This window comes from Pseudomonas endophytica (assembly GCF_001411475.1).
Lineage (GTDB): Bacteria > Pseudomonadota > Gammaproteobacteria > Pseudomonadales > Pseudomonadaceae > Aquipseudomonas > Aquipseudomonas endophytica.
Genome location: NZ_LLWH01000187.1, coordinates 57,672 through 105,212, shown reverse-complemented (window position 1 = coordinate 105,212; position 47,541 = coordinate 57,672). Strand labels below are relative to the sequence as shown.

Here is a 47,541-nt window from a genome sequence, read left to right as displayed (position 1 = left end):
CTGGCGGCCAGGGCAAATTGTGCACCGCCGAGCTGAAGGTGCTTCCAGCTTTGGAATGGCTCGACGCCAACGACCCAGGCAAAGAGGCTACAGCAATGACCGGGGTGCGGCGCAGCGAAAGCAAACATCGCTCAGACGCACCGGAGCACGTTGACGAATCGGAGCGGCATGACGGTCGGGATCTTTGGCAGCCCCTGGTGCGGCACACAGATGAGATGCGTGACGCTCTACTGCATCGGGCCGGGTTTGATGTTCTACCTCACCGATCACTTGAGTGCTACCCGTGCATCAACGCGAATATCGATGACATCCGGCTACTTTCCGAGGATCGGATACGGCTAATCGATATCACCGAGAAAGACCTGGGCTTCACCAAGAGAGGAAAGCCCCGGGTTATGTTTCGCACGGCGCGCCGCAAAGGTGCCGTAGGCATCCGCGCTGTCGTGCAATGGGCAGCAGCACCCAGGCCACGCGACCAAATGGAGATGTTCCCTGCCCAGTGCGACTCAGGCTATTGCGGAGGCTGAATCAGCTTATAGAAAATGATCAACTACTCCGACACCCAATTCGATATGTTCGCCGACCAGAACGAGGCAATTGACTGCTTCTGTGGCGACTGAACTCTAAACCATCTGCTTAACTCGCTCCCACTCGCACTTCAATATCCCTTGGGCAATCTTCACAAGGTCATCACACTCCCAAGTTAAATTAAAAGAGGTGTCTCCCGCGCGATGAAAAATTTCTTGAGCTGTTTTCACCAAATCTATTGACGCTTGCTCTTCTGGATTTATATATAACTCAATTAAGGAGAGACATCTCCTTGCTTCACCCTGAGCCGCGATCAACTTGGATTTCAACTCCCTCTCAAGGTTCTCAACCGTGACAAAGTCTTCAAACAGCTCAGGAACTAGACCGGTAGGCCTGCTCTGATTCAGATAGACGGAACGAACATCAAAGCATGCAGATATAAAATTTGATATTTCCGAACGCAACCCGTTTATCCACTCTTGCCTATTCTTAGCGACATTTTCCGCTTTGATATGAACAAACTGCCTGTTGGATGTTGCCTCAGCAACAGCCTCCTGGGAGAGAGTTGTATTTTTGAAATTCTTGATTGTCGTCCAAGTGCCTAGCACAACGATGAGCGCTGTTAGGACGATCCCACATATCCCTAGCCAATCAATGCCAGAGTTTATTGTTATTTCTGGGATCTTATAAACCCCTAGCATCATCGTCTCCATCACCATTCCTACCCCCCATTCAAAGCACAGTACTTTGACAGAGCCAGTATAAATAGGTAATCCCATGAGTATCACCTACGGCTCTATTTGCTCCGACATTGAGGCTGCAACTCAAGCGTGGCGCCCGCCAGACCTGCAAACCATCTGCGATCAATGCAACAAATCACGCGCCCACGGCAACCACACCAAATGCAGCAAGTTGCGCCAGGCCGAAACAACAACGCCATGTGGGGTATGGCCGTACAACTTGAAGTCATCGCCAAGCGCATCAGCAAGAACTACCCGTAAGCCCCTCCATCCCCCCATTTAAAGCCAGCCGCTATAGCGGCCGAGGATGAGTCATGCCTGAAGAAATCAAATTGATCCAACCGGCCCCAGTCGGGCGCGACGAAAACGGCATGTTTGCTCACCCCGACATGCCCGATTTCGACGAGGGCGACGGAGACAAGGTGAAAGCCTGGGTTGCCGAGCAGGCGTTAGAAGTGGCCATGGTCAGCATCGAATACGCGGATCAAGCAATTGCTGATCGTTATTTTGAAGCCGGCGATCCGGACTGCAGCTACTGGGAGCCGGATCAGCCTGATGGCGAAGGCTGGTTCTGCCTGGCCATTCACGACACTGACGACGGCCCGGCCTGCTGGTGGGCACGTCGCGAGGTTACGCCATGACCGCACTACGCCGAACCGTCCGGTTACGCGGCGCACCCATGCGTCCGCTGGATCTACAAACTATCTGTGATCAATGCAACAGATCACGCGCCCACGGCGATCACACCAAATGCAGCAAGCTGCGCCAGGCAGAATCAGTTGAGCGTCGGGCGCGGGAGAAGAATCATGAGTGAATTCCAGCGCGAAGAACGCTACATCGTACTGAAACTCAGCCGCCTACCCGCTCGAGAAGCGGCATATCTGCGAGCCATTCAAAAAGACGCAATTGTTGAAAGCGTTGTGGTTGAGGCTGATTGGCCTGAATACGATTTAGTCTGGCTTATGCTCGCACATCGAATGTCAGGCAAGCCGGTTCCTGACTTCAACGCTGTTCGATATGCAGATGAATTGAAGCATCGGATAAGCGAGTTTGAAGACTTACTGCAGTTATCGCTTGATGCCTTATGTGAGTGCCGCGCGCTACTGCATGCCCATGCATCCTCATCTCAATGCTCCCGCAGCAAGATGCACGGGGAGATCGGTCTAGCAAGAATTGACCGCCTTACAGACAAGTTGCGGTCTGCGCTTCCCCGTCAGCTGTAAACCCAAACTTTACAACTCAACCAGCCTGCTGGTGACCGGCGGGCGAGGATTTCCTATGCCTGAAATTAAGTGCGAATACGGCCACAAACTAAGCGTCGGCACTGATGCCTGGGTGGAAACGCTCACCTTGGACCAGTTGCGTTACGCCCGCGAAGCCGTGGATAAAAAAATCAAAGCCGCTGAGGACTCCCCGAAGCGCACCGTGTGGCAAGTCTGTCGCAGCGGCATCATCGATGCTTACTACCGCGAAGAAGACTATGAAAAAGCAGCCGACCACCTAATCAGAATTTACAGGGAGAGCCTTGTTTCGGAAGCCGTCAACTGGATTGAGAAGCCTTTCGGATACATAAACTTTGAGCGAAATGTGCCGCACATCAGCCCCGCGCAAGTTACCCAGTTCGAATACGACGCCGAATGGTTCCCCGCAAAGCGCTAAACCACCTTCTGCCGCCCAGCGCGGCATCATCCCTAACACTCGCATCATCAATACAACGCAGCCTGTATAGGGCGGCGGGAGGTATCTATGGACGGTATTAATTTTCTGTCACATGAAGAAGTCTGCACTCTAACAGGTGCGAAAACAAAGGCAGGACAAGTGATGGTACTTAAAAGGAACGGTATCCGTCACACCATCAAGCGTAATGGATGGCCGTGTGTTGTTTCTGCCGCGATCCTGGCAAGCCCTTCCGAAAAGAAGCCTGAAACCACAGAGTGGCAACCTAGGAAGGCGATGTAAGCATGGCGCGTAAACCGACGAACCCTGGAAGTATCCCTCGGTTCCGCAAGCGCATCCGCCCGGGCGGGCGGATCTATTACTTTTATGACGCTGGAGGAAAGCCGCGCAAAGAAATCGCTCTGGGCTCCGATTACGGCGCAGCCATTGTTGAATACGCCAGGCTTGAGAAAAGTCGTGCATCGAACGCAATAGCTGCGCAAGTACTTACTTTTGAATACGTTGCTAACAAGTATATGGACGAGGTCGTACCTACCAAGTCACCGGCAACGCAAAAGGACAATGCCCGCGAATTGAAGCAGCTGCTGATCTTCTTCAACGATCCGCCAGGACCTTTGGAAGCAATCGAGCCGAAACATATCGTGCAGTACCTGCGATACCGCTCAAAAACTGCAAAAGTCAGAGCAAATAGGGAGAAAGCTCTGCTCAGTGCTATCTGGAACTTTGCGCGGCAAAGCGGATATACCTCACTCGCAAATCCGTGCGCAGGCATCAAGGGAAACAAAGAAACGGGGCGAGACACTTACGTTGAGGACGATATGCTTGCTGCTGTTTATCTCCATGCTGACCAGCCGCTTAAGGATGCACTGGATTTGTTTTACCTGACAGCCCAAAGGATTGGCGACACTTTGAAGATGGATGAACGCCACATTCTGGATGACCAGCTTCTTATTCAGCAGGGCAAAACCGGTGCCAAGCGGAGGATTGAAGTTGTTGGAGAGTTAAAGGCTGTCATCGATCGGATATTGGAAAGGAAGAAAGGGCACAAGATTAGATCTACCCGGCTTGTCGTCATGGACAACGGGCAGCCTATGACAGCAAGCATGCTGAGGGGGCGATTTGACGCGGCCAGGATGAAGGCCGGAATTGAAAAGTCAGCATTTCAAATGCGCGATCTTCGCGCAAAAGCTGCAACTGACAAAGAAGAAGCTACCGGAAGCATCAGGGATGCGCGGGACCAGTTAGGACACACAACCGTAGGCATGACAGAACAATACATCCGCCGCCGCAAAGGCCTTAAAGTTATGCCAACCAAGTAGAAAATTCGTTCCGCAATTAAATTTACCCCCTTGAAAACAAAGGCTCTCAGGCCGGTTTAATCTACCTTCCTGCGGAACGAATTAACCTACATCCCATTGATTTTTAACGGTTTATTCTTGGACTTAAAATCCCCCGTTCGAAAGGACGTGCCGGTTCGATTCCGGCTTCGGGCACCAAACAAATCAAGGGCTTGCACGCTTTCAGCGCGCAGGCCCTTTGTTTTTTTGCTCCGCAAATAGTGAGATTGCTCCGCAATCCTCGCGACCACCTCCCTTCACTGCCTAGACTGCTCGCACGCCAGCCTCAAACGCTGCATCGCGTCCGGCGCCATAGGCGCGGTCATCATCGACCTGTAGCTCATGCACGCATGAGTATCGTGAACTGGAGCCGTATCCGGCTGAGTGGCAGAACATCCCACCAACAACGCCAGCGCCGCCATAATGGTGATTTTTTGCATAGATCCTCCTTTCAAGCACTCACTGTAAACAGTGGGCCCTCAACTTAAAAAGGGCCTGCACGGTTTCGCGTACAGACCCTTTGACCCCAACAGCAGCGTTTACATCCCGAGCCAGTTTGGCAGTGCCAGAGACACAAACGGCACGTACGTGACCAAGATCAAGAACGCCAACATCACCAGCAGCCACGGCGAGACGGCGCGCACCACGCGTGTTAACGGCATGCCCGTAACGGCCGATGTCACAAACAAGTTGAGGCCGGTTGGCGGTGTGATCAATCCGATCTCCATGTTCACCACCATGATGATGCCCAAGTGAATCGGGTCGATGCCCAGTTGCATGGCAATCGGAAAGAGGATCGGCGCCAGAATCAAGATGATCGCTGACGGCTCCATAAAGGTGCCTGCCACCAGCAACACGACGTTCACCACCAGCAGAAACTCAATCGGGGTAAAGCCCTGTTCAACCACCCACGCGGTAATCGACTGCGGAATCTGCTCTGTGGTCAGTACGTGGGCGAAGAGCATGGCGTTGGCGATGATAAACATCAGTACCACACTGAGCTTGCCCGCCTCGACAATGACCTTCGGGCATTCGCGAATGGTCATGTCCTTGTAGATAAAGATCGCCACAAAGGCCGCATACACCGCCGCCACGGCAGCCGCTTCAGTGGGGGTAAACATGCCCGAGTAAATGCCACCAAGAATAATCACGATCAGCATCAGGCCCCAGCCTGCTTTACGGCCTGCCGCGAGGATCTCTTTGAACGAGGCACGCGGCAGCGAGGGCATGTTTTTAACCCGGGCCAAGATGTAGATGGTGATCATCAACACCACCCCCAGCAACAGCCCCGGCACAACACCGGCCATAAACAGCTTGCCCACCGAGGTTTCGGTGGCGGTGGCGTAGACCACCATCACAATCGACGGCGGAATCAAGATACCTAAGGTGCCTGCGTTACAGACGATACCGGCAGCAAACTCCTGTTTGTACCCAGAGCGCACCATCCCGGCGATCACAATAGAACCCACAGCGGCAACGGTCGCCGGTGACGAGCCGCTCAGGGCCGCAAACAACATGCAGGCCATGATCGCGGCAATGGCCAAGCCACCCTTGATATGGCCAACACAGGCATTAGCAAAGTCGATCAGACGGCGCGCCACGCCACCGCTGGTCATGAATGCGCCCGACAGCAGAAAGAACGGAATGGCCAGCAGCGTGTAATGCTCACTGGTTTCGAAGAGCTTGATCGCCAGCGAACGAACCGAGTCGTTACTGAAGAACAGGATGGTCATGGCCCCGGACAACCCCAGGGAAATCGCCACAGGAATGCCGATAAACATCAGCACGAACAGAGCGACAAATAGAAAACTGATAGTCATTTGACGGTCTCCGACGTGTCGTTTTCAGCCAGTTTGACGGCATCGTCCACTTCACTGTGCAAGCCCAAGCCTTGCTGCTTGCCTTGGACAACACGGATGAACACTTGCAGAAAACGCAGGAACATCAGCGCAAAGCCAATCGGCACGATCATCACGATCTGCCACTGCTTGATACCGAAACGGTCGAGGTCTTCAGCACTGGTGCCAACGCTGTATAAGGTTGCGACCCACTGTTCGCTGGAGTAGGCCATCAGCGCGCAATAACCTAGGCAGATCACCAGGGCAAGCAAGGCCACGCGGCGCTGGTTTTCGGGGCTGAACTGACGCACCAGCAAGTCGATACCAATGTGCGCCCCAATGCGCACGCCCCACGCCAGCCCCACAAAGATCAGCCAGCCGAACATGGCCTTGGTCAGCGCCACACTCCAGGTCATCTCCTGAGCGACATACAAAATGCCATCGCCGATGCTGAACATCAGGTCGTTGGCAAAGGGCAGAGAATCGCCCAAAGAGTAAAAAACGCCGTAAAGGTTGTTGAACACAACGTACAAAAAAGTCACCAGCGTCATCCCCGCAAGCAGGAACGCCACCAGTATTTCTTCAACCCGATTCCAGACACGAAAAAAGGCGTGCATGGGCTATCTCCCTTGAAAAGCAGGTCGCAAAGCGACGACTAAAACCAGTGATGTCAAGGTGCGACAGACCCGCAGGTCTGCCGCTGTCGCCTTGACCCTGCCGCGAGTCATCGAACAGACGATAATGCGCGGCACTTCAGGTCTTAACTGCTTTGGTTGGATTGCTCTGCTGCTTTTATCAGGTCAACACCGATGTCTTTTTCAAACTTCTTCCAGACTGGGCGCATGGCTTCACGCCATTGTTCACGCTGCTCAGGCGTGAGGGTGATAACTTCGCTGGTGCCCGACTCAATAATTTTTTTCTTGGACGCTTGGTTCAACGCCTCGGCCTGCTTGTTCACCTCGACAGTGACCTCAGCCATGACCTCGTCCAGTGTGGTACGGACATTCTCGGGTAGGCCGTCCCAGAACTTGGTATTGGTGATCACCATGTAGTCGATGGCGCCATGATCGGACTCAGTGAAGTACTTCTGAACCTCATTCACTTTCTGGCTTTCATAGTTCGACCAGGTGTTCTCGGTGCCGTTAACGACGCCTGTCTGTAGGCCCTGATAGACCTCGGCAAAACTCATTTTACGGGGGGCCGCACGTAGCGCTTTGAACTGCTCATCCAGCACGGCTGAGGCCTGAACCCGGAACTTCAAACCCCGGGCATCTTTTGGCTCGTGCAACGCCTTGTTGGCAGACAACTGCTTCATGCCGTTGTGCCAATAACCAAGCCCGGTAATGCCTTTGCTTTCCATCGACTTGAGCAGCCCCTGACCTTCGGGGCTCTGCTGGAAGCGGTCGAGCGCATTGATATCGTTGAATAGAAACGGCAGGTCAAAAATCTGAATCGGCTTGGAGTAGTGCTCAAATTTAGCCAATGACGGTGCCAGTAACTGCACGTCACCCAGTAACAGCGCTTCCATTTCTTTACCGTCACCGAACAACGAGGAGTTCGGGTACACCTCGACCTTAACTTGACCTGGCAGACGCTCCTCAGCCAGTTTTTTAAACAGTAAGGCGCCTTGCCCCTTGGGCGTGTGTTCGGCGACCACGTGGGCAAATTTGATACTAATAGGATCTGCCGCGCTCGCCAGACCGGCAAACAGTGGCAGGGCGCAGACCAAAGCCTTGAGGGTATGTTTAATCATGGAGCGTGTACCTCTTGTTGTTATTGTTTGGTAATAGTGGGTGCTACCTGAGGGTTGCTTTCCTTGGGTGGGTGCTTCTTTGGATTCAAGCAGGCGCCACGCCTGCCCGACTCAATACCTGCCGCGCATGCCCGATTACTGGCGCATCGACCATTTGCCCATCGACCACGTAAACCCCGCCGCCAGAGGCCACTTCTGCGAGCACCCGCTGGGCCCAGTCCAACTCTTCTGGGCTTGGCTTGAACGCGGCGTGTATCAGTGCAACCTGGCTGGGATGGATACACAGCAGACCGCCAAAGCCCATATCGCGGGCATCTGCAGCCATGCGGGTCATGCCTTCAGTGTTTTTAATGTCCGGGAATACGCTGTCCAACGGCGGCGATAACTGGGCCAACGCGCTGTGCAGCAAAATGCTGTAGCGAGCTTGATCGAGCATGCGTTGTGCTGCCGCCGTGCCGCTCATTAAGCCAAGATCAAGCCCTAGATCCAGCGCGCCAAAGCTCAGGCGTTCAACCCTACTGACCTGGGCGATGGCTGGCAACTCAAGCAAGCCTTTAGCACTTTCGATGATCGGCCAGACCGGCTTGCCGCACGCCGCTGCCCGTTCAACCTGCGCGGCGCTTTCGGCCTTGGGCAACAACACCGCTATAACCGCTGGGTGACGGCTACATAAGGCCAAATCAGCCGCGTGCTGAGCATGCTGTGGCGCATTGATGCGTACCAGAATGTGAGTGTCTGGGTTCGCGTGCAAAAAATTCTCAAGGTTATTGCGCGCGTCAACCTTGAGGTGTTCCGCCACGGCATCCTCAAGGTCAACGATGACGGCGTCGGCACCACTGGCCAGTGCCTTGGGAATACGTTCCGGTCGAGTAGCCGGTACAAACAGCGCTGAACGAATAAGGGGGGTGTGCATGAGTCCGCTCCTTGAGTGCGTGGTGAGGGGTCAACCTCACACCGCTCCTTGTTCATGAAGACGCTGGATGTCCTGCGCCTTATAACCCAACTCCGCCAGCAGGCTGTCGGTATGCTGGCCCAGCTCCGGCACCGCATCCATACGCGGTTCAAACGCCGTGTTTTGACCGGGCGGCAGGAGCGCCGGCAACTTGCCTGCCGGGCTATCCACTTCGCGCCAACGATCACGCGCTTGAAGTTGTGGATGCGCCCACACGCCTGCCATGTCATTGACATGCGCGTTGGCAATCAGCGCTGTATCGAGCCGCGCAATCACCTCAGCAGCGGTCATGCTGGCGAACGCTTCAACAATCAGCGCTCGCAACTCGTTACGATTTTCTGAGCGCCGCGCATTGGCATTAAAACGCGAGTCGCTCACAAGATCAGGTTGCAGCAACACTTTGTCGCAAAACTGCTGCCACTCACGCTCATTCTGCAAGCCCAACATCACTGTGCCGCCGTCACCTGTTGGGAACGGACCGTAGGGGTAAATAGTTGCATGCGCCGCCCCTGCTCTCGGCGGAGGCGCCGCGCCCTCGTAAGCGTAGTACAACGGGTAACCCATCCACTCCACTAGGCTTTCCAGCATCGACACATCGACGCGACTACCCTCGCCCGTTTTATCCCGTAGCAACAGGGCCGAGAGCACGCCGGTGTAGGCGTACATACCGGCCGCGATGTCGGCAATCGAGCATCCGGCTTTGGCCATTTCGTCTTCACCCGGCCCGCCGGTGACGGATAAAAAGCCGCCCTCACTCTGGATCAGCAGGTCGTAAGCTTTTTTCTGCTCGTAAGGTCCGCCTTCGCCGTAGCCGGAAATGTCGCAAACAATCAGCCGCGGAAAGCGCTCATGTAAGTCCGCAAACGACAACCCCATGCGCTGCGCTGCACCCGGCGCCAAATTTTGCACCAGCACATCGGCAGTGCTCAACAGCTTGTCGAGTACCTGGTCAGCCTCTTTTTGTTTGACGTTAAGCGTCAGGCTTTCTTTGGAGCGGTTAGTCCAGACGAAGTGTGATGCCAGCCCATTGACCCGCTCGTCATAGTCGCGAGCAAAGTCACCCGAACCTGGGCGCTCGATCTTGATGACCCGCGCTCCAAGATCGGCCAATTGCCGCGTGCAGAACGGAGCGGCAATCGCATGCTCCAGGCTGACCACAGTAATGCCGTCCAGCGGGCGGGGTTTAGCCGTGATGTCGTTCATGCTGCGCTCCCTGTTAGCGAGGTGATGCGGGTCAGCGCAGTTAAATCATCTAGATAGCGCAAATCCCAGACCAAACCAATCAAGCCGGTTGCCTGCTCGTCAGTGCGCGCACCGGAGAAAGCCAGCAAACGACGAAACTTGTCTTCAAGCTCGGCGCGATTCAGGGTATTGCCCGGATCGCCTTTTGGCTCGTCAATGCTGCTTTGCAAGGTTCGGCCATCAAGCGTGGTGACCTCCACCCGACCTAGCCAGCGCTGTGGATACGCAGCGTCGACTTCCTCATCAAGTAGCATGCTGACCTTGTCGCGGAAGTCGCTGACCCGCGAATCAGTCAGTGCGTACTGATGAAATTCGGGCAGCCCGGCCTTGCCGTAAACCGCGATCAGCCCCAATACCGTGCCCATCGAAAACTTGGCTTGATGCACGCTTTGAGGGACTTGCACACGGCCCAACACATCAATGGCGCCCTGATGGACCCGTGTAGTGACGCTGGCGATGTCTTGCGCAGACAGATTTTCCTGTTGCAGCAACGCCAGCAACGCATCGGCCGCCGGGTGGGTGTGTCTGCATGACGCGTGGAACTTGAATGAGGTCTCAACCAGCGCCCAACGCTCGCCCAGCCCTTGGGACAAGTGGCTTGGGTTAGCGTCGCTGGACATGCCTGCGGCCAAACCTTGCTCGCCTTCAAGAATGTTTTTCGCGCCGCTTAGCCCGTCAGCCGTCATGTATGCCGCTAGCAAACCATCAGCCGCTGCTTTGGCGGTGTGCAACTGTTTGGAGTCTGCCGCATCCCGTAAAAACTCCCACAAGCCTGCGGCCTGAGTACCGGCAGTGCCGAGTACATGCGTGAATTGCTGCTGATTGAATCCCATCAACTTGCCGACACCCACCGCAGCCGCCAGCGTGCCGACCGTGGCCGTGGTATGAAAAATACGGTAATGCGAGCGGCCAAGAAATTCACCAATGCGAATACCTGCTTCATAGCCCGCCACCGCAGCCACAATCAACTCGCGGCCCGATTTGCCCAAGTCTTGCGCCGCAGCCAACACGGCCGGAAACACCACCGTCGCTGGGTGCAGAACTGAGCTGTTGTGCAAGTCATCCTGCTCCACCAAGTGCGAGCTGGCACCATTAACCAGCGCCGCAAAATAGGCCGAGCTGGACTGGCCATTGACCAAAATACCGGCTGGGCCGCTGCCCGGCCCCATCTTCGCCGCGTAGCGCTCGAACAGCGGAATCGGGTGCATGCCTTGGCTGGCTAATGCAGAGCCCAGCCAATCAAGGAACAAATCTTCGGTACGGCTAACCACCGTTTCAGGCAACTGCTGGTAGTGCAGTGCGGCCAAAAACTCAGTGAGTGCTTGAGTGTGCTGACTCATGCAGCGTTCTCCATGAAAGACGATGTCAAAACGTGCTCAGAAAGAGCGCGGCAGTTCGAGCAAGTGCTCAGCCACGTAGGACAGAATCAAGTTGGTAGAAATAGGGGCAACCTGATACAGGCGGGTTTCGCGAAATTTACGCTCAACGTCGTATTCATTGGCAAAGCCGAATCCGCCGTGGGTTTGCAAGCAGGCATTAGCCGCTTCCCAACTGGCCTTGGCGGCCAAGTACTTGGCCATGTTGGCCGCGGCCCCGGCATTGCGCCCGCTGTCGTACTCCTCACAGGCGCGCCAGCGCATCAGGTCGGCGGCTTCCAGCTCAATATGCGCTTCAGCAATCGGGAACTGCACACCTTGGTTCTGACCAATCGGGCGGCCAAATACCACACGGTCACGGGCGTACTGCGCAGACTTTTCGTTGAACCAGCGGCCATCACCGATGCACTCGGCGGCAATCAAGGTGCGCTCGGCGTTCAGGCCGTCAAGAATGTACCGAAAGCCCTTACCTTCTTCACCAATCAGGCTACTGGCGGGGATTTCTAAGTTGTCGAAGAACAGCTCGTTGGTTTCGTGACTGACCATGTTGGCAATCGGCTGCACGGTCAAACCGTTACCAATGGCTTGATGCAAGTCGACGAGGAAAATCGACATGCCGTCGGCCTTTCTCTGGACCTCGGCCAGCGGTGTGGTACGGGCGAGCAAAATCATCAAGTCCGAGTGCTGCACCCGTGAGATCCAGACCTTTTGCCCGTTGATCACATACTTATCGCCACTGCGCACGGCAGTGGTTTTGATCTTGGTGGTGTCAGTACCGGTCGTAGGCTCGGTCACCCCCATAGACTGCAAGCGCAACTCGCCACTGGCCAGTTTGGGCAAGTAGTAGCGCTTTTGTTCTTCGCTGCCATGGCGCAACAAGGTAAACATGTTGTACATCTGCCCGTGCACCGTGCCGGAGTTACCGCCACAGTGGTTGACCTCCTCCAGAATCACTGACGCCTCAGCCAGCCCCAAGCCGGAGCCGCCGTACTCTTCAGGGATCATCGCTGACAACCAGCCGGCCTCGGTCATGGACTTCACAAACGCCTCAGGAAAGCCCTTTTCCTCGTCAATTTTGCGCCAGTATTCTGCCGGATATTCAGCACACAGTGCCCGCACACCTTCGCGAATAGCGTTGTAGTCTTCGTTTTGAGAGGGGTTCATGTCAGGTCCTTATTGTCGTTATTGAGCTCAATGCCACTGCCTGCGGGTCAGTCGAAGGTCACTTCGCCTTGCTGGGCGATGCCCTCTGAATTACCTGCCCACAACTCGGCTTTACCCTGCGCGACCACACGGCCGCCTACGACAAAGGGCTGCGGTGCAATCAGCGGGCGAAGACCGCGATAAGCAAAGCGGCGCAAACGCGCGTCAGGATTGGCCCGGCAAAAGGCGCGCAAAGCCAGCGTGGCGATCAGCGGCCCATGTACCACCAGCCCCGGATAACCCTCGACTTGGGTCGCATAAGGCCAGTCGTAGTGGATGCGATGGCCATTGAAGGTGACCGCCGAATAGCGGAACAACAAGGTCGGTTCAGGCGTTACGGATTCCTGCCAAGTACCCGCAGGTAAAGGCTCGCTACCTGTCAATTTAGGCGGAGTTGGTTCGCGATAGACGATGTCCTGCTCTTCACGAATGGCCAATTGCCCGTCTTGCAGGTAGTCATGCTGGACCGTGACAAACAGCAGCGAGCCGGTCTTACCGTGCTTTTCTTGAACGTTGGTGATGGTCGAAATTCGCGTGGCGTCGCTGCCCACCTTGAGCGCTGCGTAAAACTCAAAACGCCCACCCGCCCACATCCGGTTGCGATTGTGCGCTGGGGGCAGAAAGCCACCCAACGCTGGGTGCCCGTCACCGCCTAAACCAGTTTGCTCAACCGCAGGCTGAAAGAAGCACCATTGCCACAGTGCTGGCAGTGGCTCGCCAACCTGCGGCACGCGTTCGCCTAACGTTGCGGCGATACGGGTGACCGAATGTAAGCTCAGATGATCATGAACCTGCTCAGTACGACCTATCCAGCTGGAAAGTGCGTTATCGCTCATCGGTGATGTCCCGTGGCTTGTTGTTTTAGCCATGATTGCCAAAAGGCCAGCGATCTGTGAATCTGCGATTTCGTAAGGGGGCGTTCGGTTTTGCTTAACGCCAACCCCGCACCACCGCACTCACGCTTTTGGAAATCCGCCATGCATTTCGATTTAGTCGACCTGCGCCTGTTCATTCAGATCGCCGAATCCCCCAGCATGACCCAAGGCGCGCGCAAGGCGTTCATGTCGCCCGCCGCCGCCAGTGCCAGGATCAAAAATCTGGAAGAAAGCCTCGCCAGTCGGCTGCTCTACCGTGACAGCCGTGGCGTCGAGTTAACCCCCGCAGGCCAACTGTTTTTGCAGCATGCGCGGGTGATCATGCGCCAAGTCGACTACATGAAAAACGAGTTCACCGAGTACGGCGCTGAAGCCAGTGGGCACATCAGGATTTTTGCCAACACCACAGCAGCCACCGAATTTTTACCCGAAATCCTCGCCGGTTTTCTCGCGCAACGCCCCGGTGTGACCGTTGACCTGCAAGAGCGCTTAAGCCGTGACATTGTGCGTGGCGTGATGGACGGCTCTACGGACATAGGCATCATTGCAGGCCCGATCAAGGCTGATGGGCTGCAAGTTATCCACTTCAGCACCGACCAGTTAATCGTGATCACCCCCCTTGAGCATCCGCTGGCACAGCGCAAAAAAATCAAACTGACCGAGACGCTAAGTTACCCGCATATTGGCTTACACGAAGGCACCACCCTGCTGCGCTTTTTAAATGAACAGGTCGCCCTGAGCGGGCAGACGTTAAACATGCGAATCCAGGTCTACAGTTTTGAGGCGATGTGCCGCATGGTCGAGGCGGGCGTAGGCTTGGCCATCATTCCCGAGTCTTCAGCGCGTCGCCACCAACAGACAATGGGCTTGAAGATCATCGAACTCGACGAACCTTGGCGAGTTCGTGAGCGAAGCATTCTGGTTCGAGACTTAGAAGCATTGCCGGCGGTTATCCGAGCCTTGATCAGTATTTTTCTGACACATGACAGCGCACGCGAGCGTCGTTCCTGACTACGCGGAGGGCACTTTTGAAGCGCCCCACTCTCTTAACCGCCTCGATAATCGGTTGATCATTGATCCATCATCGAGGCGCACATGACCAGCACCACAACGGCGGACGTCAGCCCTAAAACCCTGAGAAAAGTGATAGTCGCGGCGTCGATCGGCAATTTTGTCGAATGGTTTGATTTCGCGGTCTATGGCTTTCTAGCGACGACCATCGCCCAACAATTTTTCCCCAGTGAAGATGCCAGCGCGGCGCTGCTAAAAACCTTTGCCGTGTTTGCTGTCGCCTTCGCGTTTCGCCCATTGGGCGGGGTGGTGTTCGGCATGCTCGGCGACAAAATCAGCCGTAAGCGCACCTTGGCCATGACCATATTGCTGATGGCCGCGGCCACCACGCTGATTGGTGTGCTGCCCACGTACGCAGCAATCGGGGTTATGGCTCCGATTTTGTTGACCTTGATCCGATGCGCCCAAGGCTTCTCGGCGGGCGGCGAGTACGCAGGCGCCTGTGCGTTTCTGATGGAACATTCGCCGAATCATAAAAGGGCCTGGTATGGCAGCTTTATACCGGTATCGACCTTTTCCGCCTTCGCCGCAGCCGCAGTTGCCGCCTATGCGTTAGAAGCTTCACTGTCAGTCGAGGCCATGAACAGCTGGGGTTGGCGCGTGCCGTTTCTGATTGCCGCGCCGCTAGGGCTGGTGGGTCTGTACATGCGCAGCAAGTTGGATGAAACCCCGACCTTCCAAACAGCCGCCCAAGAACACGATGTGGCCCACTCCCCGCTCAAAGAAACGCTGCGCAACCACGGCGCAGCAATCTGCTGCCTAGGGGCGTTCGTCTCCCTGACGGCGTTGTCGTTCTATATGTTCACCACCTACTTCGCCACCTACCTACAAGTCGCGGGCGGTCTGAGCCGAGCAGGCGCATTGCTGGTGTCGTTGATTGCATTGATTTTCGCCGCTGCCATTTGTCCATTGGCCGGCTTGTATTCAGACCGTGTCGGGCGGCGCGTCACCGTGATGACCGCCTGCGCATTACTGATTGTTGCGGTGTACCCGTCGTTTCTGATGGCCAGTTCCGGCAGTTTCACGGCCTCGATTATTGGCGTGATGCTGTTGGCAGTTGGCGCCGTATTGTGTGGTGTGGTGACCGCCGCCCTACTCTCCGAAACCTTCCCTACACGCACTCGCTACACCGCCTCGGCCATTACTTACAACATGGCCTACACCTTGTTCGGGGGGACTGCGCCACTGGTTGCAACGTGGTTAATCAGCAGCACTGGGAGTAATGTCTCGCCCGCGTTTTACTTAATCGCCGTGGCCGCGCTGGCATTGGCGGGTGGCTTAGCGTTACCCGAGACCTCGCGGATATCCTTACATGACGTGCCGGGGCCAGAAAAGAAACACACCCTGCAACCTGCTACGTAACAAACCCCTGGAGGAGCGAGCTTGCTCTGCCTCCGTAGGAGCTGCCGAAGGCTGCGATCTGTTGATCTTTAACGTCAAAAGATCGCAGCCTTCGGCAGCTCCTACAGGGTTGTGGGTTGCCTTGAAGAATTGTCTGTAATCGTAATAGCCCTATTCTTACACTAAATTCGGCACTCGCTGACTTGGCGACCGTGTGGACGGGCGACAAGCTCCAGACGCTCAGCCCTTGAAGTCGGCCTTATCGTCATGAGCAATCCCTCCTCGTCCAACGCCGTCAGCACGTGGTGCTGGATCGGTAAGCTAACGCCCCCGCACACACTGCTGACGTCAAAAGTACGAGGCACCCTGCTGACTTCTTTGCAGCAGCACCCTGCGCAGCCGCTGCTATTGGTGGTAGCGCCAGCCGGGTACGGCAAGACCATTCTGCTGATGCAATGGCGCCAAACCCTACTGGCTCAAGCGGCGGATGCGCACCTCGCTTGGCTCTCGCTAGATGAGGCTGACGCTGAACCCAATCGTTTCTTGGCCTACCTCATTCTGGCCTTCGAGCGCGCAGGGTTGGCGCTGGGGCATTTGTCACATCTGGCTGCCACTCAAACGCTCGACGCTCAACCGCTGCGTACTCTAACGGCCTTGATACACGCACTGTCTCAAGCCGAGCGACCGATCACGCTGCTACTGGATGACTACCACAGCGTGACCAGCAAGGAGGTCGATCACCTCATCTGCACACTGCTTGAGCACGCAACGCCCAGGCTAAGGCTGGTGGTAGCCAGCCGCACACGTCCCGCTTGGCCGTTGGCACGCTGGAAAACCAACGGTTGGATACAAGAAATAGACGCGCATGCGCTCAGCCTTTCAGAGGAACAAACCCAGAGCATTCTCGGCGCCCAGGTAGACGCTGGCGATGTGCAACATATTCACCGAGCCACCGAGGGCTGGGCAGTGGCGGTGCAGTTGGCGCGACTTTGGAGAGAAAGCCATGAGGGACATATTTATGGGCTAGGGGCTTTTTCGGGATGTGTCACCGATGTGGCTGACTATTTGGCCGAACAAGTGCTCGGCAGCCTCTCAGCCCCCCTTCAGCTTTTTCTACTCGAAACCTCTCTATTGGAGCGTTTCAACGCCGAGTTGGCCGATGCGGTACGCCAACGCACCGACAGCGCACAGTTGCTCAGTCAACTCAGCCACTTGGAGACGTTATTAATGCCACTGGACGCAGAGCGCCAGTGGTTTCGTTGTCACGGTCTATTGCGTGACTTTCTGGCCTCGCGTGTCAGCCCACCCCAAGCTCGGCGTATTCATTGCGCCGCTGCACAATGGCTGGCGCAAGCCAACGATTGGGTTCAAGCCGTGGCGCACGCTTTGAGGGCTAAAGACACAGCCCTGGCCATTCGCTTAGTCGTGCAGGCGGGTGGATGGGCACTGATACTGCGTCACGGCATTCGCTACGCACAAAGCTTAGTGCAACAGTTTGACGAGCAGACTCGCCGCAATGCACCGGACCTATTACTGCTACAAGCCTATTTGCACGCCAAACTCGGAGAGCATGCGTTGTGTACGCAACGCCTTGAACTGGCGCAAAAATCGCTGCGCGAAGAACCGCGTTTGCTACGCGACTTTTATGTCATTCGCACCCTGTCACATGCGTACTTAGACCACTTCGAACACCAGCCTGCCCCCCAAGGCTTAGCGCCTTACATACACCCCGACGAATTGCTCGCTCAAGCTACCTTGGAATGTGTAAACACCCTGCGCTTAATGACACGTGGCGATGTATCAAGCGCCCTGCACAGCATCCGCGCCGCACAGGTGCAAATGCAACTGGTTGCCAGCCCCCGCGGCGAAAGCTACTGCTGTATTCACCAAGCCCAACTGCTAGCGCTGTGCGGGCAAATGCAGGCATCCCAAGCCCTGATCGAGAGCACGCTGGCTTTTGTCCATAACCACTTTGGCGGTGAAAGCACCTTAAAGGCTCTTGTCGGCTGCTTAAAGGCACGTCAACTCTATTGGCAAGGTGACTGGCCTCAAGCCACGCCCCTGCTCAAAGACGGTTGGGCGGCGCTGGAATATGCCGACGGCTGGTTGGAGGTTGTGGCAGGCACCGCCGAAGTCACGTGGCGTACCACATTGCGGGCCAAAGGTTTACAGCCCGCACTGCTTGAGCTTGAGCATGTATCGCAGCTCGCTCACGCGCGCAATTGGCCACGTTTGCAGCAGTTGATCAACGCTTGGCGGGTCGACGCGCTGGTGCAAGGCGGGCAACTCACCCAAGCCCGTACACAAGCGTTGCAAGCGAACATTGAAGGTCAAGCTGATCACCCGCAAGACTGGCGAAACCAAGAAGCGGCCTGTTTGGCACTTGGCCGCTTGCAGATTGCCACCGGCGCGTCTCACGCCGCGCTCAACCGTCTGCAACGTGACGCCACGCAACTGCAAAACAAAGGCTTATTGCTGCCAAGTTGGCGCTTGAAGTTACTGGCTTTGGTTGCTCGACAAAAAGCCCACATCCCGCAACAGACAGACGACGAGCTCGCCACGTTGACGGCCTTATGCGATCACGCCATACCCGGCCTGCTACTTGAAGTCGGGCCTAGCCTGGTGCCCGTGCTAGAGCAATACATAGCGGCACTGCCCGCCTTGCAACCCGTGATTACACGGCTGCGCGGTTGGCGTGCCCATCCGTTGCGGGCAAACATTGCGTTTAGCGCCAAAGAGATTCAAATCTTGAATCTGCTCGCGAGTGGTCAATCCAACAAGGTCATGGCTCAAGCGCTAGATGTGTCTGAAAACACCGTGAAATTCCACCTGAAAAACATCTACAGCAAACTGTCGGTCGACAATCGAACCCGCGCCATCCGCATGGCCCTGCGCCAAGGGCTCATTGGCACCTCTTAATCTTGCCACTGACCTCATCGCAGCCGCATAACGGGTTAACGACGACAGCCATTACACAGCACATCGTATGCTCTGCCCGTCACAACCCACCTACCCATCGGGGTAGCTCGCGTCACGCTTCTTGCCCAACCTACCCTTGGTACTTGTAGTCACCCGCCAACACCGCCCACTAGCATCGCCCCTAGCACAACGCCGGATGAGTCGCCTGCCCGGCGCTGCCTCCAACAACAATATGCACAACAGGAGATGCCCTGTGGGAATGGACGGCAAAATCATACGCGTTGCCACTGATGTCGGTGGCACGTTCACGGATCTGGTTTATTTCGAAACGGATACCCGCACTGGCCAGCAGCAGATTCGTACGGCCAAGGTCGACACCACCGCACCCCACTTCGCCGAGGGTGTACTCAACGTGATCCAAAAAGCCAACGTGGCACTGGATGCGGTCGACTTTCTTGCGCACGGCACCACCGTCGTGATCAACGCCCTCACCGAACGCCGTGGCGCCAAAACCGCGCTGATCACCACAACCGGTTTTCGCGACATCTTAGAAATCGCACGGGCTAATCGGCCAGATTACTTCAACCTGAAATGGGTCAAACCCGCACCTTTCGTACCTCGTTACCTGCGTTATGAGGTCAATGGGCGTTTGCACACCGATGGCCGTGAACGCGAGCCACTTGACCTGTCAACGCTACCCACCTTGCTCGATACCCTGCGCAATGAGGGCGTCCAAGCGCTGGCCATCTGCCTTCTTCACGCTTATGCCAATCCGGCACATGAACAGGCACTGTTTGCCGAAGTCCGCAGGCTGTGGCCGGAGGTATCAGTGGTCGCCTCACACCAAATTACCCGCGAGTGGCGCGAATACGAGCGCTCCAGCACCACGGTCCTGTCGGCTTATGTGCAACCGATCACTGCTCGTTATCTTGATCAGTTAGAGACGGGGCTGCGCACCGCGGGCTATCAAGCGCCGCTGTACATCATGCAGTCCAACTGCGGTGTAGACAGCGTGGCGCACGCCCGTGAAACCCCGATCACCATGGTCGAATCCGGGCCTGCCAGTGGCTTTTGGGCGGCAGCCGAACTCGGGCGACTGATTGATGAGCCCAATCTATTGGGGTTGGACATCGGTGGCACCACGGCCAAATGCGCCCTGATCCAGGACGGCCAAGTAACCATAAAAACCGATTATTGGATTGAGCGCGACAGCACCCACGCCGGTTACCCGATCATGGTGCCCGTGGTGGATCTGGTAGAAATCGGCAACGGTGGCGGCTCGATTGCTTGGGTCGACGACTTTGACAAATTGCACGTTGGCCCGCACTCCGCAGGCGCCTTCCCCGGCCCGGCAGCCTATGGCAATGGCGGCGAACACATCACCACCACCGACGCTAACCTGGCCTTGGGCCGAATCAACCCGGGCTACTTTTGCGGTGGTGAGCTCATCGCCGACCAAGACTCGGTTGCTCGCGGCTTGGGTTTATTGAGTGAACGTTTACAGCTGCCGCCCATCGAGATAGCGCGCGGCATTGTGCGGCTGGCCAATGACAACATGGTCAATGCCCTGAAACTGGTGTCGCTGAGCCGTGGGCACGACCCGCGCGAACTCACATTGATGGCATTTGGCGGTGGCGGCGCAATGCACGCGGTGGCGCTCGCGCAAGAGCTGGGGGTTAAAAAAGTTATCATCCCGCGCAGCGCGGCGGTGTTTTCAGCATGGGGCATGACCCTGACTGACCTGCGTCGCGACCTGTTCATCAATCGCTTCGTCGATACAGCACACCCCCAAGCGCTGGCTGACACTCAGTGTGCGCTTGAAGCTTTAATGGACTCGGCCCGCGGGCAGTTTGTGTCTGAGCACATAGCGCCCGCTCAGGTTCAATTGCAGGTATACGCCAAACTGCGTTATCAGAATCAAGAACACTCGGTCGAAGTTGCGCTCAATAATCAAGAAGCTATCGCCGAACACTGGCCCGCCATCGAACAGCGTTTTCACGCGCTTTACGAACAGCACTACACCTACCGCCTGCAAGCCCCGGTCGAAATTATCGGCTTTCATCTGATCGCCGTAGCGCACATCGGCACCTTAAAACCCGAAGCGTTGCCCGTCACCGGCCGCGCCTTGCAAGCTGCCTGTAAGGGCCAACGCTGTGTCGACTTTGCCCTCGAGGGTGTGCACCAAGCGACACTTTACGACTATGCCCAGCTTGAGCCACACATGACCTTTTTCGGCCCCGCAATCGTTGAGGACTCGGGTACGACGGTGGTGATCCACCCTAATAATCACGTACGGGTCGATCACTTAGGCAACTTGCATATCACCCTCGATAACACCGGAGCGTAAGCATGCACAGCCTCGACATTTTTACCCGCGACATTATTCAGAATGCTTTGCAGGCCATCGCTGATGAAATGTTCACGGCCATGCGCAAAGCCGCGATGAGCCCGATCATTTATGAAGTGCTCGATATGGGCACCGGTATCACCGATGCACACGGTGAAATCGCTAGCTCAGGGGCTGGCATCCCGGCGTTTGTAGGCGTACTCGATAAAGCAGTCAAAAAAATCCTGCACCATCACCAAGCCGAAGAAATCGAAGACGGAGACGTGTTCATCAGCAACGACCCACACGAGGGTGGCGCCGTAACGCACCTCAATGATGTGGTGTTGGCCATGCCGGTGTTCGCCAACGGGCAATTGGTGGCATGGACGGCCAACATCGCCCACTGGAACGACGTGGGCGGCATGGTGCCCGGTTCGCTGTCCACTGAAGCCGTCGATATATTTCAAGAGGGCTTGCGGCTAGCGTCAGTCAAGCTGATAAGCCGCGGTCAGCCGATTCGTTCGGTGTTGCAAATATTGCATGCCAATTCACGCATGCCGGACTTCATGGAAGGCGATTTGTGGGCTGGCATTGCGGCAGTGCGTGGTGGCGCGCTGCGCTTGCAGCAATTGACCGAAAAATACGGTGCCGCGCTGTTTCTGCAGGCCATGCGCGACTTCATGGACTTGGGCGAAAAAATCTCGCTCAAGGCATTACACGCGTTGCCCTGTACGACTCTAAGCCTCAGTGAGCCACAGGACGACGGCAGCGTGTTCCACGTCAGCATCGACATTAGCCCACGCGAATTTAAAGTCGATCTGCGCAACAACCCCGACCAGTGCGCAGGCCCTATCAACCTCAGCCGTGACGGCGCCGTGGTCGCGGCACAAATGGCATTCAAAGCGCTGACCGCGCCTCAAGGCGTAACCAACGGCGGCACGTTTCGGGCACTCAAGGTACTAACGCGCCCCGGATCACTGTTTGATGCACAGCCGCCCGCCGCCGAGGGTTTCTATTTCGAGAACATGATTCGGGTCTACGACCTGCTGCTGCGCTGTTTAGCCACGGCGTTCCCAGAGCGCCTGCCCGCAGGCAATTTCGCCTCGGTGTGCGCCACCATTATTGGCGGCATCAATCCAGATAACGGGCGCCTGTTTACCTTAGTCGAACCCGAAATCGGCGGCTGGGGCGCAGAAGCGGGCCGTGATGGCAACAACGCCATGTACTCAGGGTTACATGGCGAAACCTACAACTGCCCGGTCGAGATCTGTGAGGCCCGATACGGCCTGTACGTCGAACGTATGGCGCTGAATGACGAGCCTGGCGGCCACGGCCAATTTCGGGGTGGGCGGGGTATCTGCATCGACTATCGCGTGCGCTCCGACGCAAGCTTTATGACGTGCGGCTACACACGTTCGGTCGTCCCACCTTGGGGCCTACAGGGCGCAGAACCCGGCTCGCTGAACTATGTAGAAGTGATTCGCAAGCACAGCGGTGAACACGAGCGCTATGCCATGGCCAGCAACATACGCCTTGAGGCTGGCGATCTGGTTCGGGTACGCACAGGCGCTGGCGGCGGATACGGCTCACCCGCTAAGCGCTGTAAGGACGCAGTGCGTGAAGACCTGAAAAACGGCTACATCGACGCCGACACCGCCCGCGCGGTGTATGGCGTTCAGGATTGATCCGCCGCAGAACCTTTAATCATTCGCAAAGGTGGCCCATATGTTCGAGTCCTCCGTCTATAGCCAACGGCGTAACGCCCTGCGCCAGCGTATGGGCACAAGCAAAGGGATTGTCCTGCTGCCGGGGCATCTCCAATCGCCCATTAATTTTGCCCACAACCTCTACCCCTTTCGCCAGGATGCAACCTTTAGCTACTTCTTTGGGCTGAACCGCCCCGGTCTGCTCGGCCTGATTGAACTCGAGAGTGACGTTGACACGTTGTTTGTCGAGGAAGAGTCCGACCCTGACGCGATCATCTGGCAAGGCCAAGCCCCGTCATGGGAACACTTGGCGCTCGCCTCAGGGTGCCAACAGATCAAACCTTTACGCTTCGCACAGACAGCCGTGAACAAAGCCACACGCGGCGAACGACCGTTACATTTTTTAGCGCCTTACCGCTGTGAAACCACGCACCTGTTATCACGCTTGTTGCAACGCACCCCCGAAGCCATCGCTGGGCAAGTCTCACGCGTGCTCATCCACGCCGTGGTGGCCTTGCGTGAGGTCAAGGCAGACATCGAACTGCACGAGATAGAGAGCGCGCTGAAAGTCACCGAACAGATGCACCGTTTGGCAATGCGCCTGACACGTCCGGGAGTGTTCGAGCGCGAAATTGTCGCTCACATGCGCCAGATACTAGGGCGCGAAGGCTTGCAGGAAGCCTATGCCCCAGTGTTCAGCAACCGCGGCGAAATCCTCCATAACCTCACCCATGGCAACTGCTTGGCCAGTGGAGACTTGGTGATCAATGACGCAGGCGCCAACAGCCCCTTGGGTTATGCCAGCGACGTCACCCGGACACTGCCGGTGGGTGGGCGTTTTCTGGCCCATCAACGCCCGCTATACGACTTGCTGCTCGAGGTGCAGGAGCACGCTATCGACATGCTCTGCCCAGGCATCAGCTATTTGGATGTGCATCTAGGCGCCGCACTAAAACTGGCCGAGGGCATGAAGGCGCTTGGTTTTTTTAACGGCTGCGCTGAAGACATCGTGGCCTCTGGCGCCTATGCGCTGTGTTTCCCTCACGGATTGGGGCATCTGCTCGGCCTTGATGTGCATGACATGGAGTCGCTAGGTGAACACCACGTGGGGTACGACGCACAGGTGTCCAGAAGCCCTCTCTTCGGGCTGCGCAACCTTCGGCTCGCCAAGGTCTTGAAGCGCCACATGACCCTGACCGTTGAGCCAGGCATCTACTTCATCCCGGCCTTGATCCAGCGCTGGCAAGCCGAAAAACACCACAGTGGCCTGATCAATTACCAACGCTTTTTCGACTACCAACACGCCGGGGGCCTGCGCATCGAAGACGTCGTGGTTGTCGAGGAACATGGCGCCCGCGTATTAGGCCCGTTGATACCTAAACACCCCAATGACGTCGAAAACGCCATGGCCTAAGGCATGCCCTAGCGCTCACTGCGGCACACAAAAACAACAATAAAGAGAGCTCACTCATGAATACACACTTTGCACGGCGCCTGAGCGCTGGTCTTACACTCGCCTGCACTTTGGGGTCCAGTTCACTGGCACTGGGCGAGCAATTTATCGGCTTCGCCCAACCCGGCATTCCCGACAGCTGGGCCTTGGAGTCTTTTCCGGTGATCAACCGCACCACCGACGGCGACCTTAGCGTGGCCGCCAATACCGTGCTGGCGTACTTCTCGCAAACAGGCTTCACCGGCACAACCCGTGATCAACTGCAATTTTGGGTCGGCGCCATTCCCGGCTACGCCAGCAGCAATGGAGCACGCGACAGCAGTGCTTGGGGCATTGCGTCGCCCAACCTCGGGTTTTCGTACTACTACAACGTGGTTGAGCCCAGCGGTGATGTTGGCTCAGATGACTACACCACGTTCTGGACCAACCCCACGCTGATGGTTGAGTTCCCCAATGGCAATGACGACATGACCGGCCACGGGGCCTTTGCCAATCGTTACGCCGTGAGCTTCAGCGTCGCCAACTACCTACGCGTAGGGCGCTTCGCTGCCACGTTCACACCCGCTGGCATCCACTACGCAGCCCGCAACCGCAACACGACAGACTTCGGCACCGGCGACCCAACCCGGCTACGCGGCGGCGTCAGCCTGTGGCTCGGGGACATCGCAGCGGGGTATCTGGTTACCGAAGACCTGTGGCTGGGCGTGCATCACGTCTACCACATCAACAACACCACAGCCTCGGATTCCAAAGTATCGCGGGCCGGCAAAATCGGCCCGTCCATGACCTATACCGGTTTTGCCAAGGACGGTTTTTTTATTTCCGCGAACCTCAATTTTGACTACTACCACAGCGCCAACCTCAAGCACTCCAACGCCCTGACCATGGCGTTGCTGAAGTTCTTTTAACCCACCCGAAGAGAACTGCATGAACACCCCAACACCCAACACCCAGCCACACGACGACCCAGTGAGAGTGCGCTGGCTAAATCCGATTGGCCACTCAACATACGATGCACCGATCAGTGAACTGCTGCATGCCATCAAACTGCCTTCAACCCGTATTGAAGTGGTATCGCTGGCCATGAGCGCCAGCCCTACACACCTTGAATACCGGACTTACGAAGCACTGACTTACGCGCCCATCGTGCGCATTGCCCGCGACAGCGCGCTCCATAACATCGACGCGCTGGTGCTGGGCTGTTTCTACGACCCGGCGTTGGAAGATGCCAGAGAAATCTCTGGCCGCACTGTCGTCATCGGCCCTTGCCAAGCCAGTTTGCAAGTAGCGGCCAACCTCGCTAACCGGTTCTCGATCATTGTTGGGCGCAACAAGTGGATGGAGCAGATGCACGCACGAGTCAGGGCGTACGGCGCGCAAGCGGGTTTGGCATCAATGCGGCCGCTCGGTATGGGGGTTGATGAGTTCCAGCGGGACCATGCCCTCACCCGCCGCAAGATCATTGAACAAGCGCGCTTGGCCGTCGAAGAGGACGGAGCAGAAGCCATCATCCTCGGCTGCACCCTCGAATTTGGTTTCTTTGAAGAAGTGCAGGCTCAGATAGGCGTGCCGGTCATCGACCCGGTCGTTGCGGCTTTCAAAGTGGCCGAAGCCGCGGCCGGCATGAAGCGCCGCTTTGGCTGGAGTCCCAGTCGCGTGGGCAGTTGTGAGCCGCCATCAGAGGCTGAAATTCAGGCCTTTGGCCTATTTCAAGAACCGGTGCCCATCGGCAATCGAATCAGCACCCAAACGGGGAGGCAGCCTTTATGAGCCTGATGACTAACACCCAAGCAGCCCCAGGCAATATGGGTGTAAGCACCCGCCAAGTGGGTGACGTATTTCGCAACGTGCCGTTGACTCGCGAACATTTGAAATGCTGCCTTGCCCTGTTCTTTGTATTCGCGATCGAAGCGTGGGAAATGATGATCATCGTCTACACCGCGCCGTTGATCGCCACCGACTTTGCCCTCGACACCATAGCCGTCGGCAACCTGATTGGCGCCATGTTTATCGGCATGCTGTTAGGGTCGCTGGCTTGGGGCAAAGTGGCCGAACGCATCGGCCGTAAGCGCGCCATCATTTTGAGCCTGGCCTCTTACGGGGTCATCTCACTGGTCAGCGCTTTTGCTCCCGACTACCTCACGCTTTACAGCCTAAGGCTGCTATCGGGCATTGCGGCCGTGGGCATGATGGTCGTCACCTTTGCCCACTTCCAAGAACTGCTACCTCTGCGTTATCGCGGCGCATTATCGGTGTACTTAGCGGCAGGCTGGCCGATAGGCATGCTCTTGGCCCTCGGTGCAACGGTCTGGCTCCTGCCGTTGGGCTGGCGGGCGATTATCGTCTTGAGTTCAATGGGCGGTTTGTGGGCGCTGGTCGTTGCGTATTGGGTCCCCGAATCACCCTACTGGCTGGCCGGTGCCGGAAAACAACCCCAAGCCCGCGCGGTGATTGCCCAGCTCAGTCGAGGCGCGGTACAAATCCCCGCGCATTGCCACCTGCAGATAGACCAAACCAGCCAAGGCCATCTGCGCGAACTGTTCAAGCCCGCATTATGCCGAGTCAGCGTGCTGCAAATTGCCGTCAACTTCACCTTCTCGTGGGGTTATTGGGGCTTGCAAACATGGTTGCCGACCTTACTCCAGCAACGCGGCCTGAGCTTGCCACAAAGTTACGGTTTTATTGCCTTGTCGGCACTGTGCATGATCCCGGGCTACATAGCCGCCTCTTGGTTAACCCATCGCTTTGGGCGCAAAAAAATCATCATTACCTTCATCAGCGCCTCTGTCGTCGCCGGATACAGCTTTGCCAACACACAAAGCCTCGAAATGCTCTACCTCAGCAACTTTGCCTTGGCCTTCTTCAGCTTAGGAGCTTGGGGAGTCTGGGGCACCTGGATCGCCGAACTGTACCCCACTCCACTGCGTACCATCGGCTATGGCTGGGCGGTCTTCGCCCAACGCGTGGCCAACATCTTGGCCCCCTCAATCATCGGCCTACTGGTCGCCTACGGATCATCCTTCAACCTGACCACCACCCTCATCAACGGCTTTATGTTAGTCACCGTGCTGTTGGTTGTGTTCATCCCGGAGACACAAGGTAAGGCGTTGCGGTGAGTCGATCCGACTACTTATATCGCTCTTTCTGACGGAGCTGAAAGAGCTCGCTGGCATCTCCAGCGGTATGAATTCACTTGAATACCCCTTCGGTGCGATTCACCTCACACTGGCTCGCGCATGCATTGGGGAGCCTTTTTGCTGTGTGATGCACACAGCACACTCCAGAAACGGAAGTCACTCTCCATGAGTACAAAACCATTACCTAACGGCCTGACATTCCCGATGCAACGTGGCCCCTTTCAAAACAATGGCGCCTCTCCTTGGTACTCAACTATCTCGTTGGGAACCCCCGGCCAACCTCTTAAATGGGCAATTGACTCTGGAACCAACATCACTTGGTCCACCTCAACCCTCTGCCCTCCTGACCAGTGCCAACATTTCAGTGACAACAGGTTTAATCAGGAAACTTCAACGACCTTTAAATTCACTGATTGCTTACAACGCCCTTATAGCTTTGGCCCTTGGGGCACGATGCAGATAGAAACCGGGATTGATGTCCTCACCGTTCCTAACGGTACTGCGATCCCAATGAGCTTTTTCTTGGCCGCAAACTATTCAGGTGATCAGTTTCGACAGTTGGACTGGGACGCCGGCATTGGCCTGCCATCCAGCAGCGCTTACACCGAAGGCCGAAGTTCTTTCTTATTTCAAGAGCTCATGAACGCTGGACAGATTGATCCCAAGCAGCCTTACGTCGCATTCGACTGGAACGTTGACAAGCACACTGGCACATGCGCGATGGGCAGCTTCGATCACTCCAAAGTAAAGGGGCCATCTCTTTTTCTACCTTGGACGGCCTATACCAAGATCCCTGGCGTTGAATACATCTGGGCAACACATTTAAGCAGCTACTCAGTCGGTGGTGAAATACTCGCCACTGATATCTCATTCGCTTTGGACTCTGGTTCGTCTCAATTCAAGGGTGATGACACGCTCATGCAACAAACCCTTGCACGCATCGTTCATGGGGGCAACCCTGACGTCGTCATGAAATTCGCCGGTGGTGAGATCACTTTAGGGTCCGAACTTTACAACGTGCTGATTGAAGAAGGGCCACAAAAAGGGGAGACCATCCCGCAGTTTGCCCCATTAGGCCTAAGCGATTTGGTACTGGTTGGGTCACTTGTGATGGAGCACTGTTACACCGTCCACGAATATCAAGTTGTGCAATGCGGCCCGAACATCTTCTCACTCGCACCTGTTGGCATTTGGCTCTTTAACCGGCCCGACGGCCCTCAAATTATTACTCAGTCCTCATCGCCTTCTTTCATCGCAGGCCCTCGTAACATTGTTACTAAGAGGACCGTTCTGCCTATAACCAGCCATGCCCCCTGCGCATCTTCTTTAGGATCTGTCGCAGGCAACTGGGTCAATGATTATGGCTCGCTGATGAGCCTGACAGTCGAAGATAATCAGGTGTCAGGGGTTTATCAGTCTTCAACAGGCTCTACTGGGCAGTATGAAGTCAGCGGTTTCCAATTGGAGGCAGCGGCCACTGAGGCGTTGGGCCAGCCCGTGGCGCTGGCTATTGACTGGCACTCTATCGACAAAGGCCCGGCTGACCCGAGCTGGAACTGGTCATCTTCACTGTGCGGTCAAGTCAGCGTGGTGGGTAAAGAGGAGGTTTTAACGCTTTCGCATTTATTGGTAGCCAGCAGTAACTTTGAGGGGCTCGCCAAACAGGGTACTTACGTCGATAAGCTGGTTTATCGCAGGTCGGGACGAGCGCCACAACTTGCCTCACTAACAGCATCAAGCGTGGAGTCGATGGATAACCCTTTAGAGGGAAGGTGGATCTCAGCAGATGGTACGTGTTTGCAACTTAAGGTTGAGGCTGCCGTTGAGGGTCGAGTGGGTCGGGTACTGGGCTTTATGATCAATGCCGAAGGGCATATGCCAGTGTCGGGCTTCACCGACATCAACGCCCGTGCGAGTGGGTTAATGCTGCAATCGTTGGCACTCAGTACTGCGACCCCATCATCTGCCTTGTCTTTATGCGGAACCTTACAGTTGGAGGATGACGTATTGGCGTTAGCCCAACTGACCAGCATGCCCACCGCCCCCACCCATACCTATGTCCAAACGCGATTGGCAGCCGTGATATTTAAGCGCGGGTAACGTTGTAAACGTTGACGCGGGCGCCTTAGGTGTAGATGCAGTCAGATTAAACGCCACCCTGCTTGTGCCTATGGAAACCAACAAATCGCAGCCAGCGGTATTGGCTGCAATAACGCTGCTTTTACAACGCAAGGAGCTGCCGCAGGCTGCGATCTGTTGATCTTTAACGTCAAAAGATCGCAGCCTGCGGCAGCTCCTACGCGGGTATATGACGAGTTATCTGTTTAAAAACCGACACACATGTCAGTTTTTTAGCGTTACACACGTGAACCGTTCTTCCTCAGAAGAGTACTAATTCACCATGCTCAAAAAAAAACAAATCCTTTTATATCAATAACTTAATAAGTTAAAACTGATAGAAACCAAACATCTAAAACCTTAGTAACAAAATAATATTCCTGAAACCAAAATGAAACACCTCTTCCCTACTCTCCAACCTGTCACTTGAGACAGGTTCGGCAAGCGCTGTGCTCTGGCTACCACAAGTGAGAATCTGAATGGGCGATCAGCTGTGTGATCCCCTCTGTGGACTGGAGTGCACCTGATGCGAAGCTGGGAAGAACCGAAGAAAAAACGCCTGCATATCGAGATCATTCCTATGATCGACGTGATGATGTTTCTGCTGGTGTTTTTCGTATTGATCAGTCTCAACGTAATCCCTGCGCTGGGGATCAAGACGCAGTTGCCTGGCGCTGCGCACGCGCAACAACTCAAGCCGCAAAACAAGGCGGTTATTACCTTGGGTCTCAACGAGCGTCTGCAACTGGACGGCAAGGATCTGGACCAGACCGAACTGGTGATGCAACTCAAGGCCCTTGAAAACCCTGAGCAGAAAATGGTGATCATCCTCAACAGCGATGAGGGTGTTGAAGTGGCGCGTTTGGTGAGTGTCATGGACGTGCTCAAGAGCAGCGGTTTCGCCTCCGTTTCTATCGCGACCCGGAAGCTCTAAGCCATGTCGGTTTTTTTCAAATCCCGCAAAGCGATTGCCTGTGTACCCGCAATCTGCCTGCTGGCTGTGGCCGTTTACAGCACCATGCACACTCACCTAAAGATCACGCCTAAATACGACGATTCGACCGTCGAAATTGCGTTGATCGACCCTGAGCAGTTCCTGCCACCGCCTCCAGAGCCAGAACCCGAGCCAGTGCTCGAAGAGCCGCCACCGCCGCCTGAGGTAGAAGTGGCTGAGGCGCAGATTGAAGAGCCGCCACCCCCGCCACCAAAGCCCAAGCCCCCGGCGCCTAAACCGCCGCCGCCAAAGCCTAAGCCAGCCGTGGTCAAGGCCGTACCGACACCGGCAAAACCACAACCTGTGGCTCAGGCTTCGGCCCCCGCCGCTGCGCCAGCAGTTGCGGCACCCGTGGCCCGGCCGATCGCTCAACCGCCACAGAACCATTCGGTAGATCTGGAGAGTCGTTACACCGCTCGCCTGCTGGCCGAGTTAGAGAAATACAAGCAATACCCGCGAGGTCGCGAAGCGTCATTACAACGCCCACAAGGCAATGTCGTGGTGTGGTTGCTGGTTGACCGAAGCGGCAAGGTGCTCGACTCGGGCATTGAAAAGAAGGCGAACAACATGTTGCTCAACCGAGCAGCGCACACCAGTTTGCAACGCCTCGACCAAGTTGTTCCTTTCCCTGAAAACACTTTTTCGGGGAAGGACAAATATCGCTTCAGCGCCACGCTTGTATACAACATTGAGCAATAACTAAAACCACTTCTGCTCCAACAATGATGTTTAAGGGGAACGCGTTTTGAAACTCAATACTTTATTTGCAACGTTGCTGGCCGTTGGGGTTGGCGGCTGGACGTTATCTGCGTTCGCGGTAGATACCGTTGATATAGGCAACGTTACAGTCACCGGGCAAAGTTTGGGCGGTGGCCATATGGCGCCAGAAGACTCACCTAAAGGTCGCTCGACAGTCACTAAAGAAGCGATGGACGAAATGGCGCCGACTGCCAACGCCATTGACAAACTTAAGTACACACCCGGCATTAACGTGTCCAGCACGGACGCCTCGGGCCTTAGCGGTACTAGCTTTACTATGCGCGGAATGAACTCCGATCAAGTGGGTGTGTCGGCCGACGGGATCCCGATCAACGACTCGGGCAGCTACGAGATCTACCCAAACTTACTCGGCGACCCAGAGAACTACAGTGAAGTATTCGCCACTCAAGGCTCTTCAGAAATTGATGGCCCGCATATTGGTTCCAGCGGCGGCAACATTGGTTTGGTGACCCTGCGCCCGACTAAAGACTTCGGGGTTTTCGTTAAACAAGCGGTGGGTTCTAATAGTTTAGACAAAACCTTTGTGCGTATTAACACCGGCGACATTAATGGTTTTAAATCCTATCTATCGGCCTCCCACACGGAAGGCGATAAATGGCGTGGCAAAGGGGTTGTTCGCGCTGACAAAGTTGAATGGAACACATTATTTGAAGACGGTAACGGTAACTCGACCAACGCCATTATTAAATACAACCGCCAAGACAACTATAACTACAACACGTTAAGTAAGGCGCAGTTCGAGAACTCCGGTCGCAGACTCGATTATGCAGAGAACCCGATTTATAACAGCAGCGGCAAGTTAACCTCGTACTACAAGATCAACCGAAACCCGTTTGAAAACGTCTCAGCGACCCTGACTCAGCGCTTCCAACTGCGCGACGATTTGGCGCTGACCATTGCCCCTTATTACATGTGGGCCAACGGTGGCAGCTTCAGCGGGCAAACCGCCTCTGCCCTGTCATCCACCAGCAGTAAAGCCGGTAACTATGATCTGGCTGGGTTGCCTTACGACACTTACTATCGCCCGTCTTGGACCGAAACGTGGCGCACGGGTATCAACAACAAACTGAAGTGGGACGTAAACGAATCGCACAGCATTGATATCGGTTACTGGTACGAACGCGCCCGTCAGCGTCAGACCCAGCCGTTTATCAGCATCACTGAAAACGGCGCACCGAGTGATATTTGGGGCGATTACAACTCGGGGGGCCAAGTCAAAGACAACAATGGCGTCACCGTTCAGGGCCGTCATCAGTACACCGTTACACCGGCGCAAAAACTCTCGGTACAGGACACATGGCTCGTAACGCCCGACCTGACCCTGGTGGGCGGTCTGGCCTATCAGTACGTCGAGCGCGACGGTAACAACTTGGGCGATCTGTACAACGCGCCTGAAAAGCGCGATGCCAAGTACCACCAGTTTTTGCCTAACTTCAGTGCGCGCTATCAGTTCAACGATCAGCAACAAGCGTTCTACAACGTCACGCGCAATATGCGGACCCCGCCCAACTATGTGTTGTACAACGTCGGCGATTCGATCAGCACCAAGCCTGAACTGAGCTGGAACCAAGAACTGGGCTGGCGTTTCACCACGGACGACATGGCGCTGAGCGCAACCTTGTTCCGTATTGCCTACAAAGACCGCCAGTTGTCGACCACCAACTCAGACGGTGACTACGAAATGCTCAACGTAGGCAACGTGGTGAACAAAGGTCTGGAGTTGGAGTGGAGCGGCCTGCTGCCGTACAACTTCAACTACTACACCGCGTACACCTACACCGAGTCCGAGCAAAAAGACGACATCACCACACGTAACAGAGATTTGCCGACCGCAGGCAAGCAACTGGCCAACGTCCCGAAAAACATGCTTAACGCCATCGTCGGTTGGGACAACAAGCGCTACTACGCCAACGTGTCTGGGAAGTACGTCAGCAGCTACTACGGCGACCTGACCAACGATCAGAAAATCGCTGGCCGTACCACGGTTGACCTGAGCGCCGGTGTACGCCTTCCAGTCGACAAAAAGATCCTCAAATCTGCGGCTATTCGCGTCTCGATGTTGAACGTGTTCGACAAAGAATACCTGTCGTCGGCACGCACCGTGGTGCTCAACGCAGCGCCTGTGAACGGCCTCAACGCTGCCACGCCGTACTACAACGTCGGTGAAGAGCGTACCGCCATGGTTTCTTTTGAAGCCAGCTTCTAACCCTTTGCTTTGACCTGTTACCAGGCCCGCTTTAACGGCGGGTCTGTGTTGTACCCTCAAATCAGGATGAACCCGATGAACATGAATCTGCTACACGACATTACTTTCTATGTCATGTACGGCGCTGCTGCGCTGGCCGCTTTTGTGGTGGTTGAACGCTGCATCTTTTTTAGCTACTCACTGCGCAAAGCGCGCCAGTTGATCCCGGCAATCAGCGCCAACGTGCGCAGCGTCGATGACCTACCACCCGCCTTGACCCAACGTGACAGCTTGGCGCTGCAATTGCTCTCGCAGATTTATGACGGCCGCCGCCAACTGCACTCGCACCAAGAACTCGAAGACCTCGGCCAAGCCATTTACATCTCAATGCGCGGCAAACTGTCCCACAGTTTATGGATCCTCGAAGCCGTGGTCGCCGGCGCACCATTACTGGGCTTGCTCGGCACCATCATGGGCATTATCGACACCTTCAAAGCTTTGGCCGAAGCCGGTGTTTCCGACCCGGGGGAAGTGTCTCGCGGCATTGGTACAGCGCTGTACGCCACCGCATTGGGGATTGCTATCGCCCTGGTGGGCATGGTCTTCAACAGCCATTTGCAAGACCGCCTGGAGCTGATCAACGACAACCTGAAAATGCTTCTGCTGCGTGCGGGCTTAGGCACTCAATACGTCGTAACCTCTGCGCCTGCCGCCTCGCTGGCTGGCCAACCACGCACTGCCTGAGGCCGCCCAAGGAGCCCGCATGTCCACTCTATTCTCGCGCCTGTGCCACGCCAGCCTGGTTCTGCCGTTGGCCTTGGCCTTGGCCTTGGCCGCCTGCGATCCGGCCGGCCAGACGGTCGACGTCAACATTGCTGCGATCAATGACTTTCACGGCAACCTTGCCCCTAGCCCGTTCACTTACGCCGATGCGTCAGCGCCGGGCGGTAAGGTGACGATCCAAGCAGGCGGGATCAACGCCCTTAGCGGGGTAGTCAGCGCGTTGCGTAAAAACGATCCGCAGCTGTTGTTAGTCGGGGCTGGGGACATGATTGGGGCCAGCCCACCCATGTCTGCTATGTGGGCTGACGAGCCGACCCTCACGGCGCTCGGCACCTTGGGGCTTAAATTCAGCGTCATCGGCAACCATGAGCTTGATCAAGGCACCTTCGAGCTACAACGCCAAATCAACGGCGGCTGCGACTCGCCGCGTCCTGATAAAGCTTGTCTTTACAGCAAAGACTACTCAGGCACGCGCTTCCCCTATGTGGCCGCCAACTTGATCGACGCTCAAACCGGCAAGCCGCTGTTCCGGCCCTACATCATTGAAGAAGCCAACGGCGCAAAAATCGCCTTCGTCGGCGCCGTGCTGCGCAATGTCTCGACCTACGTCAGCAGCCAAAGCATGAACGGTATCTACACCATTGACGAGGCCGAGGCGGCTAACGCACTGCTCCCTGAACTGCATCAACAAGGCGTGGATGCAGTGGTTATGGTGATTCACCAAGGGGGGGAAACCGTTGAATCCTTCGACAAAACCGATTGCAGCCAACTCAAAGGCGACATCCTCGATGTGGCCAGTCGCTTGGCACCGGAAATCAAGGTGGTACTCACCGCGCACACCCATCAAGGCTATCTGTGCCGCGTGGGCGACAAACTGATCACCCAAGCTAGCTCGTACGGACGCTTGGTGACTCACCTGACCTTAACGATCGACCCATCCAAGCACCAACTGCTGGATGTTAAGGCCAAAAACATAGTGGTTGATCCCAAACGCTACCCACCGATGCCAGAGATTGCTGCTCAACAAGCCGAAGTTGAGGCGCGCAGCCATGAGCTGCTGAGCAAACCCATCGCGCGCATGGCCGCTACCGAGGTCAAACGCACGCTCAACGCTGCGGGTGAGTCCGCCATGGGCGATCTGGTGGCCGATGCGCAATGGCAGGCCACTCGTTCGTTGGGCGCCCAAATGGCGTTTATCAATCTGGGAGGGATTCGTAGCGACTTGATTCTTGAACCCGGCCAAGCCCAACTGATCTATAGCCAAGTGGCGTCGGTGCAGCCGTTTAACAACACGCTGAACATCCTCACCCTGACCGGTGCGCAGTTAAAACAACTGTTAGAGCAGCAATGGCAAAACAACGGCTTGGGCTTTTATCCGTTGCAGCCGTCTGCTTCGCTGACCTACAGCTGGGACCCGAGCAAACCCCAAGGCGACCGGGTTGTGGCCAGCAGCATGAAGATCAACGGTGTACCTGTGGTGCCTGAGTCTCCCTATCAAGTCACCGTCAATGCGTTCATGGCAGGCGGCGGTGATAACTTCAGCGTTTTTAAAGACGCCAGCGATCGGGTGGACACTGGCCTTAGCGACCTGACATCGCTGATCGACTACCTGCAAACTAACGATCGCGCCGGTAACCCGGTTGGCGAACACAGCCCAGGGCAACGGATTCATAAGCTCGACGCGGCAACCGTCACGAGCGCTCAGCGATGAGCCGCACAGCCAATGCTCAGGCGGTCTATGAACGTTTACTACCCGAGGCCATCGCGGCCTCGCAAGCGGCATGGTGCCCGCACTCAGACTTCCCCGTGGGCGCCGCCCTGCTGACCGCGGACGACCAGATCATCCGCGGTTGCAATGTCGAAAACGTCTCCTATGGGCTGACCAACTGCGCTGAACGCAGCGCATTGTTCAGTGCCATCGCCCAAGGTCACGCGGCGGGCAGCTTCAAAGCAATGCTGGTGTATGCGCCAAAAGTGCCGTTGATCTCCCCGTGCGGTGCCTGCCGCCAAGTGATGCAAGAACTGATGCGTGCTGACTGCCCGGTGTACTGCGTCGGGCATCAAGCATCGGCCAGCCGCGACTGGACCATCGAGCAACTATTACCTGGCGCTTTTCGTTTTTGAGCCCCCACTGCACTGCCCGCCGCACCGCCCTCTAAAGATCGAGGGCGTATTTGATGCTGTACACATGGGAATGTAGTCAATGAGCTTCATTGGTGTAGCCGTATTGATTCTTCTGGCGGTGCTGTTCTCCAGCAACCGCCGGGCGATCAAGTTACAAACCGTGGGCGGCGCCTTTTTGCTACAGGCTGGGCTTGGCGCATTCGCGCTGTATGTACCTTGTGGGCAGACCACACTCGCAGCTATTTCCGACTCCGTATCGTCGCTGCAAGGCTATGCCAACGAGGGCATTGGCTTTATTTTCGGGCCACTGGCCAGCGAAAAAATGAATGAGGTCTTTGGTCATCAAGGGTTTGTATTTGCGATCAAGGTATTGCCGCTGATTGTGTTCTTCAGCAGCTTTATTGCGATTCTTTACTACCTGGGCGTGATGAGCGTGATTATCCGGGTCATCGGCGGCGCGTTACACCACGTGCTGGGCTCCAGCCGAACCGAGTCCATGTCCGCCACTGCGAACATTTTCGTCGGCCAGTCCGAAGCGCCAATGGTGGTTCGCCCGTTTCTGGCTACGATGACCCGCTCCGAGTTATTTGCCGTCATGACCGGTGGTTTGGCGTCAGTGGCAGGCTCGGTGTTGATCGGCTATGCCAGCCTCGGTGTCGAGCTTAAATACCTGATTGCCGCCAGCTTTATGGCCGCCCCCGGTGGGTTGCTGATGGCCAAGCTGATGGAGCCTGAAACCCATCTGCCCCATGACGACCCCAACTGCGTTGAGGTGTACCCCGAAGAAAAGCCAGCCAACGTCATCGACGCGGCCGCTTTGGGCGTCAGTAACGGCCTGCAACTGGCGCTGAATGTCGGCGCCATGCTGCTGGCCTTTGTCGCCCTGATCGCCATGCTCAACGGCCTACTCGGCTGGTGCGGAGCATGGTTTGGCTTGCCGCACTTGAGCCTGCAATCGGTCTTGGGCCATTTATTTGCGCCGTTGGCCTTTTTGCTTGGGGTGCCGTGGAGCGAAGCCAAGATTGCCGGCGGTTTTATCGGCGAAAAACTGGTGCTCAATGAGTTCGTTGCCTATGTCGACTTCGCCACCTACCTGGACCCTGCACAAGCCGCAGCCAAAGGCGTCAGCGTGCTGTCGGCGCACACGCAAGTGATTGTGACCTTTGCCCTATGCGGTTTTGCCAACCTGTCCTCCATCGGCATCATCCTCGGCGGCTTGGGGGTGATGGCCCCTTCGCGGCGACAAGATCTTGCGCGCATGGGACTTCGTGCGGTCATGGCGGGCACATTGTCTAACCTTATGAGTGCCGCATTGGCTGGCGTGTTTATTTCACTGTGACACGCACCTTCTTACACAACAGGCCCAGCCACTGGCTGGGCGCCTTTAAAAGATTGAAGAATCTGACATGAATGACACTCAACACTTGCTGGCACGTCGAGTCATCGCCTTGCTGGACCTCACGTCACTGACTGCTGACGACAGCGACGCCAGCATCCAAACCTTGTGCCGCAAAGCCCTGACTCTGGTCGGCCCAGTGGCGGCGGAACGCCCAGACGACTTCCACAGCATGATGCGTTCGAGCCTAGACGCATTGTTCGCACCTTAACGCACCTGCAAAACCTTCATACATCTCCTTAATCTGCCTGGATCGAGCCTCGATGAAATCCCTGTGTACCCCAATCGTTATTGCGCTGAGTATTCTGTGGCTGAGCGCCTGCACCACTGATCACGCCGCGCAGACGACGCGAGTCTCGTTGATGACCTACAACGTCGAGAATCTGTTCGACACCGTTCACGACGTGGGCAAAGACGACTACGCCTACCTGCCCCTCAGCGTCAAAAAGGCTCACCCGGAATACCTCGCCACCTGCGCCCACATTGAGGTGGCGGCATGGCGCAAAGAGTGTGAGGAAAATGACTGGACCGAGGCCCTGCTAAACGAAAAACTCAAACGCCTAAGCGCTGTCATCCAGCAGATTAACCAAGGCCGTGGACCTGACATTTTGATGCTCGACGAAGTTGAAAATATCAACGTCATTGAGCAACTCAACGCTCACCTTGGAACGTCGGACTACCAGACCCGCGTCCTGATTGAAGGTTGGGATGCGCGCGGAATAGACACTGCAGTGCTCAGCCGCTTGCCGCAATGGGATAAGGCCCAGTTGCATCGGGTGCCCTACAAAGCCCTTGGCGATGAAGACCCACAGCGGGTGAGCAAAACCCGCGGCATTCTCGAAGTGCGCTTGCTGCTGCCTGATGGCCAGAAAGCTGCGGTATTCGCTGTGCATTTACCTTCAGGTGGCGCGCCGGGCTACCTGCGTCAACAAGCGGTTGCCTATTTGGCGCAACTAAAAAGTGAACTGCCTAGCGATGTTCTGCCGATTGTCGGTGGCGACTTCAATATCAACGCCGGTGAAGAAACACAGCACGCTTACATCGCCAACGACTTAGCCAGCACCTGGGCAGTGTCGCAATTGATTGGCTGCAATGACTGTAAAGGCAGCTACTACTACCACACCAAGCGCGAGTGGTCGTTTTTCGACATGCTGCTGTTTCCCAAACAAATGACCACGGAACAAGGCTTTAATGGCTGGCAGGTCGACCCAGCGAGCATTCGCATGGCCAACCAAAGCCCTTACCAAGTGAATCGTTGGGCCAGCCCAGCTCGCTTTAACAGCGCTCGGCAGGCCGAAGGAGTCTCTGACCACTGGCCGCTGTACGCAGAAATCTTCCACACAGCGCATTAACACAAGGTTGTACGGTTGGCGGTCTACTCAGGTGTAAGACCTGAATTCGCTGATTTTTTTGATCTATGCTACTCACGAATTGGCATGCCCACTGCTCTGAATTTGGAACTCGATGACCAACCCTAAAGTTAAGATCCGCCGAAAAAACGTCGAAAAGATTTTGTTAGCCGCGGAGAAAATTTTTGCTGAGCAAGGCTATGCAGGGACCAAAATGGCAGACATTGCCTTGCATGCCGAACTTCCGCGTTCCAATTTGCATTATTACTTCACCACCAAAGAAGAGTTGTACCGTGAAGTGCTGGTCAACTTGCTGGGTACTTGGGAGCTGGAAGGTGACTGTTTTGTGCAGTTCGATGACCCGCGCGTGGTGCTGACCAGCTACGTGATGAAAAAAATGACCCATTCGCGCTTACGTCCCCACGGATCAAAGCTGTGGACCAACGAGATCATGCGCGGAGCACCGCTGTTTCAGGACATGCTCGAAGAGCACATGTCTAAAGGTGCAAAGTTCATGGAGGAGAAGATTCGTCAGTGGGTCGATGAGAAGCGCATTAATCCGGTCGAGCCCTCAGCGTTGTTGTACATGATATGGGCCTCGACCCAGCACTATGCGGACTTTGATTACCAGGTCAACGTGCTCAATGGGCATCAGCCGCTGTCGGATCAACAGTTCGACCAAGCGGTTAAGACCATCACCGCGGTTATCTTGCGCGGTATTGGGTTAGAGCCTTGAACTGATCTAGTTTTTCGAAGGCTTGGATGTATGCAATCTTGTAGGAGCTGACGAGGCACGAAGGCTGCGATCTTTTGACCTTAAACAACTGTGCCGCTTGTTGGCTCGACGGTATCATCCGCCCTCCTTGGATCCCCCTCTTTCGGAGCATGAATGAATAAGCACATTGCCGACGTCCCGTTGGACAAAGCCTATCGACTGATCAACCACGGGCCGACCATTCTGGTATCGGCGCGTCACGCTGGTGTGCAAAACGTCATGGCGGCCTCGTGGGCCTGTGCCCTAGATTTTGCCCCGCCCAAGCTCACGGTCGTGTTGGACAAAAGCGTTAAAACCCGGGAGCTGGTCGAGCACAGCGGCCTGTTTGTGATTCAAGTGCCGACCGTGGCTCAACTTGAATTGACCAGCAAAGTCGGGAGCCTGAGCTTGAACACAGATCCCAACAAGCTCAGCGACAGCAAGGTTGAGCTGTTTAACATTCAAGGCCATGACCAACCCTTTGTAAGCGGCTGTTCGGCGTGGCTGGCGTGCACTCTCATCCCTGAACTGCATAACCAGAACACCTACGACCTGTTTATCGGTGAGGTGGTTGGCGCTTGGGCTGACACGCGCGCGTTCAAAGACGGCCATTGGCAGTTTGAAAATGCCGACCCCGCTTGGCGCAGCCTGCATTACATCGCTGGTGGGCACTATTACGCGACAGGTGAAGCACTGGACGTCGATGAGTAATAGCGCAGGCCCACACCCAACAGCAGAGGGTTACCCCGCGTGAGTGTTTAAAGTTTTCCACTCGCCAGCCGATGCCCTTCAAAGACCTTGAACCTAAAGGATCCAAGAACATGCTCGGCACCGTTAACAACCTGGCATCCAGCCTGAACATTCCTGTCGCCTCCAGCGCCACGAAACAGCCCGAAATCCTGAATGCCGCCAGTTCAGCGGTCAAGGATGCCGAGGCAGCCCCCACAGACCCGATTAAACCTCGTACCGCCCGAAGCACAGCGCCTGTGCCCGCAGACGACAAAGAGGACAAAAGTTCCAATCTGGTCAAGCAGCTGAAAAAACACATCGCCATGCTGCAAAAACAGTTGCAACAGCAACAACAAGCGCTGCAAAAGATTCAGAGCAGTCAGCAGAGCGCAGAAGCCAAAGCCGCCGCCTTAACTGCGGCTCAAGCCCAAGTCACCTCGACCACAGCAGCCTTGCAAGAAGCGACTGCGGCATTGCTACAAGCCTTGACCGTACAAGGCAGTAGCCGTTCGGGGTCGATGGTCAGTACTTCCGCCTGAACACAATGCTCAATAACGTCCACTTTACAAAGCCCTCTTTTCGGCTGTCGTCTGCTTAGGTATGCTCAGCCCCTGGCTGATGCTGCCCGCCGCTCGCGCCCTTAAGGGTTGGTGAAAGCATGACTGTTGTTGCAAACCCCTTTTGTCTCTCTTGAGCCTCGAGGCTTGGTAATGCGAGCATCCAGATATCTCGATGGCAGGAGGCATTATGGTTTCAATCGAGCAGGCCAAACTCATGGCCAAGCAACTGCGCACCTCTCTTAGCGCACGCAATCAAGACATCTCTCATGCACAAGCCCTTGAGCTTGTCTCGCAGCAACTGGGCTATAAAGACTGGAACACCGCATCCGCCCTGCTTGCCCAAGCCAACATCCCATCCGATGTGACATTCGACAAACCCATCCCCATTTTGCGGATGTTTGATGAGGCCAAGGCACGCGAGTTTTATCTTGAGTTTCTTGGGTTCAACGTGGAGTTCGAGCATCGCTTCGAGCCCGGTATGCCGCTGTATCTGGCCATAAGCCGCAACGGCCTGGAGCTACACCTGTCAGAGCATCACGGCGATGCCAGCCCCGGCTCGACACTCTTCGTACCGATGCACAATATTCAGTTGTTTCACGATGAGTTAGCTGCCAAGCGCTATGGCTACGGCCGACCTCAAATCGTGCAGCAAGACTGGGGGCAAGTGCTGGAAGTCTATGACCCTTTTGGTAATCGGATTCGATTCTGCCAACGCTAATCAGTCGGCTGGCGAACGCTGATAAAAAATTTTGTGGAAATGATACTGGTTCTCATTAGAATACGCCCCAGCACGCTGGATTAGCGTGCCATGGCGGGAGCGGTTCAGCATGAGTACAGAGGACAGCCAGCAAAAGCTCAGCGAGCTTTATATCAACCAGCGCGTGTCGCTGGTGAGGATGCTCTCGCGGGTAGTGGGCTGTGCCAGTCTGGCGGAAGATTTAGCGCAGGAAACCTATGTGAAGGTGGCCAACGCTATAAAAACCCGACCGGTCGAGTTTCTGCACCCTTTTGTGTATCAGACCGCCCGCTACCTGGCCTTCGATCACCTGCGCAGCTTACGCAGCAAACGGCGTTTCGAATGTCAGGTTAGCGATGAGCGCCACCTGACGGAGATCGCGACCAGCGCTCCCGGTCCCGACTGTCAGCTACAAGGTCAGCAGTCTCTGCAACAGTTTCAGGCGGCACTCAAAACGCTGCCCAAGCGCCAGCAGCAGATCTTAGTGCTGAGCAAATTACATGATCTACCCAAAGGAGAAATCGCCCAGCGCCTGGATGTTTCGATCAGCACGGTTGAAAAAGATTTGCGGACTGCGCTTAATGCCTGCGCCAAAGCCATCCAGAAACAAGCCGCCCATGACTGACTCCTCCGACCACACTGTTGTGCCAAGCGAACACGTACAACGCCAGGCAACCGATTGGTTCGCACAACGAGAGGAAATGGCCCAACAGCCGGCATTGCGTGAGCGCTTTGAACACTGGCGCACAGCTAACCCAGAACATGCCGCCGCGTACCAGACCCTAGAAACACTCTGGCAGAGCCAGGCGTTCGAGCAGGCATTGCGTGACTTAGAGATGGGTCTTGACCTGCCAGACGCGGCTACACGCGCAACCCCTCAACCGCGCAAGGCATGGTTTTTTGCGACAGCGGCCATGCTGCTGTTAATGCTGACCAGCGCGTGGATGGCCGATTTACCGATGCGTCTGCGCGCTGACCAAATCACCGCGGTGGCTGAGATCAGGCAACTGACCCTCGCCGATGGCTCGCACATTGTGCTGGGCAGTAACAGCGCAATCAGCACTGACATCAACTTAGATCACCGGCGTATCCGCTTGCTGCGTGGTGAGTTTTTTGTCCAAGCGTTTGCGGATCCCTCGCGGCCCTTGGTCATTGACGCCGCCCAAGCCCGTGTCACGGTGGTTGGCACCCAATTCAGCGTGGCGCTAGAGGGCGAAGACGTCACTGTTGCTGTTCGAGAAGGGAAAGTGCGCTTTACCGACAAAACCGGTGAACAAAGCTTGTTGCTCGCTGGTAACTGGCAGCAACTCAAAGATGATCACTTACAAGCCCTAAACGCTGAGGGTGCTGAACGACAAATGGCTTGGGTGCAAGGTCGACTGTCGTTTCAAGATCAGCCACTGGCTCAGGTCTTAAATACTTTGGGGCGCTACTACCCGCAACCGATTCTGTTGTTCAACGACGCGGCTGCCAAGCATCGTGTCAGCGGCAACTACCAGTTGGATAACCCGGTTGCTATCGTCCAGGCGCTGAATACCGTCACCTCAACCCAACTGACGCGCTTGCCCGGTGGCATGCTGGTAATTCATTAAGCGAGCCGCCGTGGGCTAAATTGCACACGGCGGCCAGTTAAACGCTTAGCGTGAAGACCACGCGTTAAAGCGCTGCTCCAGTTGTTCACCATGATCGGCCCAGAACAGCGCATCCACCGGCACCTGCTGTGCTAAGTTCTGCGGGGCAGTAGGCAGTTCGTTAATGCGTGCCTTATCGAGCAAGTCCATAGCGCCTAAGTTAGCGGCACCGTAGTCGATATGCTCAGCGAAGTTCTTCTGTTGTTCTGGCTGTAAAGTGAACGCAATGAACTCACGGGTCTTGTCTTGCTGTGAGGCCCCGCGCGGGATGGCCCACGAATCAAACTCGTAAATCCCACCGTTCCAAACCAGATCCAACCCGTACTTTTTCTTCTGTTCGGCCGAGAGACGGCCGTTGTAGACAGAGCTCATCACCACGTCCCCGGCCGCGAGGAACTGAGGCGGCTGAGCGCCAGCTTCCCACCATTGGATATAGGGTTTGATCTGATCAAGTTTGGCGAATGCTCGATCCTGACCGGCCTTAGTCGCCAAGGTCGTGTAGACCTCAGAGGGTTTTACGCCATCGGCGATCAATGCGAATTCCAAGGTCGATTTGGCCAGTTTGCGCAGGCCGCGCTTACCGGGGAATTTCTCGACATCCCAAAAATCCTGCCAACCGGTGGGCGCTTCTTTCAATTTATGGGTGTTGTAGGCCAGCACCGTTGAGTAAACCAGAAACCCAATGCCGCACGGCTGGATGGCGCCCGGAACAAAATCCTTGGGGTCGATGCCGATTTGCGCCGGGTCGAGCGTCTCAAACATCCCTTCATCGCAGCCGCGGGCCAGTTCGGCGGACTCAACCTCAACAGCGTTCCAAGACACGCTGCCCGTGTCGACCATGGCTTTTACCTTGGCCATTTCCCCGTTGTACTCACCGGAAATAATCTTGCTGCCCTCCTCCTTTTGCCACGGTTTGTAGAACGCCTTTACCTGCGCGTCCTTGTTGGCCCCGCCAAAAGAAACGACCGTGAGATCGGCCGCGAGGGTTTGGCTGGCAGTGACGATCCCCGTTGCCAGAACTGCGAATTTCAGAGCGTTGATCATTATTGTTATCTCCTACTGTTCAAGGGTGATTGCACATCACTCGAGAAGCCGGGATCAACTTGGCCATCCTAGGCAAGAGACATCCGGTTCTCCTTCCCTTCGCCGCAGCGCAAACCGCACCCGCTATCAGTAAGCCCCGCAACGAAAAGGTGTGTCTTGGTCCATCTTTGGTGGTCTGTAAGGTGTCATGGGGTTACAGAGGGTAAAAGCGTGCTTTTCGGATTCTTGGATCGGTTTTGACTAAACATTGCCCCCCGTCTGTAGACGTTCTGACCTCAGGCGCTGCAAGAATCCAAGTGACTGAAAAATTTTGAAAAAGTTTTACGGCTTTCGCAGGCTCAACCCGTCAAGGTGTTTGTTGTTGCAAATACTTCCTATTCACTCGGGGCTCGCATGTACTTTCCTAACCTCAACAAACACTATGCACGCAGCACGTTGGCGCTCGCTGTGCTCTTGGCATACAGCAACGTTCAGGCCGTCGAGCCCGTCGGTACGTCCATCAACAGTGAAGTGACGGATACCCATACCTTTGCCATTGCTCGGCAACCATTGGCCAACGCACTGGACCAACTGAGCCAACTCAGTGGGCTACAAATCGCTTACTCCTCGGACATGGCCCAAGGCATCACCTCACCGGGCGTCAGCGGCACCATGACCAGCCGCCAAGCGCTCGCGCAACTGCTGACCGGCTCGGGCCTTGAGGCGCAACCCAACGGTGAAAACGCCGTGGTTCTGGCACCGGCCCCGCAACTCGGATCGACGCTGGAGTTGGGCGCTACCGCCGTCACCAGCAACCAACTGGGCACCGTGACCGAAGGCACTGGCTCGTACACCCCAGGCACCATTGCCACGGCCACGCGGCTGATTTTGACACCCCGTGAAACGCCGCAATCGGTAACGGTGATCACCCGTCAGCACATGGACGACTTTGGCCTCAACAACGTCGACGATGTGATGCGCAACACCCCCGGCATCACCGTGTCGGCTTATGACAGTGAACGCAGCAACTACTACGCTCGCGGTTTTTCGATCAATAACTTCCAGTACGACGGTATCCCTTCCGCCGTGCGCAACGTCGGTTACTCGGCGGGTAACACCTTAAGCGACACCGCGATTTACGACCGTATCGAGGTCATCAAGGGGTCGACCGGCCTGCTCACAGGCGCGGGCTCATTGGGTGCGACCCTTAATCTGGTGCGTAAAAAGCCCACTGCTGAGTTCAAAGGCCACGCCTCGCTGGGTGCTGGCTCATGGGACAACTACCGCAGTGAGGTCGACGTGAGTGGCCCACTGACCGAAACCGGGAATGTGCGAGGCCGGGGCGTTGCCGCCTACCAAGACAAAAAATCGTTTATGGATCACTACTCGCGCAAAACAGCCGTCTACTACGGCATTCTCGAGTTTGACCTCACCCCAGATACGCTATTGACCATCGGCGGTGATTACCAAGACAACACCCCAAAAGGGTCGAGCTGGTCGGGCAGTTTCCCGCTGCTCAACGCCAAGGGTGAGCGCAACAGCGTCAAGCGTTCGTTTAACAACGGCACTGACTGGAGCAGTTGGGATCAATACACCCGCACCGTGTTCGCCACCCTTGAACATGACATGGGCGGCGGTTGGGTGACCAAACTGCAACTGGACCACAAACTCAATGGCTACGACGCACAAATGGGTTCCATCCAAGGTGCTTACCCCAACGAGGATGGCACCGCACCGATCACTGCCGGGCGCTACATGGGTGACACGCGCAGCAACTCCGCCGACTTGTACGTTAGCGGCCCCTTCCAACTGTTCGGGCGCGAGCATGAAGTGGTATTGGGCGGCTCCATCAGCTCAGCGCACTGGAAAGGTCGCGGCTACTGGAACCACATCTACCAAGACCCGAATCTCGTGGATTATGACCACTGGAACGGCCATGCCGAAAAACCGGACTGGGGGCCTGTCAGCCAAAACACCGATGACGTAATTCGGCAAACCGGCACCTACATCACCACCCGCTTTAACGTCAGCGATGAGTTGAAAGTGTTGGTGGGTGGCCGCGTGGTTGACTACCACATGACCGGCAACACCCCCTCCTTCCGTGAGTCGGGGCGTTTCATTCCGTATGTGGGGGCAATCTACGACCTCAACGAAACCTACTCGGTCTACGCCAGCTACACCGACATCTTTATGCCGCAAGAGAACTACAACCGTGACAGAAACGAGCGGTTGATTGAGCCGGACGAAGGCGAGAACTACGAAGTGGGCCTGAAGGCGGAGTTTTTCGACGGCCGTTTGAATGCCAGCTTGGCTTATTTCCAAGTCAAGGAAAGCAACCGCTCGGTACCTGACGACGCTTATAACAACCTAGCGCCTACCCCGCCAAACTATGCGTTCATCGGCACCAAAGCCGTGACCAAAGGCTATGAACTAGAAATGTCGGGCGAGCTAAGCCCTGGCTGGCAAGTACAGGGTGGCTACACCCACAAGATCGTGCGCGATGACAACGGTGAGAAAATCTCGACCTTCGAGCCGCAAGACCAGTTCAAAGTGTCCACCAGCTACAAACTGCAAGGCGATCTCGACAAATTCACCGTGGGTGGCGGTGCGCGTTGGCAAAACCGCGCTTGGCAAAACATTTGGAACGGCCCGCGTGAGCAGTACGAAAAGTTTGAGCAGTCTGACTACTGGGTGGTTGACCTGATGACACGTTACCAAATCAGTAAAAACCTATCGGCTACAGTCAATCTCAATAACCTATTCGACAAATACTATTACACCAACATCGGCTTTTATAACTCGGCGGTGTATGGCGAGCCTCGTAACTTCATGGTGACAACCCGCTGGGATTTCTAACGCGTTAACCACCTTGAGTGAGCGTGCCCGCTATCTGTTGAACACCCAA

The 47,541-nt window shown here is 55.9% G+C and carries 43 protein-coding genes; 32 read left to right on the top strand and 11 right to left on the bottom strand.

What is annotated here, in order from left to right; genetic code table 11:
* On the top strand, nt 1–527 hold a 527-nt coding region (locus tag AQS70_RS23950; RefSeq protein ID WP_206542148.1), incomplete at its 5' end, for a hypothetical protein.
* A 96-nt stretch (nt 528–623) separates the two neighbouring features.
* On the opposite strand, the gene AQS70_RS16510 is transcribed toward AQS70_RS23950, so the two are convergent.
* Nucleotides 624–1,307, bottom strand: a complete 684-nt coding sequence (locus AQS70_RS16510; protein ID WP_156355182.1) for a hypothetical protein — start codon at nt 1,305–1,307, stop codon at nt 624–626.
* 275 nt (nt 1,308–1,582) lie between these two features.
* Here AQS70_RS16510 and AQS70_RS16505 point away from each other — a divergent pair, with 275 nt between their 5' ends.
* From AQS70_RS16505 to AQS70_RS16485, 5 genes are all read left to right on the top strand, one after another.
* Nucleotides 1,583–1,909 carry a hypothetical protein gene (locus AQS70_RS16505; RefSeq protein ID WP_055103835.1) on the top strand — a complete coding sequence of 109 codons (327 nt, stop codon included), beginning with the start codon at nt 1,583–1,585 and terminating at the stop codon, nt 1,907–1,909.
* 165 nt (nt 1,910–2,074) lie between these two features.
* Complete coding sequence (locus AQS70_RS16500; protein ID WP_055103834.1) at nt 2,075–2,491, top strand: hypothetical protein; 417 nt, start codon at nt 2,075–2,077, stop codon at nt 2,489–2,491.
* Between the two features lie 55 nt (nt 2,492–2,546).
* Nucleotides 2,547–2,927: a hypothetical protein gene (locus tag AQS70_RS16495; protein ID WP_055103833.1), complete on the top strand. Its 381-nt coding sequence runs from the start codon at nt 2,547–2,549 to the stop codon at nt 2,925–2,927.
* An 87-nt stretch (nt 2,928–3,014) separates the two neighbouring features.
* Entirely contained in the window at nt 3,015–3,227 is a 213-nt protein-coding gene (locus AQS70_RS16490; RefSeq protein ID WP_055103832.1) for a DUF4224 domain-containing protein, read from the top strand.
* A 2-nt stretch (nt 3,228–3,229) separates the two neighbouring features.
* Entirely contained in the window at nt 3,230–4,264 is a 1,035-nt protein-coding gene (locus AQS70_RS16485) for a site-specific integrase (RefSeq protein ID WP_055103831.1), read from the top strand.
* A 275-nt stretch (nt 4,265–4,539) separates the two neighbouring features.
* On the opposite strand, the gene AQS70_RS16480 is transcribed toward AQS70_RS16485, so the two are convergent.
* From AQS70_RS16480 to AQS70_RS16440, 9 genes are all read right to left on the bottom strand, one after another.
* Nucleotides 4,540–4,722: a hypothetical protein gene (locus AQS70_RS16480; protein ID WP_055103830.1), complete on the bottom strand. Its 183-nt coding sequence runs from the start codon at nt 4,720–4,722 to the stop codon at nt 4,540–4,542.
* Nucleotides 4,723–4,821: 99 nt separating this feature from the next.
* Nucleotides 4,822–6,102, bottom strand: coding sequence for a C4-dicarboxylate TRAP transporter large permease protein DctM (dctM, locus tag AQS70_RS16475; RefSeq protein ID WP_055103829.1), 1,281 nt, complete (start codon nt 6,100–6,102; stop codon nt 4,822–4,824).
* Nucleotides 6,099–6,737, bottom strand: coding sequence for a TRAP transporter small permease (locus AQS70_RS16470; RefSeq protein ID WP_055103828.1), 639 nt, complete (start codon nt 6,735–6,737; stop codon nt 6,099–6,101). Before AQS70_RS16470 ends, dctM begins: the two co-directional genes overlap by 4 nt.
* Nucleotides 6,738–6,880: 143 nt before the next feature.
* Nucleotides 6,881–7,873, bottom strand: a complete 993-nt coding sequence (locus tag AQS70_RS16465; protein WP_055103827.1) for a TRAP transporter substrate-binding protein — start codon at nt 7,871–7,873, stop codon at nt 6,881–6,883.
* An 85-nt stretch (nt 7,874–7,958) separates the two neighbouring features.
* Nucleotides 7,959–8,786, bottom strand: a complete 828-nt coding sequence (locus tag AQS70_RS16460) for an HpcH/HpaI aldolase/citrate lyase family protein (RefSeq protein ID WP_055103826.1) — start codon at nt 8,784–8,786, stop codon at nt 7,959–7,961.
* A gap of 36 nt (nt 8,787–8,822) precedes the next feature.
* A complete protein-coding gene (locus AQS70_RS16455) occupies nt 8,823–10,028 on the bottom strand; it encodes a CaiB/BaiF CoA transferase family protein (protein ID WP_055103825.1) in 1,206 nt (401 codons plus the stop codon).
* Nucleotides 10,025–11,407: an MmgE/PrpD family protein gene (locus tag AQS70_RS16450; protein ID WP_055103824.1), complete on the bottom strand. Its 1,383-nt coding sequence runs from the start codon at nt 11,405–11,407 to the stop codon at nt 10,025–10,027. The genes AQS70_RS16455 and AQS70_RS16450 overlap by 4 nt, the downstream gene beginning before the upstream one ends.
* Nucleotides 11,408–11,443: 36 nt before the next feature.
* Entirely contained in the window at nt 11,444–12,607 is a 1,164-nt protein-coding gene (locus AQS70_RS16445) for an acyl-CoA dehydrogenase family protein (protein ID WP_055103823.1), read from the bottom strand.
* 47 nt (nt 12,608–12,654) lie between these two features.
* On the bottom strand, nt 12,655–13,482 hold the full coding sequence (locus AQS70_RS16440) for an HTD2 family dehydratase (RefSeq protein WP_055103822.1): 828 nt from the start codon (nt 13,480–13,482) through the stop codon (nt 12,655–12,657).
* Nucleotides 13,483–13,623: 141 nt separating this feature from the next.
* Between AQS70_RS16440 and AQS70_RS16435 the strand changes: the two genes are divergently transcribed.
* From AQS70_RS16435 to AQS70_RS16310, 25 genes are all read left to right on the top strand, one after another.
* Entirely contained in the window at nt 13,624–14,532 is a 909-nt protein-coding gene (locus tag AQS70_RS16435) for a LysR family transcriptional regulator (RefSeq protein WP_055103821.1), read from the top strand.
* 84 nt (nt 14,533–14,616) lie between these two features.
* Nucleotides 14,617–15,954, top strand: coding sequence for an MFS transporter (locus tag AQS70_RS16430; protein WP_055103820.1), 1,338 nt, complete (start codon nt 14,617–14,619; stop codon nt 15,952–15,954).
* Between the two features lie 246 nt (nt 15,955–16,200).
* A complete protein-coding gene (locus AQS70_RS16425; RefSeq protein ID WP_082428134.1) occupies nt 16,201–18,852 on the top strand; it encodes a winged helix-turn-helix domain-containing protein in 2,652 nt (883 codons plus the stop codon).
* A gap of 259 nt (nt 18,853–19,111) precedes the next feature.
* On the top strand, nt 19,112–21,199 hold the full coding sequence (locus AQS70_RS16420) for a hydantoinase/oxoprolinase family protein (RefSeq protein ID WP_055103819.1): 2,088 nt from the start codon (nt 19,112–19,114) through the stop codon (nt 21,197–21,199).
* Between the two features lie 2 nt (nt 21,200–21,201).
* A complete protein-coding gene (locus AQS70_RS16415) occupies nt 21,202–22,863 on the top strand; it encodes a hydantoinase B/oxoprolinase family protein (RefSeq protein WP_055103818.1) in 1,662 nt (553 codons plus the stop codon).
* 40 nt (nt 22,864–22,903) lie between these two features.
* On the top strand, nt 22,904–24,298 hold the full coding sequence (locus AQS70_RS16410; RefSeq protein ID WP_055103817.1) for an aminopeptidase P family protein: 1,395 nt from the start codon (nt 22,904–22,906) through the stop codon (nt 24,296–24,298).
* A 56-nt stretch (nt 24,299–24,354) separates the two neighbouring features.
* A complete protein-coding gene (locus AQS70_RS16405) occupies nt 24,355–25,245 on the top strand; it encodes a hypothetical protein (protein ID WP_055103816.1) in 891 nt (296 codons plus the stop codon).
* Between the two features lie 19 nt (nt 25,246–25,264).
* Nucleotides 25,265–26,107 (top strand): aspartate/glutamate racemase family protein, encoded by an 843-nt coding sequence (locus AQS70_RS16400; RefSeq protein ID WP_055103815.1) that lies wholly within the window; start codon nt 25,265–25,267, stop codon nt 26,105–26,107.
* Nucleotides 26,104–27,453 carry an MFS transporter gene (locus AQS70_RS16395; protein WP_241492855.1) on the top strand — a complete coding sequence of 450 codons (1,350 nt, stop codon included), beginning with the start codon at nt 26,104–26,106 and terminating at the stop codon, nt 27,451–27,453. Before AQS70_RS16400 ends, AQS70_RS16395 begins: the two co-directional genes overlap by 4 nt.
* 186 nt (nt 27,454–27,639) lie before the next feature.
* On the top strand, nt 27,640–29,574 hold the full coding sequence (locus AQS70_RS16390) for a pepsin-like aspartic protease (RefSeq protein WP_055103814.1): 1,935 nt from the start codon (nt 27,640–27,642) through the stop codon (nt 29,572–29,574).
* Between the two features lie 544 nt (nt 29,575–30,118).
* Complete coding sequence (locus tag AQS70_RS16385; protein ID WP_055103813.1) at nt 30,119–30,526, top strand: ExbD/TolR family protein; 408 nt, start codon at nt 30,119–30,121, stop codon at nt 30,524–30,526.
* Between the two features lie 3 nt (nt 30,527–30,529).
* A complete protein-coding gene (locus AQS70_RS16380) occupies nt 30,530–31,285 on the top strand; it encodes an energy transducer TonB family protein (RefSeq protein WP_055103812.1) in 756 nt (251 codons plus the stop codon).
* A 46-nt stretch (nt 31,286–31,331) separates the two neighbouring features.
* On the top strand, nt 31,332–33,572 hold the full coding sequence (locus AQS70_RS16375) for a TonB-dependent receptor family protein (RefSeq protein WP_055103811.1): 2,241 nt from the start codon (nt 31,332–31,334) through the stop codon (nt 33,570–33,572).
* A 75-nt stretch (nt 33,573–33,647) separates the two neighbouring features.
* A complete protein-coding gene (locus AQS70_RS16370) occupies nt 33,648–34,295 on the top strand; it encodes a MotA/TolQ/ExbB proton channel family protein (protein WP_055103810.1) in 648 nt (215 codons plus the stop codon).
* A gap of 19 nt (nt 34,296–34,314) precedes the next feature.
* A complete protein-coding gene (locus tag AQS70_RS16365) occupies nt 34,315–36,045 on the top strand; it encodes a bifunctional metallophosphatase/5'-nucleotidase (protein ID WP_055103809.1) in 1,731 nt (576 codons plus the stop codon).
* Entirely contained in the window at nt 36,042–36,458 is a 417-nt protein-coding gene (locus AQS70_RS16360) for a cytidine deaminase (RefSeq protein WP_055103808.1), read from the top strand. The genes AQS70_RS16365 and AQS70_RS16360 overlap by 4 nt, the downstream gene beginning before the upstream one ends.
* A gap of 79 nt (nt 36,459–36,537) precedes the next feature.
* A complete protein-coding gene (locus AQS70_RS16355; protein ID WP_055103807.1) occupies nt 36,538–37,797 on the top strand; it encodes a NupC/NupG family nucleoside CNT transporter in 1,260 nt (419 codons plus the stop codon).
* Between the two features lie 67 nt (nt 37,798–37,864).
* Nucleotides 37,865–38,065 carry a hypothetical protein gene (locus AQS70_RS16350; protein WP_055103806.1) on the top strand — a complete coding sequence of 67 codons (201 nt, stop codon included), beginning with the start codon at nt 37,865–37,867 and terminating at the stop codon, nt 38,063–38,065.
* Nucleotides 38,066–38,117: 52 nt separating this feature from the next.
* A complete protein-coding gene (locus AQS70_RS16345; RefSeq protein WP_055103805.1) occupies nt 38,118–39,206 on the top strand; it encodes an endonuclease/exonuclease/phosphatase family protein in 1,089 nt (362 codons plus the stop codon).
* Between the two features lie 112 nt (nt 39,207–39,318).
* Entirely contained in the window at nt 39,319–39,939 is a 621-nt protein-coding gene (locus AQS70_RS16340) for a TetR/AcrR family transcriptional regulator (protein WP_055103804.1), read from the top strand.
* Nucleotides 39,940–40,092: 153 nt separating this feature from the next.
* Complete coding sequence (locus AQS70_RS16335) at nt 40,093–40,668, top strand: flavin reductase family protein (RefSeq protein WP_055103803.1); 576 nt, start codon at nt 40,093–40,095, stop codon at nt 40,666–40,668.
* A 110-nt stretch (nt 40,669–40,778) separates the two neighbouring features.
* Complete coding sequence (locus AQS70_RS16330; protein ID WP_055103802.1) at nt 40,779–41,225, top strand: hypothetical protein; 447 nt, start codon at nt 40,779–40,781, stop codon at nt 41,223–41,225.
* Between the two features lie 208 nt (nt 41,226–41,433).
* On the top strand, nt 41,434–41,964 hold the full coding sequence (locus tag AQS70_RS16320) for a glyoxalase superfamily protein (RefSeq protein WP_055103800.1): 531 nt from the start codon (nt 41,434–41,436) through the stop codon (nt 41,962–41,964).
* A 109-nt stretch (nt 41,965–42,073) separates the two neighbouring features.
* Nucleotides 42,074–42,607 (top strand): RNA polymerase sigma factor, encoded by a 534-nt coding sequence (locus tag AQS70_RS16315; RefSeq protein WP_055103799.1) that lies wholly within the window; start codon nt 42,074–42,076, stop codon nt 42,605–42,607.
* Entirely contained in the window at nt 42,600–43,574 is a 975-nt protein-coding gene (locus tag AQS70_RS16310) for a FecR family protein (protein WP_055103798.1), read from the top strand. Before AQS70_RS16315 ends, AQS70_RS16310 begins: the two co-directional genes overlap by 8 nt.
* Before the next feature lie 45 nt (nt 43,575–43,619).
* Here the strand turns inward: AQS70_RS16310 and AQS70_RS16305 are convergent, their stop codons facing one another.
* On the bottom strand, nt 43,620–44,657 hold the full coding sequence (locus AQS70_RS16305) for an ABC transporter substrate-binding protein (RefSeq protein WP_055103797.1): 1,038 nt from the start codon (nt 44,655–44,657) through the stop codon (nt 43,620–43,622).
* A 393-nt stretch (nt 44,658–45,050) separates the two neighbouring features.
* Between AQS70_RS16305 and AQS70_RS16300 the strand changes: the two genes are divergently transcribed.
* Nucleotides 45,051–47,492 (top strand): TonB-dependent siderophore receptor, encoded by a 2,442-nt coding sequence (locus AQS70_RS16300; protein WP_055103796.1) that lies wholly within the window; start codon nt 45,051–45,053, stop codon nt 47,490–47,492.
* The last annotated feature ends 49 nt before the right edge of the window (nt 47,493–47,541 follow it).

Coding starts and splice junctions, on each gene's coding strand:
- AQS70_RS16500 (WP_055103834.1), top strand. CDS start 2,075: ATGAGTGAATTCCAGCGCGAAGAACGCTACATCGTACTGAAACTCAGC.
- AQS70_RS16505 (WP_055103835.1), top strand. CDS start 1,583: ATGCCTGAAGAAATCAAATTGATCCAACCGGCCCCAGTCGGGCGCGAC.
- AQS70_RS16385 (WP_055103813.1), top strand. CDS start 30,119: ATGCGAAGCTGGGAAGAACCGAAGAAAAAACGCCTGCATATCGAGATC.
- AQS70_RS16430 (WP_055103820.1), top strand. CDS start 14,617: ATGACCAGCACCACAACGGCGGACGTCAGCCCTAAAACCCTGAGAAAA.
- AQS70_RS16330 (WP_055103802.1), top strand. CDS start 40,779: ATGCTCGGCACCGTTAACAACCTGGCATCCAGCCTGAACATTCCTGTC.
- AQS70_RS16405 (WP_055103816.1), top strand. CDS start 24,355: ATGAATACACACTTTGCACGGCGCCTGAGCGCTGGTCTTACACTCGCC.
- AQS70_RS16305 (WP_055103797.1), bottom strand. CDS start 44,657: ATGATCAACGCTCTGAAATTCGCAGTTCTGGCAACGGGGATCGTCACT.
- AQS70_RS16435 (WP_055103821.1), top strand. CDS start 13,624: ATGCATTTCGATTTAGTCGACCTGCGCCTGTTCATTCAGATCGCCGAA.
- AQS70_RS16415 (WP_055103818.1), top strand. CDS start 21,202: ATGCACAGCCTCGACATTTTTACCCGCGACATTATTCAGAATGCTTTG.
- AQS70_RS16465 (WP_055103827.1), bottom strand. CDS start 7,873: ATGATTAAACATACCCTCAAGGCTTTGGTCTGCGCCCTGCCACTGTTT.
- AQS70_RS16395 (WP_241492855.1), top strand. CDS start 26,104: ATGAGCCTGATGACTAACACCCAAGCAGCCCCAGGCAATATGGGTGTA.
- AQS70_RS16490 (WP_055103832.1), top strand. CDS start 3,015: ATGGACGGTATTAATTTTCTGTCACATGAAGAAGTCTGCACTCTAACA.
- AQS70_RS16420 (WP_055103819.1), top strand. CDS start 19,112: ATGGACGGCAAAATCATACGCGTTGCCACTGATGTCGGTGGCACGTTC.
- AQS70_RS16390 (WP_055103814.1), top strand. CDS start 27,640: ATGAGTACAAAACCATTACCTAACGGCCTGACATTCCCGATGCAACGT.
- AQS70_RS16315 (WP_055103799.1), top strand. CDS start 42,074: ATGAGTACAGAGGACAGCCAGCAAAAGCTCAGCGAGCTTTATATCAAC.
- AQS70_RS16340 (WP_055103804.1), top strand. CDS start 39,319: ATGACCAACCCTAAAGTTAAGATCCGCCGAAAAAACGTCGAAAAGATT.
- AQS70_RS16320 (WP_055103800.1), top strand. CDS start 41,434: ATGGTTTCAATCGAGCAGGCCAAACTCATGGCCAAGCAACTGCGCACC.
- AQS70_RS16380 (WP_055103812.1), top strand. CDS start 30,530: ATGTCGGTTTTTTTCAAATCCCGCAAAGCGATTGCCTGTGTACCCGCA.
- AQS70_RS16310 (WP_055103798.1), top strand. CDS start 42,600: ATGACTGACTCCTCCGACCACACTGTTGTGCCAAGCGAACACGTACAA.
- AQS70_RS16400 (WP_055103815.1), top strand. CDS start 25,265: ATGAACACCCCAACACCCAACACCCAGCCACACGACGACCCAGTGAGA.
- AQS70_RS16365 (WP_055103809.1), top strand. CDS start 34,315: ATGTCCACTCTATTCTCGCGCCTGTGCCACGCCAGCCTGGTTCTGCCG.
- AQS70_RS16445 (WP_055103823.1), bottom strand. CDS start 12,607: ATGAACCCCTCTCAAAACGAAGACTACAACGCTATTCGCGAAGGTGTG.
- AQS70_RS16425 (WP_082428134.1), top strand. CDS start 16,201: ATGAGCAATCCCTCCTCGTCCAACGCCGTCAGCACGTGGTGCTGGATC.
- AQS70_RS16370 (WP_055103810.1), top strand. CDS start 33,648: ATGAACATGAATCTGCTACACGACATTACTTTCTATGTCATGTACGGC.
- AQS70_RS16440 (WP_055103822.1), bottom strand. CDS start 13,482: ATGAGCGATAACGCACTTTCCAGCTGGATAGGTCGTACTGAGCAGGTT.
- AQS70_RS16360 (WP_055103808.1), top strand. CDS start 36,042: ATGAGCCGCACAGCCAATGCTCAGGCGGTCTATGAACGTTTACTACCC.
- AQS70_RS16460 (WP_055103826.1), bottom strand. CDS start 8,786: ATGCACACCCCCCTTATTCGTTCAGCGCTGTTTGTACCGGCTACTCGA.
- AQS70_RS16300 (WP_055103796.1), top strand. CDS start 45,051: ATGTACTTTCCTAACCTCAACAAACACTATGCACGCAGCACGTTGGCG.
- dctM (WP_055103829.1), bottom strand. CDS start 6,102: ATGACTATCAGTTTTCTATTTGTCGCTCTGTTCGTGCTGATGTTTATC.
- AQS70_RS16335 (WP_055103803.1), top strand. CDS start 40,093: ATGAATAAGCACATTGCCGACGTCCCGTTGGACAAAGCCTATCGACTG.
- AQS70_RS16470 (WP_055103828.1), bottom strand. CDS start 6,737: ATGCACGCCTTTTTTCGTGTCTGGAATCGGGTTGAAGAAATACTGGTG.
- AQS70_RS16450 (WP_055103824.1), bottom strand. CDS start 11,407: ATGAGTCAGCACACTCAAGCACTCACTGAGTTTTTGGCCGCACTGCAC.
- AQS70_RS16355 (WP_055103807.1), top strand. CDS start 36,538: ATGAGCTTCATTGGTGTAGCCGTATTGATTCTTCTGGCGGTGCTGTTC.
- AQS70_RS16480 (WP_055103830.1), bottom strand. CDS start 4,722: ATGCAAAAAATCACCATTATGGCGGCGCTGGCGTTGTTGGTGGGATGT.
- AQS70_RS16410 (WP_055103817.1), top strand. CDS start 22,904: ATGTTCGAGTCCTCCGTCTATAGCCAACGGCGTAACGCCCTGCGCCAG.
- AQS70_RS16350 (WP_055103806.1), top strand. CDS start 37,865: ATGAATGACACTCAACACTTGCTGGCACGTCGAGTCATCGCCTTGCTG.
- AQS70_RS16345 (WP_055103805.1), top strand. CDS start 38,118: ATGAAATCCCTGTGTACCCCAATCGTTATTGCGCTGAGTATTCTGTGG.
- AQS70_RS16455 (WP_055103825.1), bottom strand. CDS start 10,028: ATGAACGACATCACGGCTAAACCCCGCCCGCTGGACGGCATTACTGTG.
- AQS70_RS16485 (WP_055103831.1), top strand. CDS start 3,230: ATGGCGCGTAAACCGACGAACCCTGGAAGTATCCCTCGGTTCCGCAAG.
- AQS70_RS16495 (WP_055103833.1), top strand. CDS start 2,547: ATGCCTGAAATTAAGTGCGAATACGGCCACAAACTAAGCGTCGGCACT.
- AQS70_RS16510 (WP_156355182.1), bottom strand. CDS start 1,307: ATGGGATTACCTATTTATACTGGCTCTGTCAAAGTACTGTGCTTTGAA.